60 protein-coding genes, 4 tRNA genes and 3 pseudogenes are annotated in these 55460 nt (G+C 50.1%); 58 read left to right on the top strand and 9 right to left on the bottom strand.

Translation table 11 applies throughout. The features are described 5' to 3' along the window. Positions 1–123: 123 nt before the first annotated feature. A complete protein-coding gene (locus EJP87_RS00840; RefSeq protein ID WP_227657388.1) occupies positions 124–2955 on the bottom strand; it encodes a 7TM diverse intracellular signaling domain-containing protein in 2832 nt (943 codons plus the stop codon). 362 nt (positions 2956–3317) lie between these two features. Between EJP87_RS00840 and EJP87_RS00835 the strand changes: the two genes are divergently transcribed. From EJP87_RS00835 to EJP87_RS00815, 5 genes are all read left to right on the top strand, one after another. Continuing rightward, entirely contained in the window at positions 3318–4262 is a 945-nt protein-coding gene (locus EJP87_RS00835; protein WP_130469967.1) for a ribose-phosphate pyrophosphokinase, read from the top strand. Between the two features lie 106 nt (positions 4263–4368). Continuing rightward, positions 4369–4962: a 50S ribosomal protein L25/general stress protein Ctc gene (locus EJP87_RS00830; protein ID WP_130469966.1), complete on the top strand. Its 594-nt coding sequence runs from the start codon at positions 4369–4371 to the stop codon at positions 4960–4962. A gap of 57 nt (positions 4963–5019) precedes the next feature. Then, positions 5020–5637 (top strand): aminoacyl-tRNA hydrolase, encoded by a 618-nt coding sequence (gene pth, locus EJP87_RS00825; RefSeq protein WP_130469965.1) that lies wholly within the window; start codon positions 5020–5022, stop codon positions 5635–5637. 40 nt (positions 5638–5677) lie between these two features. Beyond that, entirely contained in the window at positions 5678–6787 is a 1110-nt protein-coding gene (gene ychF / locus EJP87_RS00820) for a redox-regulated ATPase YchF (RefSeq protein ID WP_130469964.1), read from the top strand. Positions 6788–6800: 13 nt separating this feature from the next. Then, positions 6801–7427 carry a UbiX family flavin prenyltransferase gene (locus EJP87_RS00815; RefSeq protein WP_130469963.1) on the top strand — a complete coding sequence of 209 codons (627 nt, stop codon included), beginning with the start codon at positions 6801–6803 and terminating at the stop codon, positions 7425–7427. Positions 7428–7439: 12 nt separating this feature from the next. Here the strand turns inward: EJP87_RS00815 and EJP87_RS00810 are convergent, their stop codons facing one another. After that, positions 7440–10037, bottom strand: coding sequence for an NB-ARC domain-containing protein (locus EJP87_RS00810; RefSeq protein WP_130469962.1), 2598 nt, complete (start codon positions 10035–10037; stop codon positions 7440–7442). Between the two features lie 272 nt (positions 10038–10309). Then, positions 10310–11413, bottom strand: coding sequence for an ankyrin repeat domain-containing protein (locus tag EJP87_RS00805; RefSeq protein WP_193771024.1), 1104 nt, complete (start codon positions 11411–11413; stop codon positions 10310–10312). 299 nt (positions 11414–11712) lie between these two features. Here EJP87_RS00805 and ubiU point away from each other — a divergent pair, with 299 nt between their 5' ends. The 5 genes from ubiU (at position 11713) to EJP87_RS00780 (ending at position 17070) form a co-directional block, all read left to right on the top strand. Beyond that, positions 11713–12708 (top strand): ubiquinone anaerobic biosynthesis protein UbiU, encoded by a 996-nt coding sequence (gene ubiU / locus EJP87_RS00800; RefSeq protein ID WP_193771027.1) that lies wholly within the window; start codon positions 11713–11715, stop codon positions 12706–12708. A gap of 101 nt (positions 12709–12809) precedes the next feature. Continuing rightward, complete coding sequence (locus tag EJP87_RS00795; RefSeq protein ID WP_193771023.1) at positions 12810–13715, top strand: U32 family peptidase; 906 nt, start codon at positions 12810–12812, stop codon at positions 13713–13715. 36 nt (positions 13716–13751) lie between these two features. After that, on the top strand, positions 13752–14021 hold the full coding sequence (locus EJP87_RS00790) for an accessory factor UbiK family protein (protein ID WP_130469958.1): 270 nt from the start codon (positions 13752–13754) through the stop codon (positions 14019–14021). A gap of 7 nt (positions 14022–14028) precedes the next feature. Then, positions 14029–15462 carry an aldehyde dehydrogenase family protein gene (locus EJP87_RS00785; RefSeq protein WP_130469957.1) on the top strand — a complete coding sequence of 478 codons (1434 nt, stop codon included), beginning with the start codon at positions 14029–14031 and terminating at the stop codon, positions 15460–15462. A gap of 78 nt (positions 15463–15540) precedes the next feature. After that, positions 15541–17070: a YifB family Mg chelatase-like AAA ATPase gene (locus EJP87_RS00780; RefSeq protein WP_130469956.1), complete on the top strand. Its 1530-nt coding sequence runs from the start codon at positions 15541–15543 to the stop codon at positions 17068–17070. A 238-nt stretch (positions 17071–17308) separates the two neighbouring features. On the opposite strand, the gene EJP87_RS00775 is transcribed toward EJP87_RS00780, so the two are convergent. The 3 genes from EJP87_RS00775 to EJP87_RS00765 all read right to left on the bottom strand — a co-directional run bounded on the left by EJP87_RS00775 (position 17309) and on the right by EJP87_RS00765 (position 19254). Next, entirely contained in the window at positions 17309–17890 is a 582-nt protein-coding gene (locus tag EJP87_RS00775) for an invasion associated locus B family protein (RefSeq protein ID WP_130469955.1), read from the bottom strand. 155 nt (positions 17891–18045) lie between these two features. Next, on the bottom strand, positions 18046–18627 hold the full coding sequence (locus tag EJP87_RS00770) for a superoxide dismutase (protein ID WP_130469954.1): 582 nt from the start codon (positions 18625–18627) through the stop codon (positions 18046–18048). 27 nt (positions 18628–18654) lie between these two features. Continuing rightward, entirely contained in the window at positions 18655–19254 is a 600-nt protein-coding gene (locus tag EJP87_RS00765) for a peroxiredoxin (RefSeq protein WP_130469953.1), read from the bottom strand. A 185-nt stretch (positions 19255–19439) separates the two neighbouring features. On the opposite strand from EJP87_RS00765, the gene EJP87_RS00760 reads away from it, so the two are divergent. The 48 genes and pseudogenes from EJP87_RS00760 (at position 19440) to EJP87_RS00525 (ending at position 53428) form a co-directional block, all read left to right on the top strand. Beyond that, on the top strand, positions 19440–20003 hold the full coding sequence (locus EJP87_RS00760) for a helix-turn-helix domain-containing protein (RefSeq protein WP_193771022.1): 564 nt from the start codon (positions 19440–19442) through the stop codon (positions 20001–20003). Positions 20004–20073: 70 nt separating this feature from the next. Next, positions 20074–20158, top strand: a tRNA-Tyr gene (locus tag EJP87_RS00755). 115 nt (positions 20159–20273) lie between these two features. After that, positions 20274–20347: transfer RNA gene (locus tag EJP87_RS00750), tRNA-Gly, on the top strand. Positions 20348–20362: 15 nt separating this feature from the next. Next, a tRNA-Thr gene (locus tag EJP87_RS00745) sits at positions 20363–20438 on the top strand. Positions 20439–20526: 88 nt separating this feature from the next. Continuing rightward, the gene (tuf, locus tag EJP87_RS00740) at positions 20527–21717 is read left to right on the top strand and encodes an elongation factor Tu (RefSeq protein ID WP_130469941.1); all 1191 of its coding nucleotides are present in this window, start codon (positions 20527–20529) and stop codon (positions 21715–21717) included. A gap of 40 nt (positions 21718–21757) precedes the next feature. Continuing rightward, positions 21758–21913: a 50S ribosomal protein L33 gene (gene rpmG / locus EJP87_RS00735; protein WP_130469951.1), complete on the top strand. Its 156-nt coding sequence runs from the start codon at positions 21758–21760 to the stop codon at positions 21911–21913. A gap of 29 nt (positions 21914–21942) precedes the next feature. Next, positions 21943–22018, top strand: a tRNA-Trp gene (locus EJP87_RS00730). Between the two features lie 182 nt (positions 22019–22200). Then, entirely contained in the window at positions 22201–22359 is a 159-nt protein-coding gene (secE, locus tag EJP87_RS00725) for a preprotein translocase subunit SecE (protein WP_320412199.1), read from the top strand. Between the two features lie 85 nt (positions 22360–22444). After that, positions 22445–22975, top strand: coding sequence for a transcription termination/antitermination protein NusG (nusG, locus tag EJP87_RS00720; protein ID WP_130469950.1), 531 nt, complete (start codon positions 22445–22447; stop codon positions 22973–22975). A 48-nt stretch (positions 22976–23023) separates the two neighbouring features. Further along, the gene (rplK, locus tag EJP87_RS00715) at positions 23024–23455 is read left to right on the top strand and encodes a 50S ribosomal protein L11 (RefSeq protein WP_130469949.1); all 432 of its coding nucleotides are present in this window, start codon (positions 23024–23026) and stop codon (positions 23453–23455) included. Positions 23456–23466: 11 nt separating this feature from the next. Next, complete coding sequence (gene rplA, locus EJP87_RS00710; RefSeq protein ID WP_130469948.1) at positions 23467–24156, top strand: 50S ribosomal protein L1; 690 nt, start codon at positions 23467–23469, stop codon at positions 24154–24156. Between the two features lie 96 nt (positions 24157–24252). Beyond that, complete coding sequence (gene rplJ / locus EJP87_RS00705) at positions 24253–24780, top strand: 50S ribosomal protein L10 (RefSeq protein ID WP_130469947.1); 528 nt, start codon at positions 24253–24255, stop codon at positions 24778–24780. Positions 24781–24833: 53 nt separating this feature from the next. Then, positions 24834–25220, top strand: a complete 387-nt coding sequence (gene rplL, locus EJP87_RS00700) for a 50S ribosomal protein L7/L12 (protein WP_130469946.1) — start codon at positions 24834–24836, stop codon at positions 25218–25220. Positions 25221–25376: 156 nt separating this feature from the next. Further along, positions 25377–29465 carry a DNA-directed RNA polymerase subunit beta gene (gene rpoB / locus EJP87_RS00695; protein WP_130469945.1) on the top strand — a complete coding sequence of 1363 codons (4089 nt, stop codon included), beginning with the start codon at positions 25377–25379 and terminating at the stop codon, positions 29463–29465. 34 nt (positions 29466–29499) lie between these two features. Next, positions 29500–33582, top strand: a pseudogene (gene rpoC, locus EJP87_RS00690) (DNA-directed RNA polymerase subunit beta'); the annotation flags it as partial. Positions 33583–33788: 206 nt separating this feature from the next. Next, a complete protein-coding gene (rpsL, locus tag EJP87_RS00685; protein ID WP_130469944.1) occupies positions 33789–34160 on the top strand; it encodes a 30S ribosomal protein S12 in 372 nt (123 codons plus the stop codon). 64 nt (positions 34161–34224) lie between these two features. Next, positions 34225–34695: a 30S ribosomal protein S7 gene (gene rpsG / locus EJP87_RS00680; protein ID WP_130469943.1), complete on the top strand. Its 471-nt coding sequence runs from the start codon at positions 34225–34227 to the stop codon at positions 34693–34695. Positions 34696–34775: 80 nt separating this feature from the next. After that, the gene (gene fusA / locus EJP87_RS00675) at positions 34776–36854 is read left to right on the top strand and encodes an elongation factor G (protein ID WP_130469942.1); all 2079 of its coding nucleotides are present in this window, start codon (positions 34776–34778) and stop codon (positions 36852–36854) included. Between the two features lie 12 nt (positions 36855–36866). Further along, on the top strand, positions 36867–38057 hold the full coding sequence (gene tuf / locus EJP87_RS00670; RefSeq protein ID WP_130469941.1) for an elongation factor Tu: 1191 nt from the start codon (positions 36867–36869) through the stop codon (positions 38055–38057). A gap of 82 nt (positions 38058–38139) precedes the next feature. Then, positions 38140–38448, top strand: coding sequence for a 30S ribosomal protein S10 (gene rpsJ / locus EJP87_RS00665; protein ID WP_130469940.1), 309 nt, complete (start codon positions 38140–38142; stop codon positions 38446–38448). 87 nt (positions 38449–38535) lie between these two features. Next, positions 38536–39180: a 50S ribosomal protein L3 gene (gene rplC / locus EJP87_RS00660; RefSeq protein ID WP_130469939.1), complete on the top strand. Its 645-nt coding sequence runs from the start codon at positions 38536–38538 to the stop codon at positions 39178–39180. 15 nt (positions 39181–39195) lie between these two features. After that, positions 39196–39819: a 50S ribosomal protein L4 gene (gene rplD, locus EJP87_RS00655; RefSeq protein WP_130469938.1), complete on the top strand. Its 624-nt coding sequence runs from the start codon at positions 39196–39198 to the stop codon at positions 39817–39819. Beyond that, positions 39816–40115 carry a 50S ribosomal protein L23 gene (gene rplW, locus EJP87_RS00650; RefSeq protein WP_130469937.1) on the top strand — a complete coding sequence of 100 codons (300 nt, stop codon included), beginning with the start codon at positions 39816–39818 and terminating at the stop codon, positions 40113–40115. The genes rplD and rplW overlap by 4 nt, the downstream gene beginning before the upstream one ends. A gap of 72 nt (positions 40116–40187) precedes the next feature. Then, positions 40188–41012 carry a 50S ribosomal protein L2 gene (gene rplB, locus EJP87_RS00645; protein WP_130469936.1) on the top strand — a complete coding sequence of 275 codons (825 nt, stop codon included), beginning with the start codon at positions 40188–40190 and terminating at the stop codon, positions 41010–41012. A 27-nt stretch (positions 41013–41039) separates the two neighbouring features. Further along, positions 41040–41315 carry a 30S ribosomal protein S19 gene (gene rpsS, locus EJP87_RS00640; RefSeq protein ID WP_130469935.1) on the top strand — a complete coding sequence of 92 codons (276 nt, stop codon included), beginning with the start codon at positions 41040–41042 and terminating at the stop codon, positions 41313–41315. Positions 41316–41330: 15 nt separating this feature from the next. After that, on the top strand, positions 41331–41669 hold the full coding sequence (rplV, locus tag EJP87_RS00635; protein ID WP_130469934.1) for a 50S ribosomal protein L22: 339 nt from the start codon (positions 41331–41333) through the stop codon (positions 41667–41669). A gap of 59 nt (positions 41670–41728) precedes the next feature. After that, positions 41729–42376, top strand: a complete 648-nt coding sequence (gene rpsC / locus EJP87_RS00630) for a 30S ribosomal protein S3 (RefSeq protein WP_130469933.1) — start codon at positions 41729–41731, stop codon at positions 42374–42376. Positions 42377–42419: 43 nt separating this feature from the next. After that, positions 42420–42836 carry a 50S ribosomal protein L16 gene (gene rplP, locus EJP87_RS00625; protein ID WP_130469970.1) on the top strand — a complete coding sequence of 139 codons (417 nt, stop codon included), beginning with the start codon at positions 42420–42422 and terminating at the stop codon, positions 42834–42836. 10 nt (positions 42837–42846) lie between these two features. Continuing rightward, positions 42847–43050 (top strand): 50S ribosomal protein L29, encoded by a 204-nt coding sequence (gene rpmC, locus EJP87_RS00620; RefSeq protein WP_130469932.1) that lies wholly within the window; start codon positions 42847–42849, stop codon positions 43048–43050. A gap of 2 nt (positions 43051–43052) precedes the next feature. Beyond that, on the top strand, positions 43053–43292 hold the full coding sequence (gene rpsQ, locus EJP87_RS00615) for a 30S ribosomal protein S17 (RefSeq protein WP_130469931.1): 240 nt from the start codon (positions 43053–43055) through the stop codon (positions 43290–43292). Further along, positions 43289–43657 carry a 50S ribosomal protein L14 gene (gene rplN, locus EJP87_RS00610; RefSeq protein ID WP_130469930.1) on the top strand — a complete coding sequence of 123 codons (369 nt, stop codon included), beginning with the start codon at positions 43289–43291 and terminating at the stop codon, positions 43655–43657. The genes rpsQ and rplN overlap by 4 nt, the downstream gene beginning before the upstream one ends. Positions 43658–43666: 9 nt before the next feature. After that, positions 43667–43996, top strand: coding sequence for a 50S ribosomal protein L24 (gene rplX, locus EJP87_RS00605; RefSeq protein WP_130469969.1), 330 nt, complete (start codon positions 43667–43669; stop codon positions 43994–43996). A 43-nt stretch (positions 43997–44039) separates the two neighbouring features. Beyond that, positions 44040–44579 carry a 50S ribosomal protein L5 gene (gene rplE, locus EJP87_RS00600; protein WP_130469929.1) on the top strand — a complete coding sequence of 180 codons (540 nt, stop codon included), beginning with the start codon at positions 44040–44042 and terminating at the stop codon, positions 44577–44579. Between the two features lie 24 nt (positions 44580–44603). Further along, positions 44604–44789 carry a type Z 30S ribosomal protein S14 gene (locus EJP87_RS00595; RefSeq protein WP_130469928.1) on the top strand — a complete coding sequence of 62 codons (186 nt, stop codon included), beginning with the start codon at positions 44604–44606 and terminating at the stop codon, positions 44787–44789. A 91-nt stretch (positions 44790–44880) separates the two neighbouring features. Then, entirely contained in the window at positions 44881–45279 is a 399-nt protein-coding gene (gene rpsH / locus EJP87_RS00590; protein WP_130469927.1) for a 30S ribosomal protein S8, read from the top strand. 20 nt (positions 45280–45299) lie between these two features. Beyond that, entirely contained in the window at positions 45300–45830 is a 531-nt protein-coding gene (gene rplF, locus EJP87_RS00585; RefSeq protein ID WP_130469926.1) for a 50S ribosomal protein L6, read from the top strand. A gap of 21 nt (positions 45831–45851) precedes the next feature. Further along, on the top strand, positions 45852–46217 hold the full coding sequence (gene rplR / locus EJP87_RS00580) for a 50S ribosomal protein L18 (protein WP_130469925.1): 366 nt from the start codon (positions 45852–45854) through the stop codon (positions 46215–46217). Between the two features lie 52 nt (positions 46218–46269). Next, positions 46270–46809, top strand: a complete 540-nt coding sequence (gene rpsE / locus EJP87_RS00575) for a 30S ribosomal protein S5 (protein ID WP_130469924.1) — start codon at positions 46270–46272, stop codon at positions 46807–46809. A gap of 2 nt (positions 46810–46811) precedes the next feature. Further along, on the top strand, positions 46812–46991 hold the full coding sequence (rpmD, locus tag EJP87_RS00570) for a 50S ribosomal protein L30 (protein ID WP_130469923.1): 180 nt from the start codon (positions 46812–46814) through the stop codon (positions 46989–46991). A 66-nt stretch (positions 46992–47057) separates the two neighbouring features. Beyond that, complete coding sequence (rplO, locus tag EJP87_RS00565) at positions 47058–47510, top strand: 50S ribosomal protein L15 (RefSeq protein WP_130469922.1); 453 nt, start codon at positions 47058–47060, stop codon at positions 47508–47510. Between the two features lie 11 nt (positions 47511–47521). After that, entirely contained in the window at positions 47522–48853 is a 1332-nt protein-coding gene (gene secY, locus EJP87_RS00560) for a preprotein translocase subunit SecY (RefSeq protein WP_130469921.1), read from the top strand. A gap of 17 nt (positions 48854–48870) precedes the next feature. Next, entirely contained in the window at positions 48871–48987 is a 117-nt protein-coding gene (rpmJ, locus tag EJP87_RS00555; RefSeq protein WP_130469920.1) for a 50S ribosomal protein L36, read from the top strand. A 77-nt stretch (positions 48988–49064) separates the two neighbouring features. Then, entirely contained in the window at positions 49065–49430 is a 366-nt protein-coding gene (gene rpsM, locus EJP87_RS00550) for a 30S ribosomal protein S13 (RefSeq protein ID WP_130469919.1), read from the top strand. Between the two features lie 55 nt (positions 49431–49485). After that, positions 49486–49881 (top strand): 30S ribosomal protein S11, encoded by a 396-nt coding sequence (gene rpsK / locus EJP87_RS00545; RefSeq protein WP_130469918.1) that lies wholly within the window; start codon positions 49486–49488, stop codon positions 49879–49881. 37 nt (positions 49882–49918) lie between these two features. Continuing rightward, positions 49919–50545 carry a 30S ribosomal protein S4 gene (gene rpsD, locus EJP87_RS00540; protein ID WP_130469917.1) on the top strand — a complete coding sequence of 209 codons (627 nt, stop codon included), beginning with the start codon at positions 49919–49921 and terminating at the stop codon, positions 50543–50545. 26 nt (positions 50546–50571) lie between these two features. Further along, positions 50572–51594: a DNA-directed RNA polymerase subunit alpha gene (locus EJP87_RS00535; protein WP_130469916.1), complete on the top strand. Its 1023-nt coding sequence runs from the start codon at positions 50572–50574 to the stop codon at positions 51592–51594. Positions 51595–51606: 12 nt separating this feature from the next. After that, positions 51607–51957 (top strand): annotated as a pseudogene (gene rplQ, locus EJP87_RS00530) (50S ribosomal protein L17); the annotation flags it as partial. A gap of 130 nt (positions 51958–52087) precedes the next feature. Next, complete coding sequence (locus tag EJP87_RS00525; protein ID WP_130469914.1) at positions 52088–53428, top strand: L,D-transpeptidase family protein; 1341 nt, start codon at positions 52088–52090, stop codon at positions 53426–53428. A gap of 781 nt (positions 53429–54209) precedes the next feature. Here EJP87_RS00525 and EJP87_RS00520 read toward each other — a convergent pair. The 3 genes and pseudogenes from EJP87_RS00520 to EJP87_RS00510 form a co-directional block, all read right to left on the bottom strand. Next, entirely contained in the window at positions 54210–54464 is a 255-nt protein-coding gene (locus tag EJP87_RS00520) for a hypothetical protein (protein WP_130469913.1), read from the bottom strand. 269 nt (positions 54465–54733) lie between these two features. After that, a complete protein-coding gene (locus tag EJP87_RS00515; RefSeq protein ID WP_130469912.1) occupies positions 54734–55267 on the bottom strand; it encodes a hypothetical protein in 534 nt (177 codons plus the stop codon). Next, positions 55267–55460 (bottom strand): annotated as a pseudogene (locus EJP87_RS00510) (hypothetical protein); the annotation flags it as partial. The pseudogene EJP87_RS00510 and the gene EJP87_RS00515, both read right to left, overlap by 1 nt.

Raw genomic sequence — 55460 nt, 5'->3', positions numbered from 1 at the left:
TGTGAAACGCCGCACATTTTCAGCAGGGCTTTGCCCTGCACCCACCAGGAGGAGATAATCTCCTCCTGGACCTCCATAATAATTTATTGATTTTCAATGCGCTTGCTCTGTGCAGGAAGCCGGTCACGGCCCGGCAGATAGCCAGCGTTGCAGGGCAGCGCGAATTTCCCGCCAGGAGACAGGTTTGGATAAATAGTCATCCATACCGGCAGCCAGACATTTTTCGCGATCGTCGCGCATGGCAAAGGCAGTCAGGGCCACAACCGGGGTATGACGCCCCAGGCTCTCTTCCATGGCCCGCAGGGTGCGGCAGGTGCTATAGCCATCCAGTTCTGGCATTTGGCAATCCATAAAGATAAGGTTATAGCTGTTTTGCGACAGTAATTCGATTGCCTGGCGGCCATCATGGGCAAAAGTCACCTGTATGGGCCAGCGTTTGAGCATGCCGCGCATCACTGCCCTATTGATGGGGTCATCTTCCACCACCAGGATATGGCTATTGCTGGGGATGGGTAGGGTGGATAGTCCCGACTCTGTTGGGGTAGAGAGATCTGCTGGCGGATCACAGGAGTGGCAGGGAATGATCACCCGAAAAGTAGATCCTGCCTGCAGTTGGCTTGCCACTTCGATGTGTCCTGCCATCAAGTGCGTCAGTTGTTGGGTGATGGCCAAGCCTAGTCCAGTGCCGCCATATTGTCTGGTGGTGCTGGCATTGGCCTGTTCGTAAGAGCGGAATATGCTGTCAAATTGTTCGGCGGCAATACCGATGCCGGTATCGCGGACAGTAAAGAGCAACTGTGGGGTAAAAGAGTTGCCCTGCACAAGAGAGGAGGAGAGGCTTACCTCTCCTTGCGGAGTAAATTTAATGGCGTTGGCCAGCAAATTGACCAGGATCTGACGCAAACGGGTTGGGTCGCCGAGGATCCAGACAGGCAATGCTGGATCGATGTGCAGTTGAAATTGCAGGCTGTTTTTTTTCGCCAATTGCTGGAAAAGTGCGGCAATATCATGCAGCAGGCGGTGCAGATCAAGGGGGATATGTTCCAGGTGCAGTTTTTCTGCCTCAATTTTTGTATAATCCAAGAGATCGTTGAGAATATGCAGCAGAGAGCGACCGGAGCTTAAAATGGTAAGGCTGTATTCTCGGCCCTGTTCGGGGAGTGGCAGATCGGCAAGCAGTTCGGCCATGCCCAGGATGCCATTGAGCGGGGTACGGATTTCATGGCTCATGGAGGCAAGAAAGATGCTTTTGCTGCGATTGGCCGCTTCTGCCTCCTGTCGGGCTTGCAGAAGCTGGGTCTCATACTGTTTTTGTTGGGTGACATCGGTAAAGTTCCAGACACGACCGATACGGGATCCCTCTTTGAGCAGGGGAACGGAGTAACATTCGATTAATTGTCCATTTTTGCAGGGCAATATGTTGCGATCATCACCAACAGGTTGATAGGAGGGGGAGAGCTTGTCGGCAAACAAGTAGGGATCGGTCAAGTGTTTGCTGATGACTTGGTTCCATTGCTGGGAGTTGCCAGGCAAAAGGCTGGCAGCCGGGAAGTGAAAGAGGCGCAGAAAATGGTGGTTGCAATGGGTGATGGTTCCGTCGCTGGCTACCACCAGGATGCCATCGTGGGTTGCTTCCAGGGTGGCGCGGAGCAGTTCGCGTCCTTTGGCCAACTCTTGATTGTTTTGGTGCAGATCCTGGGTGCGTTCCAGGACTTTATGTTCCAGGTCGAGATTGGTGCGCAGGATGGTTTCTCGTTCGCGTTGCACCGCCCGATCTTTTTCCTGGCGGAGGATGTTGATATGGTCAGCCAGGGCGAAGGAGAGCAGAGCAGCCTCCAGACAACTGGCAATGCGACCGCCCCACAGGGTCAGCAGAGAGGTTGGCACAAAGCCCAAGTAGCGTCCCCAATTGAAGGCGACACCAAAAATAAGGAGTCCCCAGGCAACGGTGGTCCATCGGGCTTTGCGCACACCTTGTCGCCAGAGGCGGATGCTGCTGGTCAGAATCAACAGAAACGTAAGCATGCTGAGAGGAAAAGCAAACTGCAGAGCAATGAGACGCCAGGGGGTGATGGTAGCGGCGGTGGCCAGAGCCATTGCGCTCATGAACCAGAGCAGGAGTCGGTTAAAGAGCGGGTCAGCAACCGGTATGTTGAGAAAAACGCGGGTAAATTGTGTGCCGAGAATCACCGACAAACAGAGCATGATGGTGGGAAAATGATCGGTCAGCCAGAGGGAATCGGGATAGAGATAACGATGACCAATCCCGGAGATGGCCAGGACGGCGATGACATAGACCGCAAGATAAATGACATACCACAGATACTCCCGCATGCGCGTGGAGAGAAAAATAAAAAGGTTGTAGAGGGTGATAAAGATCAGGGTTCCTGTATAGGCTCCGACCAGGATACCATAATGGTCGCGATGTTCGGCAAAAGAGGAGTGGTCCCAAATCAGCAGTTCCGTATCGATGGCGCCACCAAGCTCAAAGGCATAACGCAAATAGAGTTGACTGGTGGCATGCGCGGCTGTTTCTATCGGAATGACAGGCGTTTCATAGGCCAGAGGGCGATTGCTGAAGGGGCGGTGATCGCCCAGGTGCCAGGTTGTACTGTTTTGCTGGTCAACGCTGTGGCTGATGTCGAGAAAATCGATGGTGGGATGATAAACATGCAGCAACCAGCGAATCGGTTTGTCGGTTGGGTTATGCAGTTGCAGGCTGACCCACCAGGCAGAGGCAGAAATGCCACGGCTGCTGATAGAGCCAATAGGCTGAAATTTTTTTTGATATTCGGGCAGACGAATCTCATCCAGGGTAAGAGCGCGATGGGGATCTTCCAGGATAAGGATGTGGCTGGTGGCAGAGATGCCTTTGAGTTGTGGTGAGAGCATCAAAGGGGGGGGAGAGCTCTCTGCTTGACTGGTTGCGGGTAGCAGCAACAGCAGAAGCGACAAAAAAACAGCTCCCATCGGCAAAGGGCAGGCGGGAGAGCGGAGCCGCTTGCGCACCTCAGCAACGAGTGCCGACAAGAGGAGATAAAGGGCAAACACCTGTCGATATTGCATTATTTAGCAATGAAAAGCGGGTTGATGGGCTGGAGAATCTTTCGAGGAAGCAAAAAAAGGATTGTGTCATATTTTGTGCTGCAGCTCTATTGAAAAAAATCAATTTCTCTCTAGGCCATTGCCAATGGTGAGGATGTGGTGTATCGTGCCGGGATTTTGTTGCTGGCGTTTATGGGACGGCAAGTTGGCATGCCGGTCAACTGCTTTATCTGGTTGGGTCAGTAGGAGTCAACACACTCTGGTTGAGCACAATGTCTATAGAAAAAATGAAAATTTTTGCCGGCACCTCCAATCCTGAATTGGGACGGCGGATAGCAGAGTATCTGTCAGTTGTGTTGGCGCATGTGACCATCCGTCGTTTTTCGGATGGGGAAATTTTTGTGCAGATTGATGAAAATGTTCGCGGCAGGGATGTATTTGTCATCCAGTCCACCTCATCGCCAGCCAATGATCATCTGATGGAGTTGTTGATCATGGTGGATGCCTTGCGGCGTGCCTCGGCTGGGCGGATCACTGCCGTTATTCCCTATTTTGGCTATTCGCGACAGGATCGGAAAGAGGCCGGAAGAACGCCAATCACCGCCAAATTGGTTGCCGATCTGTTGGATGCAGCCGGGGTGAGTCGCGTCTTGACTTTGGATTTGCATGCAGGTCAGATCCAGGGCTTTTTCAATATGCCGGTGGATAATATCTATGCGACGCCTGTATTGTTGGGGGCGGTACGCCGCCAGGGATTCAACAATGCGATGGTGATCTCTCCTGATGTGGGTGGTGTGGTGCGTGCCCGTTCCTATGCCAAGCGCCTGGATGTGGATTTGGCAATTATCGACAAGCGGCGCCCGGCAGCCAATGTGGCGGCCGTGCACCATATTATCGGAGAGGTGGAAGGCAAAGAGTGTATTTTGGTTGATGATATGGTGGATACGGCGGGCACTTTGGTCAAGGCGGCAGAGGCGCTGATGGAGCGTGGAGCCCATTCGGTGTCGGCAGTGTGTACCCATGGTGTGTTGTCGGGTCCGGCTGTGGAGCGTATCGAATCATCCATTCTGGAGCAGGTTTTAGTGACCGATACCATAGCGCAGCCAGAGGCGGCGGCAGGAAGCAGCAAGATTAAATATCATACGGTTTCCGGTTTGCTGGGTGAGGCGATTCGCCGTATCAGTGACGAGGAGTCGGTAAGCTCTTTGTTTGTGTAGGAGTAGGTTGGTTTGAGAGAATGCACAGCCGGCACCCCTGGAGGCCGGTGTGCAGGGTGTCTCTTCATGCTGAAGAGATAAGGATGACGTGCAGAGGAGAAGAACAATGGCAGTGATCAATGCAAGAACACGTTACGGGACCGGCAAGGGGGTGGCCCGCAAGCTGCGTCGTGAAGGAGCTCTTCCGGCAGTGTTGTATGGTGCGGGGCAAGCAAATATCAATTTGTCCCTGAACGCCAAAGAGTGGGAAGATTTGTTGGCGCGTGAGAAGAGCGGTTTGCGTACCCATCCGCAAGAGTTGGTTATCGACGGCAGCAACCGCAACATGGTCATGATGCGTGGCTATCAGGTCCATCCCTTAAGCGGACTTGCCGAACATGTGGATTTTGTGCGTTTTGATCCCAACCATGAGATCGAGATTGCCATTCCGATCCACCTGGTTGGTGAGGATAAGTGTCCTGGTGTGAAGGCGGGCGGTATTTTGCAAATTATTCATCGCGAGTTGGATATTGCCTGCTTGGCTGGTAATGTGCCTGACTATATTGAGGTTTCTGTTGCCAAACTGGATATCGGCCATTCGATTCACATTCAGGATGTCAAGCTGCCGGACGGAGTCGAGGCGCGTGGTGAAGAGGATATGACCATTGTGACTGTGGTGGCAGTACGTGCAGAAGTGGTTGATGAGGGTGCTGCTGGTTAATCCGCATAGAGTGGCTCAGGGAGCAACCCTCTTCCTGGCTTGGGAGGAGGGTTGTCCATGAGTGACGAAAACAGAGTCCTGTTGGTAGGACTGGGAAATCCTGGGGAAAAATACCGGGAGACGCGGCATAATTTGGGTTGGATGGCAGTAGAGAAGCTGGCGACAGAGCTCTCTTTGGCGGCGGCAGGCCGACGTTTTGAGGGACGTTTTGGCGAGGGGCGTGCGCATGGTTTGCGGGTAGGTTGGTTGTTGCCGGAGACCTATATGAATCTGGCGGGCAATGCTGTGGGGGCGGCGGCCCGTTTTTTCAAGTTATCGCCAGAGCAGGTTATTGTTTTTCATGATGATCTGGATCTGGAAGCGGGGCGAATCCGCATCAAGCGTGGTGGTGGGCATGGTGGCCACAACGGTTTGCGCTCGATTCAGCAGGTATTGGGATCGGCGGATTTTGTGCGGGTCCGTTTAGGGATAGGCCGACCGCCCGCCGGGGTGGAGCCTGCCCATTATGTGTTATCTCCTTTCAACAGTGCCGAACGCAACTCTTTGCATCCGGTTTTGGATCGGTTGCCTGCGGCGTTGTTATTCATTCTAAAGGGAGATTTGCCAGGAGCGATGAATAGCGTGTACAATTCTCCTGGGCCCTCCTCTGCAGTCGGAGCGAGTGCTATCTCCTGAATTTCTCAATGACTTTCAGCCGTTTGATCAAGAGAGAGCCATGTCCTTGCAATGTGGAATTGTTGGTTTGCCTAATGTGGGCAAGTCTACCATTTTTAATGCCTTGACGGCAGCCGGGGCCGAGATGGCCAACTATCCTTTTTGTACGATTGAGCCCAATGTGGGGGTAGTGGCAGTTCGGGATCCGCGATTGGATGCTTTAGTGGCGTTGGCCAAGCCACAGCGGGTGGTGCCCACGGTGATGGAGTTTGTGGACATTGCCGGTTTGGTCAAGGGGGCAAGTCAAGGGGAGGGGTTGGGCAACCAGTTTTTGGGTCATATCCGTCAGGTGGATGCGGTGGCCCATGTGGTGCGCTGTTTTGTCGATGATGATATTACCCATGTGCAGGGGCGGGTGGATCCGGTAACCGACATCCAGGTGATTGAGACAGAGTTGATGTTGGCCGATTTGGCGGCGGTAGAGAAGCGTCTGGCGAACATCAGCAAAAAGGCCAAAGTGGGCGAAAAAGAGGCCAAACTGCTGGAACAGTTGTATCAAAAGGTGGCGCAGGGGCTGAATGAGGGGAGACCGATTCGTTTGCAGGGATTGACGGCAGAGGAGCAGGGTGGGCTGAAAGATCTCTTTTTATTGACCAGCAAACCGGTCATGTATGTGTGCAATGTGGCGGAGAGCGAGTTGCTGCAGGCGCAACAGGAGGGGGGGCATGCAATGGTGGATGCCGTGCGTCGCTTGGCTGTGCAGCAGGGTGCGGGAGTGGTAGCCATTTGTGGCCGTATTGAGGCGGAAATGGGTGAGTTGGATGTGTCCGAGCGGCAACTCTTTTTGGAAGATTTGGGGTTGGAGGAGTCCGGTTTGGATCGTCTGGTGCATCAGGCTTATGATTTGTTGGGTTTGATGACCTTTTTTACGGTGGGGCCCAAAGAGGTGCGGGCCTGGACTGTCAAACATGGGGCGACCGCCTATGATGCGGCCGGGGCGATTCATTCTGATTTTCAACGTGGTTTTATTCGTGCCGAGGTGATCGCCTTTACCGACATGATTGCCTGCAAAGGGGAGCAGGGGGCCAAGGAGAAGGGAAAATTTCGTCTGGAAGGGCGGGAATATGTGGTCAGCGATGGGGATTGCATGCACTTTCGCTTTAATGTCTGAGAGGTGAGTGGCAATGGGCACGCAACATATTACCTTGGCTCTGACTGGTGCCTCAGGAGCCAGATATGGTTTGCGTTTGTTGCGGGCCTTGTTGTTGCAGCAGCAGGAGGTCGATCTGTTGATTTCGGCGGCAGCGCGTGTGGTGTTGCGCCAGGAGTGCGATCTGCATTTGCCAGAGGGAGATCCCTTGGCGCTGCGCGAGGAGTTGGGCCGAGTGCTGCAGGCCGAGGGTGTAGAGGAGTGGTCAGGAGTGCGCTATTATGCGACGGATGATTGGTATGCGCCGATAGCGTCGGGGAGCGGGGCAGGGCGAGCGATGGTGATCTGTCCCTGTTCGATGGGAAGTTTGGCGGCTATTGCCCATGGGATGTCGGATAATCTCTTGGAGCGGGCGGCGGATGTGATGATCAAGGAGCGGCGTCCCTTGATTCTGGTGCCGCGCGAGAGCCCTTTTTCAGTGATTCATTTGCAAAACATGCTCACTTTGGCACAGATGGGGGTCACCATCCTGCCGGCTGCCCCCGGCTTTTATCATCGTCCAACGACGGTAGAGGCGTTGCTGGATTTTGTGGTGGAGCGGATATTGAGCCATTTGGGGTTGGCATCCTCAGGGGCACTGGGCTGGCCGCCGACTGTATAAATCAATGTTGTTCTATGGCGCTTCTTCTGACTCTATTATCAATCTGTTTGATAGCTTTATTAAATGTTCATTATTAGAATCACGTTTGAGCCCTTCCCTTGTGTAATATATTGCTTTTTCTGTGTTTCCTATGTTTAGATATAGCCATGCTAAACGTGAAAGATGCGTTCCATTTGCATCGGAGAGGTACTGGTTATGTGCATCTATTACCTTTAATACAATAACTTCCTTAACATCTTCTTCTATTTCAGAATTGTCATGTAGGATTTTATTGATATTGTTAGCAGCTTCGCTTATATGCATCAATGAAGTGTTGGCAGATTCAGACCATGCGTGGATTTCATGCAAGCGATCATTGCTTTTTCCATAAATTAATGCTAATCTGCACCAAGCTTTTTGTTTTTTTGATGTGTCGTCAGAATTTTCAACAAATGACTTTAACGCCTTACATGTTTTTTCAGTTTTTTCTGGTGAAGTGGATTCGTCATGTAGATCTGCTATCCACAACCAAGTTTCAGGGTAGTTGTACGCAATAAATTCTAACACTTCCTTGTATTCTTCATAAAGGGAGTTGTCTTTTTCCATTTTTGATGACAAAAATTTCAACAGTCTTAGAATACTAGGTGCCAAACCTCTCTTTATATCATGCTTTTGTATTGATCCAAAATTAAGTAAAAGCTTAAAGTCCGCTTCAACAATATTACAATAATAATCAGACGTTAATTTCTTATTTCCAAATAGTGATGCTGAAAGTGGTGTTTCTATGAATATTTGATTGTCTGTCTCAGAGCTGTTTATTTCTACAAATGACATTTTATCTAATTCATCAACAGCAGAATCTACATCAAATCTTTCATTATTTGACCTCAATAGAACTGCTTTTAGTGCAACTAAAGGAATTACAGACTTCCAACGACATAAAGTTAGAAAAACTCTTTTTGCACCTGATGAAAGTTGATTATAGCTTCTTTCAAAAAGAGCTGTGAGAACTTTATCTTTATCTGCAATAATTCTCCCAGGTTTTGCGAGTGTTCTACTTTTGGCAGCTTCACCAAGAAGTATTTTAATTACGTATGGATGTCCTTCAGATTCTTTATAAAGTAGTTCTCTGTATTCTGAATTAATTAAATGGTGTATATTTAAAGATGTTGATGTGGTATCGATTAATGTATAACTCTCATCTTCTTCCATTCCCGATACCTTAACTTGAAAATCTCCATTAAACTCTCTGTTTCTGGTTGTGATAAGAATTTTGTTGGGATGTCGAATGCAGGCGTCTATCCATTGGAATACTTCATTAGGTTGTTTTACAGTCTCAAAATTGTCGAAGACGAATAATGTCGGACCAATGTTTGAGTTTGTCATCTGAGAGCTAAGAAAGTCACTCTCCTTGATGTCTGTTTTGTGATGTCCGATTAATCTTATATATTCTTTTGATATGCTTTGTGTATCAATAATATGCGCTTTTACAGGTTTCGGTCCTATAGGTAGTAAGTCAATATCTCGAGCACTAAACCATATAATTACTGAAAATCTTTCAGATTTAGAAATGCTATGAAGAACTGTCAGTGCTAGCTGGGTTTTTCCAATTCCACCTGTTCCATGTAATGTAATAATCGGGTGATGATCATCCGTTAAAACATCATACAGTTTAGATTCTAATTGTGCCCGATTAACATAACCCTTAGAAAGTGATGGCAAATTTCCAAATACATTATTTTGAATGTCAAGAATTCCTAGGCCTTCAGTTTCTGCCGATGGCAAAGGAGTGATTGGTGTTAAGTATTTGCTTGAGTCACCAATATCTGCTTTTCCAGTGATGTATGACAATAATTCATACCCATTGTCTGAAAAACCTCCGTTTGCACAAAAAAAATCTGTTAAGTCAGCATTAGATAACAGCATGTCGACTTGTTTTGGTTCTGAGAATGCTATATATATTCCATTATTGTATTTCTCGTTGGTTTTTTTCTTTAGTTCTTCGAACTTATCGTTTTTTGTGTCACCTAAGTAGCTTATTCTGTATTTTCCAGATAAATTTTGATGCAAATAAGACCAGCTGCGCTTGAATATGGCAAAATTTTCCGCAACGAAGGTTAACGATCTGAATAAATGATTTGCTGCTTCGCTGCAATCCGATTCTAATTGTGCTCCATGACCTCTGGTTTTGTTTCGAAAGCGAACAAAAAAAGAGATCCAATCGCGTAACGAATATTTTGGGCGTTTTTGTTCAAGGTTGTTGATTAAAGTATTTGATGCAAGCCAAATATTTTCTACAGCACTGTATTGCCAGTTAGATGAATTAACTTTCTTTGTTAATTCAAATAAGTCCGATTGTGCGTTACTGTCTATAAACTGTGCAGCCGGTCCTGTTATGGCTTCTTCAAAAGTATTAACCCATTCACCAATGGAGTTTCCTCTTACTAAGTTATATGTGATGCGATACCTGTGACGGTCCGGATCCTCGTTTATTGACGCAATCAACCCCGCAATAATTAGTTTAGTAATAAACTCTCCGCTTAATATCAAACTCTGGAAGAACTCACCATCTGAGCTCTCTCTCGATCTGTTTATGCGATCAAACATCCTGTTCAGTGGGATAAAATTCATTGAGTAGTACCATTATTTGTTTGTGGTAGTTTTGGCGAGTTTGAGTGTTTTTCAAGTTATAAATTCATCGCACACAAACAAAGAATATCGTTTTTTTTGTTGTTGTGCAACTGAAATAATTCTAACATAATTAATTATTAATAAAATAAAAAATATGAAATTAATAATCAGCAACGAGTTGCGCGTAATAATTTGAATACGCATTATTGCATAAACGTAACCATTGTAATATGAAGTTTTGATTGGATTCTTGCTGAAAATCAGTATATTTTTCAGTGCGGATCGCTCTCGTTGGCCAAGGCAACCCGTATCGGCATGCCGGGTTTGTGCAGCGCTTTCGCTGAGTGCAGGGTCTCGCGCAGATTGAGCAGTTTGACAATCCCCTCGTTGCCCTTGTCGCGGGCCAAGGTGCGTGGTGTATTGCCCATCTCATCGGCAATGTTGACATCCGCTCCCTGTTCTACCAGATAGGCCACTACCGTATCATGGCCACGCAAAACGGCCCAGTGCAGTGGCGTTTCCCCAAATTGCGCTTTGATGTCCAGGTTGGGGCTCTGTTTGGCCAGCAGGGTAACCAAGGCGAGATGGCCCTCGGCAGCAGCCCAGTGCAATGGCGTATCGCCTGCGGTGGCTCGTGCATCGGCTACTGCGCCTTTGGCCAAGAGAAACTCGGCCAAGCTGCCATGACCCTTGCGCGCCGCCCAGTGCAGTGGGGTGCGATGGTAATGGTTTTTGGCGTTGGCATCGGCACCAGAGGTCAACAGATATTCGGCAACCGGAAACCGTCCCTCTTCCACTGCCCAATGCAAGACGGTATCCCCTTTCAAATCACGAGCATTGATCTTAGCCCCCTTTTCCAGCAACAGCTTGACCAGAGAGAGATTGCCCTCACCAGAGGCCCAATGCAGCGGTGTACTGCCATCACTGTTGGCACTGTTGGGATTGGCTCCCGCCTGTAAGAGCATCTGTGCCAGACTCAGGGAACCATTGTTGGCAGCAACCATATGCAAAGGGGTATCACCACGCCGATCCCGGGCATTGGTATCGGCTTTATGGGCCAACAACTCTTTGATCAATAAGAGATCATCTTTGATCACAGCAAAATGGATGGGGGTCAAGCCAAAACTGTCTTGTACATTGACTGCCGCCCCTGACTTGATCAAGCGCAGGGCCTCGGCAATCCGTCCCTCCTCAATACTCTTATGCAAAGCGGTGCGGGTGGAGCGTTGCGGCGTTTGTACTGGCCGATTGCTTTCGTTCTCTACGGCAGAGTGCAGCTCCTGGTCCACCATGACCAGTAAGGGTAGGGCCAGAGCGGACAACATCAGCAGAGTACGCTCTTGTTTGAAAAAGGATCGTTTCTGATGAATCGGCATGCAAAAAGCTCCGTTGTACAATGACCTGATACGCACTTTGCCAGGATGATTAAAGCGCCTAATGCAAAATGGTAGCCATTGTTTAATTGAATGATAATAAACTGTTTTTTGCTGAATTTGCCGTTTGTTTGTAGCAAGAGATAACCGATTCTGACGCTTCTCTGCCATGAACTTGCCACTTGTTGCATGGTCCAAGGGATGACAACACCTTTGCCTTGTCGAAAAGGCTGGGCTAAACTGCTCTGTCAGCGTTCCCAAAGAGTAAAACTTGCAGCCCCAGGATGGACAAAATGAAAAAAGTGGAAGTGTTGGCTCCGGCAGGCAATCTCCCCTCCCTGAAAGCGGCGGTGGATCATGGTGCCGATGCGGTCTATTTTGGTTTTCGCAACGCAACCAATGCGCGCAACTTTGAGGGGTTGAATTTTAGCGAAAGTGAAGCGGCTGCCGGGATTGCCTATGCCCACAGCAAAGGGGTGCGGGCCAATGTGGTGTTGAATACCTATCCGCAAGGGCAAGATCCCAGCATCTGGTATCAAACTGTGGATATGGCAGCGCGACTCAAAGCAGATGCCATTATTCTGGCCAATATCGCATTGCTGGATTATTGTCACCAGCGTTATCCCCAATTGCCGATTCATCTTTCGGTGCAGGCTTCCGCCAGCAATGCCGAAGCGATCAATTTTTACCAACGCCATTTTCATTGTGTCAGAGTGATTCTGCCACGGGTGTTGACCGTGCAGGAGATTCGCCAACTGCGCGCTCAAACGACCGTGGAATTGGAGGTGTTTGCCTTTGGCGGCTTGTGTGTGATGGCCGAAGGTCGCTGTTTTCTCTCCTCTTATACCACCGGTGTGTCGCCCAATATCGAAGGGGTCTGCTCTCCCGCCAGGGAGGTGCGTTTTGAAAATCATGGCGACCGTTTGCAAACCCGGCTGGGAGGGGTGTTGATTGCCGAATATGCACAGGGGGAGGAGGCAGCCTATCCGACCATCTGTAAAGGACGCTTTCGCGCCAATGAACAGGTATATCATGTCATGGAGGAGCCCGGATCACTGAATGTTTTGGAAATGTTGGATGAAGTGATCGAAGCAGGGGTCTCTTCTTTGAAAATAGAGGGTAGACAGCGCACCAAATCCTACGTGGCCACCGTGACACAGGTGTTGCGTGAGGCGGTCGATGCCTATTATGCCGATCCTCGATCCTTTCGGCCAAAGACAAAATGGCTGCGCACCTTGAATGCCACTTCGGAAGGGACGACCCATACTTTGGGTACCTATCAGGAAAACTGGCAATAATATCAGCAGGCAATGGGCAGGTTGTGGCACTCTCTGTCGTCGCAGAATGGCGGAGAGTGCTGGAGAAAATGTGCATATGTAATGAGGGAGAGTGGGCAGAGATGAAAATCGCGATTGGCCCTTGTCTGTTTGAATGGGGCAAAAGGGCGGTCCGGCAATTTTATCAGCGCATGGCTTTTGAGACCGAAGCGGATATTTTGTATATCGGTGAGGTGGTCTGTTCCAAGCGCAGCCATTTGCATGCCGAAGAGTTGGCGCAGCTCGCCGAGGAGCTGCTGCCTTCCGGCAAGCAGATTATCTTTTCCACTTTGGGACTGGTAATGAATGAGGGTGAGCAGTCTGCCTTGCGGCAGATTGCTGCCGAGGCCCGTCGTTTGGGGGTGTGGTTGGAGGTCAATGATATGGGAGGTATGGGGATTGCCGAAGGGCAGCCCATGGTGGCCGGTCCGCATATCAACACCTATAATGCAGAAACAGTAGCTTTTTTGGCGCGTGTGGGGGTCAAACGGGTTGTGTTGCCGGTTGAACTGGCACACTCGGCGATGCGCTGCATCATGACTGGTACAGCCGCTCCAGAGATGGAGGTTTTTGCTTATGGGCGTTTGCCTTTGACCTTTTCGGCGCGCTGTTATACGGCGCGTGCCTTCCATTTGCCCAAGAGCAACTGCCAGTATAAATGTGGTGATTTTCCCGATGGCATGGAGGTGCGGACCCAGGAGGATGACTCTTTCCTGACGGTCAATGGTGTGCAAACCATGTCGGCACGTCTGTATAATCTACTCGCGGATCTGCCCATACTGCGCAACATGGCGGTGGATGTGCTGCGTTTGTCCCCACAGAGTCAGGCCATGCCGGAGATTGTGGCTCTGTGGAAACAGGCTCTCGATGGACGCATGGATGGGCAAGAGGCATTGCAGCGATTGCGTGAACTCAATGCCCATGAGGCTTTTTGTAATGGATATTTCCATGGTCGCCCCGGATTGCAATGGATCGATTCGGCGGCATAAGCTGTTCCACTCCTTACCCAATGCAGGAGAAACACTGTGCAAATTGACAATATGCTGCTCGATCAGATTACCCAGAATATTTTGGGCGCCTTCAATAAAGTGGGTGCCACACGGGAAGAGATGACCCGCAAAGTGAATGATATTGTGCGCGATGCGGTGGAACGCTTTGATTTGGTAATGCGCGATGAGTTTGATGCGGCGATGGAGTTGTTGAGCAATACGCGCATTAAACTGGAGCAGATGGAAAAACGGGTTGCCGAATTGGAAGCGCAAGTGGCTTCCGGCAAGAGCGATTCCAGCGAATAGGAGCAGGATGATGAAGCGCGCATATGTGGCCGGAGAGTGGGTTGCGACCGGACGCACAATGGATGTGGTCAATCCTTTTGATGGGCAGGTGGTGGATACGGTTGCACTCTGTTCCACTGCCGAGATCGATCAAGCATTGCACAAGGCGGTTGTTGCACAAGGAGAAACTGCGCGTTTGGCCCCCTATCAACGTGCAGAGATTTTGGCGCGGATTCGGGATGGTATTGCCAACCAGCGCGAGGCTTTTGAACGCACGCTCTCTCTGGAAAATGGCAAAACCTTGGCCGAATCGCGTTTGGAAATTGCTCGTTCTATTGCCACCTTTGATATTGCGGTTGGTGAAGCAACCCGTATTTATGGGGAGGCTTATGATTTGGGAATCAATGCCATGGCAGGTGGCCGACAGGCGTTGGTGCGGCGCTTTCCCATAGGAGTGGTATCGGCTATTGCTCCGTTTAATTTTCCGATGAACCTGGCGATTCACAAGATTGCGCCTGCATTGGCTTGTGGTTGCTCCGTAGTGTTGAAGCCAGCTTCCAAAACCCCTTTGACCGCTCTCATGCTGGCAGAGGTGGTGCAGCAGTCCGGTTGGCCAGCAGGCGGTTTTTCGGTATTGCCCTGTGATCGCACGGCGGGACAGATGTTGGTCAGCGATGAGCGGATCAAACTGCTCTCTTTTACCGGTTCACCAGAGGTGGGCTGGCAGATGAAACGGGATGCAGGCAAAAAGAAGGTGGTATTGGAGTTGGGTGGCAATGCCGGGTTGATTGTGGACAAGGATGTGCGGGATTGGGATTGGTTGATCAATCGGGCTGTGTTGGGGGCTTTTTACCAATGTGGTCAAGTCTGCATTTCGGTCCAGCGTATCTTCCTGCATCAGGAGATTATGGGTGAGTTTCGGGCGCGCTTCAAAAAGGCTGCCGAAGCCTTGCAACCAGGAGATCCGTTGGATCCGCAGACCACGTTAGGTCCGATTATCGACAGCAACAATCGAAAACGGCTTCAAGAGTGGGTGCAGGAGGCGTTGGATCAAGGAGCTGAATTGGTAACCGGGCACAGCGTCGCTCCCATTGGCCAGGGCAACAGCATGACGGCGACCATTCTCGAAGAGGTCAACTCCTCCTGTCGCATTGCCGCTGATGAGGCTTTTGGTCCTGTGGTCACTTTGTCGGCTGTGGAGAGTATGGAAGAGGCTTTTCAGCGGGTGAACGAATCCCGTTTTGGTTTGCAATGTGGCCTTTTTACCAATGATTTTGATACCGTGCTGCATGGTTTCAACACCCTGGAGGTTGGTGGTGTGATTCACAATGATGTTCCCTCTTTTCGCGTCGATTGTATGCCCTATGGGGGGGTCAAAGATTCGGGTTTGGGGCGCGAAGGGGTAAAATATGCGATGAATGATATGTTGGAAGATCGGATATTGGTCTATCGCAACCGTTAGTGGTGTTTTTTCCAAAGCCAGGAGGGAGACTTTTCTCTTTCCTGGCTCTTTTTTGCTCATTGCGAAGGGAAATGCCCTATGTTGGCCTGTGTCAATACGATCGCCATGGAGGGAGTGAAGGCGGTTCCGGTTGAAGTGGAGGTCGATTTAAGTCGGGGTTTGCCCTCGTTGAGTGTGGTGGGGTTGGCGGATGAAGCGGTACGGGAGGCCAAGGATCGCATTCGCGCCGCATTAAAAAATTCTGGATATAAATTACCTACTCTGCATATCACCATTAATCTGGCTCCTGCCCATTTGCCGAAGGTGGGTTCGGCCTATGATCTGCCGATGGCTTTGGGATTGTTGGCAGCCATGGAGCAGTTGCCGATCTCCTCCTTATCGCGGCGTATTTTTTTGGGGGAGTTGGCTTTGGATGGTCGGTTGAAACCGATTGCGGGCTCGCTGCCAGCAGCCATCTATGCCCGCAATGCCGGTTTTGAAGAGATTATTGTTCCTGAAGGCAATGGCTTGGAGGCCGCTTTTGTCGAGGGTATCCGGGTGGTATCCCCGGCCAATTTGCTGGCATTGGTGCGCCATTTGTTGGCTGTTGAGCCGTTGCAGCCTTTACCGGTGACCGATTGGCAACAGTGGATGCGCGAAGAGAAGCCTGCCCAGCGTAATTTGCGTGAGGTAAAGGGGCAAGAGTATGCGCGCCGGGCCTTGGAGGTGGTGGCAGCAGGGGGGCACAATTTGTTGATGAGTGGTCCACCCGGTTCAGGGAAGACTCTGCTCGCCCAATGTCTACCGGGAATTTTGCCACCGATGACCCTGGATGAGGCCTTGGAGGTTACCACCATTCATTCGGTGGCGGGGCGTTTAGATCCCATGCGCCCCTTTGTTGGGGTGCGACCGTTTCGTTCACCACATCATACCGCCTCGCAGGTGGCTTTGATCGGTGGCGGGGGTAATCCCCGTCCGGGTGAAGTGAGTCTGGCGCATCGGGGGGTGTTGTTTTTGGATGAGATTCCAGAGTTTGGCCGTACCTCCTTGGAGGTGTTGCGTGAACCGCTGGAGTCGGGGGATGTGCATATTTCACGTGCGGCGCTGTCTACCCGTTTTCCTGCCTCTTTCCAGTTGGTTGCTGCCTGCAATCCCTGTCCTTGTGGTTATCTCGGCTCTCCGCATCGATCCTGTCGTTGTGCCGCTTTGCGGATTGAACAATATCGTTCTCGTCTTTCTGGTCCGTTGTTGGATCGCATCGATTTACACGTGGAGGTTCCGGCTGTACCACAGGAGGTATTGGTTGCGATTCCCAGAGGAGAGTCTTCAGAAGAGGTGGCTGAGCGGGTTATCGAGGCGCGCATGCGTCAATATCTCCGCAACGGCTCCGGTATCAGTAACGCCCGTCTCGATGGATTCTCTTTGGAGCGTCATGCCGGACTGGGAAAAGAGGAGCAGGTGCTGCTATTGAACGCAGGACAAAAACTTGGTTTTTCTGCACGCAGTTATAACCGGATTTTGAAGGTGGCGCGTACCATTGCTGATTTGGCAGCAGTGGAGCAGATCCATACCACCCATTTGGCGGAAGCAATTCAATATCGGGTAGGCGGATTGTTCAGTCAGGGGTGAGACAGCGTGCAAGAGAGCTCTGCTCAGAATCAATCATGCAATCTGCTGCCACTGCGCAGGCCGTACAGTTGGCACCCCTGCCGCGGGATATGCTGCGCTGTTGTGGTGTTATTTTTTTGTTCGGTGTTTTCCTGGGACTGGGAATCAGTTGCTTGCAGTGTTGTTTTGCTGACAAGCCTGTTGTGAATCACTACCTGAGCAAAGCGATTCAACAACAGGCTTGCTTTTTGCGCATTTTCTATTTGCCCTCTTTGGCTTTGGGCAGGGCAGCGACAGCACTGCTAAATCCTTGCAGATCCACAGGGATGGCCATTGTTTTTGGGAAGCCAAATGGCAAGACGCCAACACTCAAGATCTTCCCCTTTTTGATTGCCGTCATGACATTTTTTTCCAGTGCAACTGAGGCGAGGCAGCCATTGCCAGTACATTGTTGCAACTGCATAAAAATGGGCTCCGCATCATCAACCTTGAAGGCAACACCGGCTGGAATGGAGATTCCCAATGGCAAAATGGCGACTGCGGCCCATTCCTCTTTATTGCCGAAGCTACCAACAGAAAACTTGAGAATCAACTGCTGATGCTCTTTAGAAATCTGTGTTTGCGAGGCAAAACATTTTTCTGATTTACCATCTGGAGACATTTCACATTCAGTAATCCATTTGTCAAAAACTTTGCGATGCAATGGATTGGTGGAGGTTCGTGGTTTGCCAGCTTGCCCCTGAGTTTGTCCCGCTTCATCTGCAGCCCACAGCAACCCACTCACAGTCAGCGAACACACCATAATAACGGCTTGCAATAGCCGATTTCCAATAACGGTCACGGAAATGGATCCTCTTGAAGAGATGGAAAACAAGAAAATTGCCTCGATTGAGGAGCTTACAAGAGGGGATTATAACACTCTCTCTCCGGCATCACCAGGGAATGAGGAGAGAGAGTAGTTATTATTGTCAGCAAGTGGGATGTTGCGGTGGGCAACTATTCCGCATAGAGACGTGCGACATGCTCCCAATTGACCAGATTCCAGAAGGCAGCCACATAGTTGGGGCGCGCATTCCGGTAGTCGATATAGTAGGCATGTTCCCAGACATCACAAGTCAACAGGGCTTTTTTGCCAGAGGTGGCAGGGGTGCCGGCATTGCTGGTGCTCATCAGTTCCAGGGAGCCATCGCTGTTTTTGACCAGCCAGCCCCAGCCAGAGCCGAAGGTGGTGACTGAAGTGGCGGTAAATTTCTCTTTGAACTGCGCAAAGGAGCCAAAAGTCTGGTTGATGGCATCGGCCAGGGCACCAGTAGGCTCGCCACCACCTTGCGGGGAGAGGCAGTTCCAATAAAAGGTATGGTTCCAGACCTGAGCAGCATTGTTAAAGATGCCGCCAGAGGAGTTCAGAATAATCTCTTCCAGGGACATGTTTTCAAAGGGGGTTCCCGGAATGAGATTATTGAGGTTAACGACATAAGCGTTATGATGTTTACCATGGTGATATTCCAAAGTTTCTTTGGAGATATGCGGAGCCAAGGCATCCAGGGCATAAGGCAAAGGCGGTAAGGTGATTGCCATGGGTGTTCTCCTTGAACCTGTTGGATATTACAGGGATTCGGCGTGATCGGCGAGATATTTGGCAACGCCCTCGGTGGTACCTTTCATGCCGGGTTTGCCTTGCCGCCAACCTGCCGGGCAGACTTCGCCATGTTTGAGGAAGAATTGCAGGGCATCGACCATGCGCAACATTTCGTCGATGTCACGACCCAAGGGCAAGTCATTCACCACCTGATGCCGGACAACTCCCTCTGGATCAATCAAGAAAGAGCCGCGCAGTGAGATGCCAGGGCCGCAGAGGAGATCATAGGCGGTTGAGATCTCTTTGGAGATGTCAGCCACCATGGGATAGCGCAGTTGTCCAACACCACCTTGATTGACCGGGGTGTTTTTCCAGGCCAAGTGGGTGAAGTGGGAGTCGATGGAGACGCCAATCACTTCCACATCGCGATTTTTGAACTCTTGCAGGCGGTGATCAAAGGCAATCAATTCAGAGGGGCAGACAAAGGTGAAGTCCAATGGATAGAAGAAAAGAACAACAAATTTGCCACGATAGTCGGAGAGACGAAAATCGGGTTTGATGCTATTATCAGGCATAACCGCATTGGCGGTAAAATCGGGGGCCGGTTTGGTGACCAGTACGCTCATGGAACAAATCTCCTGTTTATCGAAAGCAAAGTTTGGTCTGCGCGGATGCTGTGAAAGTGTGCATCCAATTGAAGGAGATTGTGGCAATTTTGTAGCTTTTCGTCAAGGAAAAAAAATGATATATCAACAAATATGTTTTTATGTCGTCAAAGAAGGTGGGTAAAGCCTGTAAGGAGGAGTGCCGGATGATCAGTAATCTGGTTGGGACGCGGATACGAGCTATTCGGGGACAGAGGAAGAAGACGCAACAACAGTTGGCAGATTTGGCTGGCATACCGCGCGCAACCTTGGCGTCGGTAGAGCGAGACGATGCCAATCCGAGTTTGGCCGTGGTATTCAAGATAGCCACGGCGTTAGGAATGACCATCGATGATTTGGTGGAGTCGGAGCAGCGGCGGATTCAGCATGTCAGCAGGGAGGCGATGCGACGGAGCAGTTCCGGGGATGGCGCCTATCAAGCGGTAACCGTATCACCTCCGGGTGCGTTTCATTTCAGTCAACTGACCTTTCGCTTGTCAGGGCAGGGTACCTATCCGGGAGTGCCGCATCCTCCTGGCAGCGAAGAGTATTTGCATGTATTGGAAGGTGAAGTAGAATTGGAGGTTGCGGGCGAGCATTTATTGGTGCGGAAAGGGGAGAGTGCCGCCTTTCAGGGCAATGTGCGTCACAGTTATCGCAACCCTGGTGTGCAGGAGAGTTGGGCGGTAGTGACCATACTGGAGGGGGTAGGGAAAGATAATTTTGAATAGAGATGCAGAATCTCTTGACATTGGAAAGAACAACGGGTAAGACTAGCGGGCTCTTGAGGATGTCCCTTGTGGAGGGGTTCCCAAGCGGTCAAAGGGAGCAGACTGTAAATTTGCCGGCTCAGCCTTCGAAGGTTCGAATCCTTCCCCCTCCACCATAGATATACTGCACTGGTGTAGATATTGAGGAATGGCGCTCCTCTTTGACTGTATAGAGATTGTGATGATCGGCAGAGCCTAAACGGTAAAAGATCATTGTAAAATAGAGATGATGCGGGTGTAGTTCAGTGGTAGAACGTCAGCCTTCCAAGCTGAACATGGGGGTTCGATTCCCCCCATCCGCTCCAAGATTGCAGAGCTAAGCCCATATAGCTCAGTCGGCAGAGCACTTCCTTGGTAAGGAAGAGGTCAACGGTTCGAATCCGTTTATGGGCTCCATAAAATGCAGTACCAAGATGATGTGTGAACACGAAGCGATTCTGGATAGAGTTGGATTTTTTAGCAACCCCACCGGGAGGAAACTGGAATGGCAAAGGCCAAATTTGAGCGCAACAAGCCTCATGTAAACATCGGCACCATTGGTCACGTTGACCATGGTAAGACGAGTCTGACGGCGGCGATCACCAAGATTCTTGCCGAGACGGGTGGAGCAATTTATACAGCATACGATCAAATCGACTCGGCTCCCGAAGAGAAGGCTCGTGGTATCACGATTTCGACCGCGCATGTGGAGTATCAAACCAAAAGTCGGCACTATGCCCATGTGGACTGCCCAGGTCACGCGGACTATATCAAGAACATGATCACCGGTGCGGCACAGATGGATGGCGCAATCCTGGTGGTCTCCGCAGCCGATGGTCCGATGCCGCAAACTCGTGAGCATATCCTGCTGGCTCGTCAGGTAGGTGTTCCGGCCTTGGTTGTGTTCATGAACAAGGCTGACATGGTGGATGATCCTGAGCTGCTGGAGCTGGTAGAGCTGGAGGTTCGTGAGCTGTTGTCACAGTATGATTTTCCCGGCGATGAGGTGCCGATTGTGGTTGGTTCGGCGCTGAAGGCTCTGGAAGGTGATACCGGTGACTTGGGTCGCAATGCCATCTTGAAGCTGATGGATGCGGTGGATGCCTATATTCCACAACCAGAGCGTGCTTTGGATGGCGCATTCCTGATGCCGATCGAAGATGTCTTCACCATCTCCGGACGTGGTACAGTGGTGACCGGTCGTGTCGAACGTGGCGTTATCAAGGTAGGTGAGCAGGTACAGGTTGTGGGTATTCGTCCGACCACCAGTTCAACCTGCACAGGTGTGGAGATGTTCCGCAAACTGTTGGATCAAGGTCAGGCCGGAGACAATGTGGGTGTGTTGTTGCGTGGTATCAAGCGTGAGGATGTGCAACGTGGTCAGGTGTTGGCCAAGCCAAACTCGATCACTCCGCATACCAAATTCAAGGCAGAGTGCTATATCCTGACCAAAGAAGAGGGTGGCCGTCACACTCCGTTCTTCAGCAACTATCGTCCGCAATTCTATTTTCGGACTACCGATGTGACTGGAGTTTTGAGCTTGGCAGAAGGTACAGAGATGGTCATGCCAGGTGATAATGTCTCCATGACCGTGGAGTTGATTGCGCCGATTGCCATGGAGAAGGGGTTGCGCTTTGCTATTCGTGAAGGCGGCCGTACCGTTGGTGCTGGCGTTGTTTCGGAGATTATTGCCTAAGCTTGCCATAGCGGCTTAACGGGCGTTTTGGAGTCCAGGAATGCGTGATTTAATCAGTCTGAGTTGCGAAGAGTGCAAACGACGCAACTATACGACGGACAAAAACAAAAAAAACAAGCCGGAAAAGATGGCTTTGCGTAAGTTTTGTCCGTTTTGTCGCAAACACACCCTTCACAAAGAAGGTAAAATCAAGTAGCCTTGAGGGTTGTGTTTTGGGGGCCTTGGAGGACAGTAGCTCAATTGGCAGAGCATCGGTCTCCAAAACCGACGGTTGGGGGTTCGATTCCCTCCTGTCCTGCCACTCCAGAGGTCACATGGCCCGCAGGCATTGGGTTTGCGGAGAGCACTGCTTGGGCAGGCTGAGTAGTATGGGTCTGCACAAAAGATGGGGGAAGCAACCCGGGGAAGGATAGGCAGGAAGGGCCTGAAAGAAGGATGAATCCGTCATTGATGGAGCGCGTTGCGCAACTCAAGCAGTATTTGGTGGACGTTCGGACCGAAGCCCGGAAGGTAGTTTGGCCCACCCGCAAAGAGACAACACAGACAACAATTGTGGTATTCAGCATGGTTGTTCTGGTTTCGTTGTTTCTGTGGGTAGTGGATGCCCTACTGGCACTGGTGGTGCAGTGGGTATTAGGTTAAGGGAACGTCATACGGCAATAGGATGTTCCTGCAACCCAGGAAAGAAAACAGGTTCCGGTGCTTAGGCTGACCAGCGAGAGTTTCCATGGCAAAGAAGTGGTATGTCATTCACACCTATTCCGGTTTTGAGAAGAAGGTTAAGAGTGCGATTGAAGAGCGTGTCCGCATAGAGGGCAAAGGGGATCTCTTTGAGGAGATTCTGGTGCCCGCTGAGGATGTGGTCGAATTGCGCATGGGTAAAAAGGTCACGACGGAGCGTAAATTTTTTCCAGGCTATGTCTTGGTTAAAATGGACATGAATGATGCCACGTGGCATTTGGTCAACCAGATTCCCAAGGTAACCGGCTTTTTAGGTGGTGGTGGTCGTCCGCATGCGTTGAACGATCGTGAAGTAGAGAAGATACTGCAGCAGATGGAGGTCGGCACGGAGAAGCCGAAACCGAAGATCTCTTTTGCAGTCGGGGAGAGCATAAGGGTCACGGATGGACCTTTTGTCTCCTTCAATGGCATAGTGGAAGAGGTAGATGAGGATAAGACCCGGTTGAAGGTATCGGTATCGATCTTTGGGCGGGCAACCCTGGTAGAGTTGGATTTTGTGCAAGTTGAGAAGTTATAATTTTCTGGTGGTTGACTTGCAGTAACCTGGATTGCAAGGATTGGGGAAATGGCGAAGAAGATCACGGCGTATGTGAAGCTGCAGGTGTCTGCTGGGGCGGCCAAACCGAGTCCACCCATTGGACCGGCACTTGGTCAGCATGGGTTGAACATTATGGAGTTTTGTAAGAGCTTCAATCAGGCGACCCAGCATTTGGAACCGGGCAGTCCGACGCCGGTAGTGATAACGGTCTATCATGATCGTACCTTTACCTATGAGCTGAAGACACCTCCGGCTTCCTACTTGCTGCGCAAAGCGGCAGGAATGAGCAAGGGGGCGAAGACGCCTGGCAAGGGTGCTGCGACGGGCAAAATTACCTGGAATCAGATTGCCGAGATAGCACAGGTGAAGATGCCGGATCTGAATGCGATGGATTTGGAGGCGGCCAAAAAGACGATTGCTGGTACAGCCCGCTCCATTGGTTTGGAAATTGTCGGTTAGGAGAGATTCAGATGGCAAAACGGAGCAGACGGCTTGTCGCCATTCGGGAGCAGTTAGGACGGCGCGTACCAGGTTCATTAGTGGATGGGGTACACGATTTAAAGCTCTACGCCAACGCCAAGTTTGACGAGACAGTTGATATAGCGGTCAATTTGGGAGTAGACCCTCGGCATGCGGATCAGATGATTCGTGGTACAGTTGGCTTGCCGCATGGAACGGGTAAGGTTGTGCGCGTGTTGGCCTTTGCCAAAGGGGAAAAGGCACAAGAAGCGGAAGCTGCGGGAGCAGATTTTGTTGGTGCTGAGGATCTGGCGGAGAAGATTTTGGGTGGATGGTTGGATTTTGACCGTGTGGTGGCCTGTCCCGATGTGATGGGAGTAGTGGGTCGTTTAGGCCGTGTTTTGGGTCCACGTGGTTTGATGCCGAATCCAAAGTTGGGTACCGTGACCTTCGATATGACGCGCATCATCCAAGAGATCAAGGCGGGTCAAGTAGCCTTCCGTGTGGAAAAGACTGGTATTATTCATGCTGGAATCGGCAAAGCATCCTTTGCTGATGAAAAGCTGGTAGAGAATGCTCAAGCGTTGATTGAGCAGTTGAAGAAGATGCGGCCTGCAGCGGCCAAGGGTACCTATATCAAAAAGGTGACCTTAAGTTCAACCATGGGTCCTGGGATTCAGGTTGACGCTCGTAACGTATAAAACGAGTGGCAGTAAGATTGGGGTGAGAGAAGGGATCACCCTGATGCAAAGCTGGTCAGATGTTAGAGTTAATGCCCCTAGGAAGGAGGGTCTTCGGTGAACCAAACCGAAAAAGCGCGAGTTGTCGAAGAGGTCCGCCAAGATTTGGAGCGGGCGAGTGTGGTGATCGTCACCCGCTACCGGGGGTTGTCTGTGGCAGATATGACCCGGCTACGCCGGGAGATGTATGCGGCTGGCTCTCACTATCGTGTTATCAAGAATACCTTGGCGCGTCGTGCCACAGAGGGAACCCCTTTTGCAGGTGTTGCTCCCTTTTTGTCCGGTCCGACTGGGGTAGCGATTTCTGCGGATCCAGTAGCACCGGCGCGGGTCCTGACTGCTTTTGCCAAGAAAAATCCCATGTTGGAGATTGTGGGAGGAGTATTGAATGGCACGGTGGTCACGGCAGAAGGGGTGAGCGAACTGGCCAAGTTGCCCTCGAAAGAGGTATTGCTTGGCAAGTTGTTGGGCACGTTGATCGCGCCCATTCAGAATTTTGTGGGTGTGTTGGCGGCCGTTCCGGCTGGATTTGTCCGTGCCCTGGATCGGATTCGCGAGGCGAAAGAGGCCCCGAAGGCCGAATAATTTGTTAACGCAAACTAGCAAACGTTTTTATAGCGTTCTGGAGGAACAATAACATGGGAATTTCTAAAGAAGATTTGGTCAAAGCCATCGGTGAAATGACGGTGCTTGACTTGTCCGAATTGATTAAGATGCTGGAGACCACCTTTGGTGTGTCAGCGGCTGCGCCTGTGGGAGTGGTTGCTGTGGCTTCGTCTGAGAGTGCTGAGCCAGCAGAGAAGCCGGAAGAGCAGACTGAGTTCACCGTGATGTTGGTGGATGCCGGAGACAAAAAGATTCATGTGATCAAAGCAGTGCGTGCGATTACGGGATTGGGTCTGAAGGAGGCCAAGGATCTGGTTGAGGGTGCTCCCAAACCGGTTAAAGAGGCTGTCTCCAAGGAAGATGCTGAAAAGTTCCGGAAAGAGTTGGAAGAGTCCGGCGCGAAAGTGGAAATTAAGTAAAAAGACGTATCGGTCTTCATGTTACGTGTATAGACTGGAAACAGCCGGCACAAGGGTTGAGACCCTTGTGCCGGTTAGTTTGTTTGTTGAACACGGAACGTGTGATGGGGGGCGATATGTTGATTGGCACGGCACACCCTGACAGATGGAGTTCCGATGGCTCTGACCTTCACCGAAAAAAAGCGGCTGCGTAAGAATTTTGGCCGCATTCCGACCATCATTGACATTCCCGATCTTATTGCTATCCAGAAGCGATCATTTGAGCGATTTCTGCAGGAGGGAATCGCGACGCAAAGCCGTGATGATTATGGTCTACATGGCGTTTTTATATCCGTTTTCCCGATCCAGGATTATGCGGGCACCCTGAGCTTGGAGTATGTCAGCTATCAGTTGGGTGAACCCAAGTATGAGATGGATGAATGTTTGCAACGGGGAATGACCTTTTCTGCACCGTTGAAGGTGGTTTTTCGTTTGATAGTCTGGGAAGAGAACGAAGATACCGGTACCAAGATGGTGCGCGAGGTCAAAGAGCAAGAGGTCTATTTGGGTGACCTGCCTCTGATGACCCCGACGGGTACCTTTATTGTCAATGGTACAGAGCGGGTGGTGGTTTCGCAGATGCACCGCTCGCCAGGTGTCTTTTTTGATCATGACAAAGGCAAAACGCACAGCAGCGGCAAATTTCTCTTCAATGCCCGGATTATTCCCTATCGTGGATCCTGGTTGGATTTTGAATTTGATCCTCGTGATATACTGTTCACGCGCATTGACCGTCGGCGTAAACTGCCGGTAACCACCCTGTTGCGTGCCATGGGCATGCAATCAGAAGAGATTTTGAGCCGGTTTTATGAAGTAGACCGTTATCGCAAAGTGGGTGTGGTTTGGGAAAAGAAATTGATTGCCGAGCGTTTGCAAGGGAGTCGTCCCAACTATGCGATTGTGGATCCCAGCAGTGGCGAAGAGTTGGTCAAGGCCAAAGGGCGAATCACCGTGCGCACCATTCGGCGCTTGGAGGCTTTGGGGTTGGAGTGGTTGCAGGTTCCGACCGAAGATTTGATCGGCCGCTTTGTGGCGCGTGATATTCGCATTGGTCAGAGCGATGAAATATTGGAAGCAGGTACAGAGATCAGCGATGCGTTGCTGACCCGCTTTGAAGAGATTGGAATTACCGATGTTGAGGTGTTGTTTATCGACAACGCCACTGTCGGGCCCTATCTGCGCAACACATTGACCAGTGATAAAAATCAGACAGTAGAAGAGGCATTGATCGATATCTATCGGATGATGCGTCCTGGTGAACCGCCAACCATTGAGGCGGCTACCGCACTGTTTGAGAGTCTCTTTTTTGATGCAGATCGCTATGACTTATCCACTGTCGGACGGATGAAGTTAAATAAGCGTTTGGGGATTCAGTGTGATCTGGATGTTCGTGTGTTGCACAAAGAAGATATTCTTGGGGTGATCGACATCCTGTTGAAGCTCAAAGATGGTCATGGCAAGGTGGATGATATTGACCATTTAGGCAACCGTCGGGTACGTTCTGTGGGCGAGTTGTTGGAAAATCAGGTGCGCATTGGTTTGGTGCGCATGGAGAGGGCGATTAGAGAGCGGATGTCATCGGCGGATGCAGAGACATTGATGCCGCATGATATTATGAACTCAAAGCCTTTTTCGGCAGTGATTCGCGAATTTTTTGGGTCGAGCCAGTTGTCGCAATTCATGGATCAGACCAATCCGTTGTCGGAAATTACCCACAAACGGCGTTTGTCGGCATTGGGTCCGGGGGGTATGACCCGGGAGCGGGCGGGATTTGAAGTGCGTGACGTGCATCCGACCCATTATGGACGCATCTGTCCGATTGAGACTCCGGAAGGACCAAACATTGGTTTGATCAACAGTCTGTCGACCTATGCGCAGATCAATGAGTTTGGCTTTATCGAGAGTCCGTATCGCCGAGTGGAAGAGGGCCGGGTTACCGATCAGGTGGACTATTTGTCGGCGATTGAAGAGGAAAACTATATCATTGCCCAGGCCAATGCAGAGTTGGACCGTCAGGGACGTTTGACTGGTGAGCTGGTGCAGTGTCGTCATATGTTGGAATTTACGGTTTCTACCCCGGATCGTATCCAATATATGGATGTGTCACCCAAGCAGATTGTTTCGGTGGCTGCCGCTTTGATCCCCTTTTTGGAAAATGACGATGCCAACCGGGCGCTGATGGGTTCCAACATGCAGCGTCAGGCCGTGCCTTTGTTACGTACCGATGCACCGTTGGTGGGAACGGGAATGGAGGCGGTGGTTGCGCGCGATTCGGGAGTGGCGATAGTTTGTCGGCGCACTGGAATTGTCGAAGAGGTGGAAGCAGCACGTATTGTGATCAAAGCCGATGACAATCCGGCTTCGACCGAACCGGGTGTGGATATTTATAAGCTGACCAAATTTGCGCGTTCCAACCAGAACACCTGTATCAATCAGCGTCCACTGGTGCGTGCGGGCGATCGGGTCAGCAAAGGGGATATTATCGCCGATGGTTCCAGTACAGATTTGGGAGAGTTGGCCTTAGGTCGTAACGTTCTGGTCGCTTTTATGCCCTGGAATGGATACAACTTTGAAGACTCGATTTTGATTTCCGAGCGTTTGGTGCGCGATGATGTCTTTACCTCAATTCATATTGAAGAGTTTGAGGTGATGGCGCGTGATACCAAATTGGGGCCAGAAGAGATCACCCGTGACATGCCCAATGTCGGCGAAGATGCGCTGCGCAATTTGGATGATTCGGGAATTATTTTTGTCGGTGCCGAGGTCAAAGCCGGAGATATTCTGGTTGGCAAAGTGACTCCAAAAGGTGAGACGCAACTGACACCAGAGGAAAAATTGTTGCGGGCAATCTTTGGTGAAAAGGCATCCGATGTACGTGATACCTCTTTGCGTCTGCCTCCTGGTGTGGCTGGGACGGTGGTGGATGTACGGGTATTTTCACGTCGTGGTTTGGAAAAAGATGATCGGGCCAAGGCTATTGATCAGGAAGAGATAGCCCGTTTACAGAAAGATATGGTGGCAGAACGGCGGATTATCGAGCGGGATGCTGATGCGCGTATTCGTGGCATGCTGATTGGTAAATCGGTACGCGGTGGATCCGGCATTGCCACCGGTGAAGTCTTGACCAGCGAAATGTTGGATCGCCTGGGGTCGCGCCGTTGGAGCGGTTTGATTTTAGAGGATGATGCGGTTACCCAGCAGATTGAGTCGATCCGCGAGCAGGTGGATAAAGCGGCTTTGCGTTTGAAAAAGCGTTTTGACAGCAAGGTTGAAAAGCTGGAACGTGGAGATGATCTGCCTCCTGGTGGCTTGAAGATGGTCAAGGTCTATGTGGCGGTCAAGCGCAAGTTGCAGCCTGGGGATAAGATGGCCGGACGTCACGGCAACAAGGGTGTGATTTCCAAGATCAATCCGGTAGAGGATATGCCCTATTTGGAAGATGGTACGGCCGTGGATTTGGTGTTGAATCCTCTGGGTGTGCCTTCGCGTATGAATGTGGGACAGATTCTGGAGACCCATTTGGGATGGGCTGCCAAAGGTTTAGGCAAGCGTATCGGTGAAATGCTGGAACGTTATCGTGAGGGAGTGATGGCCCTGCACGATGTCCGTGAGATGATGGGAACAATTTATACCAACCAGAAGCAGTCGCGCTCGATCAAGATGTTGAGTGATGGGGATTTGGAGCGACTGGCGGAGAATTTGGTTGATGGGGTTCCGGTTGCTACACCGGTGTTTGATGGTGCAGAGGAAAAAGATATTGTCACGCTGTTGGAGAAGGCTGGTTTGCCGGTATCCGGACAGGTTCAGTTGGTTGATGGACGGACAGGAGACAAATTTGATCGACCGGTAACGGTGGGTTATATCTATATTCTGAAGCTGCATCATCTGGTTGATGACAAGATTCACGCTCGTTCCATTGGACCCTATTCATTGGTGACCCAACAGCCTTTGGGTGGTAAGGCACAGTTTGGTGGTCAGCGTTTCGGAGAAATGGAGGTATGGGCACTGGAAGCCTATGGTGCCGCCTATACTTTGCAGGAGATGTTGACGGTCAAATCGGATGATGTGGCTGGTCGTACCAAGATTTATGAATCGATTGTCAAAGGCGATGGTACCTTTGAGGCTGGTATACCGGAATCCTTTAACGTGTTGATCAAGGAACTGCAATCCCTGGTTTTGGATGTTGAGTTGAAAACCGTGGAGTGACTCTATTGACACCGGAAAAGTCGGAGAAAATTGAGTGAATCAGAATATCTTCAAGCTTTTCTCCCGGCCTACGCTGGGGCAGAGTTTCAGTGGCATACGCATCTCAGTGGCTTCTCCTGAGAAGGTGCGATCCTGGTCTTTCGGAGAGGTAAAGAAACCGGAGACTATCAATTATCGGACCTTCAAACCGGAGCGTGATGGTCTGTTTTGTGCCAAAATTTTTGGTCCGATCAAGGATCATGAGTGTTTGTGCGGCAAATACAAACGTTTGAAACATCGTGGCGTCATCTGTGAAAAGTGTGGCGTTGAGGTGATTCAGTCCAAGGTACGCCGTGAGCGTTTAGGCCATATTGAGTTGGCTTCACCGGTAGCGCATATCTGGTTTCTGAAGTCGTTGCCGAGTCGGATCGGTTTGTTGTTGGATATGACCTTGAAGGATCTGGAACGGGTTCTTTATTTTGAGAACTTTGTGGTTCTGGAAGGGGGCATGACCCCTCTGAAGAGGGGCGAACTGCTGACGGAAGATCGCTATCACCAGGCGCTGGATGAGTATGGTGATGAGTTCAAGGCGGGAATAGGAGCCGAGGCGATTCGCGAGATGTTGAGCGCCATGGATATTCCCGGTGAAATTATCATGTTGCGTGCAGAACTGGGTGAAACCGGTTCCGAGGCGCGGCGCAAGAAAATTATCAAGCGGTTGCATACCCTGGAGGCATTTCAAGAGTCGGGAAATCGTCCGGAATGGATGATTTTGACTGTGATTCCGGTGATTCCGCCGGAGTTGCGGCCTTTGGTACCCTTGGATGGCGGACGTTTTGCCACTTCCGATTTGAATGATCTGTATCGTCGGGTGATCAATCGTAATAATCGCTTGCGCCGTTTGCATGAATTGCGGGCGCCGGACATCATCATTCGCAATGAAAAGCGGATGTTGCAAGAGTCGGTGGATGCGTTGTTTGATAATGGTCGGCGTGGTCGGGTGATCACTGGTACCAATAAACGACCGTTAAAATCGCTTTCGGAGATGCTCAAAGGCAAGCAGGGACGTTTTCGTCTCAACTTGCTGGGTAAGCGTGTTGACTATTCGGGACGCTCAGTGATCGTGGTCGGACCGGAGTTAAAGCTGCATGAATGCGGTCTGCCGAAGAAGATGGCTTTGGAGCTGTTCAAGCCATTTATTTATAATCGTTTGGAGGAGCGTGGACTCTCGACGACGATCAAAGCAGCCAAGAGAATGGTGGAGAAGGAGCGTCCTGAGGTTTGGGATATTTTGGAGGAGGTGATTCGTGAGCATCCAGTGTTGCTCAACCGGGCACCGACACTGCATCGTCTGGGTATTCAGGCTTTTGAGCCGAAGCTGATTGAAGGTAAGGCAATTCAACTGCATCCTTTGGTTTGTACGGCCTTTAATGCCGACTTTGATGGCGACCAGATGGCGGTACATGTACCGTTATCGATAGAGGCGCAGATTGAAGCCCGTGTGTTGATGATGTCGACCAACAACATTCTCTCTCCAGCCAATGGCAAGCCTATCATTGTTCCGACCCAAGATATCATTCTGGGTTTGTATTATATGACCCTGGAACGCCTCAATCAAAAAGGCGAGGGGATGACTTTTGCCTCTCCATTGGAGGTACGTCAGGCTTATGATTGTGGTGCGGTAGGATTGCAGGCGCGTATTCGCTGCCGCTATCGCGGAGTATTGGAAGAGACGACCACAGGGCGGATCTTGTTGACGGAGATCATTCCCGAGGCTGTTGGTTTTGCGCATGTCAACCGATTGCAAACCAAGAAGGAGGTAGCCAAACTGATTGACATGGTCTACCGTGCGTGTGGCACCAAAGAGACAGTGGTGTTTGCCGACCGTTTGATGACTATGGGCTTTACCTTTGCAGCCAAGGCGGGAATCTCCTTTGGTAAAGATGACTTGGTGATTCCACAGGCCAAAAAGCGTCTGGTGCGTGAGGCTCAGAATAAGGTGAAGGAGATGGAGCACCAATATTCTGAGGGCTTGATCACCGAGGGTGAGAAGTATAACAAGGTGGTTGATATTTGGTCGCAGTGCACCGAGCGGGTTGCAGAGGAGATGATGCGCGGAATCTCTTCGGTTGAGGTGGTGGATCATCAGGGTGTGAAACGAGAGCAGCCCTCTTTGAACTCTATTTATATGATGGCCAATTCGGGCGCCCGTGGTTCGGCGGCACAGATGCGGCAATTGGCAGGTATGCGTGGTTTGATGGCCAAACCGTCGGGCGAAATTATTGAGGCACCCATTACCGCCAATTTCCGTGAGGGGCTGACGGTGCTGCAATATTTTATCTCCACCCATGGTGCACGCAAAGGTTTGGCGGATACGGCATTAAAGACAGCCAATAGTGGTTATCTGACTCGTCGATTGGTGGATGTAGCGCAAGATTGTATTGTCCGGGAATTAGATTGCGGAACGGATGAGGGCTTGACCGCATTTGCCTTGGTGGAAGGAAATGATCTGGTTGAGACCTTGGGCGATCGCATTTTGGGACGGACGCCGTTGGTAGACGTTGTCGATCCGATTACAGACAGCTTGTTGGTCAAGGCTGGTCGGATCATGGACGAAGAGGATGTGGATCGGATAGAAAATTCCAATGTAGAATCGGTGTTGATGCGTTCGCCGCTGACCTGCAAAACCGAGCGTGGTGTCTGTGTCTTGTGTTATGGACGCGATTTGGCGCGTGGTATGGCGGTCACCATAGGGGAAGCGGTTGGGGTGATTGCGGCGCAAAGTATTGGTGAGCCGGGAACGCAATTGACCATGCGTACCTTTCACATCGGTGGTACGGCATCGCGTGCAGTGGAGCAATCTTCCATTGAGACTGTCAAGGGAGGCATGCTGCGTTATCACAATCTGAGCACGGTGACCGATCGCAATGGACGCTTTGTGGTATTGTCGCGGAATGGCGAGGTCACAGTACACGAGACACGGGGTGGTGAAGAGAGTCGAGATGCGGATCTGTTTGCCATTGGCCGTGAGCGTGAGCGCTATCGGGTACCCTATGGTGCACGCTTGACGGTGGCAGATGGAGGAGTCGCAGAGGCAGGTTCCATTTTGGCTGAGTGGGATCCCTTTGCGGTACCGATTATCACCGAGCGTCCTGGTAAGGTGCAGTATGGAGATTTGGTTGAAGGGGTAACGCTGCGCGAAGTGATGGATGAAGCGACAGGTTTGGTATCGCGTGAGGTGACGGAGTGGAAGAGTCACAGCCGTAAAGGGGATATGCGCCCACGCTTGACGTTGAAAGATCCGGTGACCGGCGAGACATTGGTTTTAGGAAGTGGCGCTGAAGTGCGCTATTTTCTGCCTGTGGGTGCGGTGATTGTGGTCCATGAAGGGGATATGGTACAGGCGGGTGATATTATCGCCAAGATGCCACGCAAGAGTTTGAAGACACGTGACATTACCGGAGGTCTGCCGCGTGTGGTGGAACTCTTTGAGGCCCGCAAGCCCAAAGAGTTTGCCATTATTGCCGAGATTGACGGTGTAGTCACATTTGGTAAAGATTTGAAGGGTAAGCGACGCATTATCATCACGCCGGAGGTGGGTGAGCCCCAAGAATATTTTCTCCCCAAGGGCAAACAGTTGGCGGTCAATGATGGAGACTGGGTACGGCGAGGTGAGTCCTTGATGGAGGGCTCCCCGGTGCCGCAGGATATTTTGAAGGTTTTGGGCTTGGAAGCGTTGTGCCGATTTATGGTCAACGAGATCCAAGAGGTGTACCGTTTGCAGGGTGTGAAGATAAACGACAAGCATATTGAGGTGATTGTGCGGCAAATGCTGCAGAAGGTCACAGTCAAGACGCCTGGGGATACTATTTTTGTGGTTGGCGAGTCGGTAGAGCGCTCAATCTTTAGTTCGGAAAATGAGCGTGTACAGATGCGTGGCGGGGAAGTGGCAGTAGGTTATCCGCAACTTCTGGGCATTACCAAGGCTTCATTGTCTACTCCATCGTTTATTTCAGCAGCCTCGTTCCAAGAGACGACGCGAGTTTTGACAGAAGCAACGGTTGCTGGGCGAGTGGATACCTTGACCGGCTTAAAAGAGAATGTTATTGTTGGCCGCTTGGTGCCTGCTGGTACCGGGAGAATACGCTAAACAATAGCGGACGCAGTAAGCAAACCAGGTATGGGAAGAGAGCATTGGCGATCCTGCAGTTCCCTCCCGGAGTAAGTTAGGAAAAAAGAGGGAAAGCGGTACGATTAGGATTGACAATTTTCTTTTATGAGTTATCATGGGGGGCTTTCCGAGAATGGCTTCCCGAAGTAGAGAGTGTGGAGAGATTAAGGACAATGCCTACCGTCAACCAGTTGGTTCGTATCGGGCGTCACTCGCAGCACAAGAAGACGAATGTTCCGGCAATGGAGGCATGTCCTCAAAAACGCGGGGTTTGTACTCGTGTCTATACCACGACCCCGAAAAAGCCGAACTCAGCTTTGCGTAAAGTTGCCCGTGTGCGTTTAACGAATGGACATGAAGTGACTGTCTACATTCCTGGTGAAAGCCACAACCTCCAGGAGCACTCAGTAGTTTTGGTGCGTGGTGGACGTGTGAAGGACTTGCCCGGTGTGCGTTATCACATTATCCGCGGTGCGCTGGATACACAGGGAGTCAAAAATCGCAAGCAGGGTCGTTCCTTGTATGGAGCCAAACGTCCCAAATAGTTTGGGGCTGATTGGTGTTGATAGAAATTTTGGTCTGTATGGTTGAGGGTAAGGAGTAGAGGTTATGTCCAGACGCCGCGATGTACCCAAGCGTGAGGTAATCGGCGATCCCGCGTATGGTGATCCTTTGGTGAGCAAGTTCATGAACTGCATCATGAAGGATGGCAAGAAAGCGTTAGCTGAACGTGTATTCTATGGTGCATTGCAGGTTGTGGCGGACAGAACGAAGCAGGATCCCGTACAGATTTTTAAGGATGCCGTTGACAATACTCGTCCACTGGTAGAGGTTCGGGCCCGTCGTGTAGGTGGTGCTACCTATCAGGTTCCGGTGGAAGTGCGCCCCAGTCGCAGACAGGCATTGGCAGTACGTTGGCTGGTTGGTTATGCACGTAAGCGTTCGGAAAAAACGATGCGCGAAAAGTTGGCGGCTGAGTTGATTGAAGCTGCGGCTGGTCGCGGGGCAACCGTGAAAAAGCGGGATGAGACCCATCGTATGGCCGAAGCGAATAAAGTATTTGCTCATTATCGCTGGTAGTAAGTGATAGTTGAGTTGGGAAAAATAGACGGTCAATGGATAAGCGGTAACTGAGCTGATTCCGGGGATAGGTGAATAGAGTGGCCAGGGAAATACCACTTACGCGGGTTCGCAATATTGGCATCATGGCACACATTGATGCGGGAAAAACGACGGTGACGGAGCGTATACTCTACTATACCGGTCGCTCGCACAAATTGGGTGAGGTCCATGAGGGTACTGCAACCATGGACTGGATGGAGCAAGAGCAAGAGCGTGGTATTACCATTACCTCAGCGGCTACTACATGCTTTTGGAAAAACCATCGCATCAATATTATTGATACACCTGGTCATGTTGACTTCACCATTGAAGTTGAGCGTTCACTGCGTGTATTGGACGGAGCGGTAGCGGTTTTTTGTTCTGTTGGTGGAGTGCAACCACAATCGGAGACGGTTTGGCGGCAAGCTGACAGATATGGTGTTCCGCGCATTGCTTTCGTCAACAAGATGGACCGGATGGGAGCAGATTTTCAACGTGTTTTGCGCATGATGCGTGATCGCTTGGGAGCTCGTGCCATAGCGTTGCAACTGCCCATTGGTGCCGAAGAAAATTTTCGCGGTATGGTAGACTTGGTAACGCGCACTGCTTATGTTTTTGATGAAGATTCGCTGGGTGCGACGTTTAAAGAGATGCCAATCCCTGCAGATATGAAAGATATGGTTGACGAGTATCGCGAAGAGTTGCTGGAAACAGCACTTGAACAAGATGATGAGCTGATGGAGCGCTATCTTGAGGGCGGACAAATCAGCACAGCAGAATTCAAGACGTGTATTCGCAAAGGTGTACTGACCAGTTCGTTTGTGCCAGTGATTTGCGGATCAGCTTTTAAAAATAAGGGTGTGCAACCTTTACTGGATTCTGTTGTTGACTATTTTCCAGCACCGAGCGATATTCCGCCAGTAGAAGGTGATGCGCTCAATAAAGAGTTGAAGATTACTCGGCAATCGACGGATGAAGAGCCCTTTTCCGCTCTGGCATTCAAGATTATGACCGATCCTTTCGTCGGAAGTTTGACTTTTTTCCGTGTCTATTCTGGAACATTGGAAGCAGGTTCCTATGTCCTGAATTCGACAAAAGAGAAAAAAGAGCGGATTGGCCGTGTGATGTTGATGCACGCCAACAAGCGTGAGGATGTCAAAGAGGTACGGGCTGGTGATATTGCAGCGGCGGTGGGACTCAAATATACCACCACAGGAGATACCCTGTGTGATGCCGATAAGCCGCTGATTTTGGAAAAGATGAATTTCCCGGTACCGGTGATTTCGATTGCCATTGAGCCGAAGACCAAAGCAGACCAGGAGAAGATGGGTATTGCGCTGGGACGTTTGGCTCAAGAGGATCCATCGTTCAAAGTGGCGGTTGATCATGAGACCAATCAGACCATCATTTCCGGTATGGGTGAGCTGCATCTGGAAATTCTGGTTGATCGCATGCAGCGTGAGTTCAAGGTGGAAGCAAACGTCGGCAAGCCACAGGTTGCCTACCGTGAAACCATCAGCAAGACAGTGGACTCCGAAGGCAAGTTTGTCAGACAGTCTGGTGGTCGTGGGCAGTTCGGTCATGTATGGCTGAAGATTGAGCCGATGGAACCAGGTTTTGGTTATAAGTTTGTCGATGCCATTAAAGGTGGTGTGGTACCCAAAGAGTATATCCCGGCTGTTGCCAAGGGTATTGAAGAGGCGCTGAACAGTGGTGTCAAGGCTGGTTACCCGGTTGTAGACTTGCAGGTAACCTTGTTTGAGGGTTCCTACCATGAGGTGGACTCATCGGAAATGGCCTTCAAAGTAGCAGCCTCAATGGGATTCAAAGAGGGATGCCGGAAAGCCAGCCCGGTTTTGTTGGAACCGATTATGGTAGTAGAAGTTGAGGTTCCTGAGGAGTATATGGGTGACGTGATTGGTGACCTGAACTCCCGTCGTGGCAGCATTATTGGCATGGATTCAGTAGGTGGAAATCAATTGGTCAAGGCGATGGTGCCGTTGGCCAATATGTTTGGATATTCGACGGATGTTCGTTCCATGTCACAAGGACGGGCGACGTTCACGATGCAGTTTGATCATTATGAGCAGGTTCCGAGTTCGATTGCCGAAGAGATAGCGGCAAAAGCAAAGGGCTAAGGGATAGAGAAGATGGCAAAGGCTAAATTTGAGCGCAACAAGCCTCATGTTAACATCGGCACCATTGGTCACGTGGACCATGGCAAAACCAGTCTGACGGCAGCGATCACCAAGATCTTGGCTGAGACAGGTGGAGCGATTTATACAGCTTATGATCAAATTGACTCGGCACCAGAAGAGAAGGCTCGTGGTATCACGATTTCCACAGCCCATGTGGAATATCAAACCAAAAGCCGTCACTATGCCCATGTGGACTGCCCTGGTCATGCAGACTATATCAAGAACATGATCACTGGTGCCGCACAGATGGATGGTGCAATCCTGGTGGTCTCTGCAGCCGATGGTCCGATGCCACAAACTCGTGAGCATATCCTGTTGGCACGTCAGGTGGGCGTTCCAGCCTTGGTAGTGTTCATGAACAAGGCAGACATGGTGGATGATCCTGAGTTGCTGGAATTGGTAGAGCTGGAGGTTCGCGAACTGCTGTCGCAGTATGATTTTCCTGGCGATGAGGTGCCGATTGTAGTTGGCTCAGCATTGAAGGCTCTGGAAGGTGATACCGGTGACTTGGGTCGCAATGCCATCTTGAAGCTGATGGATGCGGTGGATGCCTATATTCCACAACCAGAGCGTGCTTTGGATGGGGCATTCCTGATGCCGATTGAAGATGTCTTTACCATCTCAGGACGTGGTACAGTGGTGACCGGTCGTGTAGAGCGTGGCGTCATCAAGGTAGGTGAACAGGTTCAGGTAGTGGGTATTCGTCCGACCACCAGTTCGACCTGCACAGGTGTGGAGATGTTCCGCAAACTGTTGGATCAAGGTCAGGCTGGTGACAATGTGGGTGTGTTGTTGCGTGGTATCAAGCGTGAGGATGTGCAACGTGGTCAGGTGTTGGCAAAGCCCAACTCGATCACTCCACATACCAAATTCAAGGCAGAGTGCTACATTCTGACCAAGGAAGAGGGTGGTCGGCACACACCATTCTTCAGCAACTACCGTCCGCAATTTTATTTTCGTACCACCGATGTGACCGGAGTTCTGAGTTTGGCTGAAGGAACGGAGATGGTTATGCCGGGAGACAATGTATCGATGACTGTGGAGTTGATTGCCCCAATCGCCATGGAGAAGGGATTGCGGTTTGCCATCCGTGAGGGTGGACGCACCGTTGGGGCTGGTGTTGTTTCGGAAATTATTGCGTAACTTGCGTTTTGCGTTGCGCGTTTGATGTTGAATAACACGGTCTGACGGAAGCAAGATCGGAAGAACGCTGGGGCGAATCTGAATGGAAAACCAGAAAATACGTATTCGGTTAAGGGCCTTTGATCACCGGATTTTGGATCAATCGACGGGAGAGATTGTCCAGACTGCCCGTCGGACGGGAGCCGAGATTCGAGGTCCGATTCCCTTGCCGACCAAAATCAGTCGGTGGACCGTTCTTAAGTCTCCTCACGTGGATAAAAAATCCCGTGAGCAGTTTGAGATTCGGACGCATAAGCGGGTGATTGATATCATCAACCCCACGCCACAGACGGTTGACGCGCTGATGAAGTTGGATTTGGCCGCTGGGGTGAATGTAGAGATTAAGCTGTAGCGGATACCGGGTTCGGATCAGAGATCACTCTGGTAAAAGAGTGGTGGTGAGAGCGGGCTGGAAATTGCGAAAGAGAGAGGATCTGGAATGCGTGCGGGATTGATAGGCCGGAAGCTAGGGATGACCCGTATATTTACCGACGAAGGCAAAAGCTGGCCGGTAACGGTATTGCAAGCTGGGCCATGTCATGTCGTTGGCATTAAGCGTGTGGAAACCCATGGCTATAATGCAGTGCAACTTGGCTTTGAAGAGATGAAACCTTCACGTGGCAAAAAGCCAGTGAAGGGTGTATACGCCAAGGCCAATGTTACACCGAAGAGAGTCATGCGTGAGTTTCGTGTGGATGACTGCTCACAGTATGAGATCGGACAGGCACTGACAGTAGATCTGTTTCCGATAAATCAGCAGGTTGATGTAACCGGGCAGAGTGTTGGTAAGGGATTTGCCGGTGTTATGAAACGCTGGGGATTTCATGGAGGCAGAGCGACACATGGTACACATTTGACGCACCGCTCTCCTGGCTCCATCGGACAGTGTCAAACACCTGGACGAGTCTTCAAGAACAAGAAGATGGCTGGGCAGATGGGTGACGCGCGCGTTACCGTACAAAATTTAGTTGTTACGGTGGCAGATGCAGAGCGTAACCTATTGGTAGTCAAAGGCAGTGTTCCCGGTGCAAAGGGGTCAGTAGTTATGATCCGGGATGCCGTCAAAGGTGCAGATAAATCCTGATAAGGTTCTGGGAACATGATTGAGATACCAGTGGTAGATGCGGGCAACCAAGAGTTGCGCCGGGTAGAGGTAGAAGAGGCAATATTTGCACGTGAGATTCGTACAGATATTGTGGCGCGTATGGTCAATTATCAATTGGCCGGACGTCGTGGAGGTAATGCCTCAACAAAGCGTCGTTCTGAGGTTTCTGGTGGTGGAAAGAAACCCTATCGGCAAAAAGGCACAGGAAATGCGCGGCAAGGTACAGCACGAGCTCCGCAATTTCGTACAGGTGGTATCGTATTCGGACCACAGCCGCATAGCTATGCACAAAAGCTGCCGAAAAAGGTACGACGCATGGCTTTGCAGATAGCCTTGACTGCAAAATTGCAGGCTGGTGAGCTGGTAATTGTAGAAGATTTTGGCTTGACAGAGATCAAGACTAAAGCGGCCAAAGCAGTGATGCAGAATCTGGGAATCGGTCGCTCAGGATTGGTGGTTCTTTCTGAGTCAAATCAGATTGTGGAGTTGTCGATTCGCAATTTGCCAGGTATCGATGTGATGCGCGTTGAGGGTGTTAACGTGTATGACTTGTTGGCCCATGAGAAGGTGATTATGACCGCTGAGGCCTTGAACCGGTTGCAGGAGAGATTGGCATGAGCGATCAAGGTGGGCTGTATCAGGTGCTGCAATCGCCTTGGGTAACAGAAAAAGCGACCTTTTGCCAAGGGCAAGGAAATCAAGTGATTTTCAAGGTTGCGCCAACGGCCAATAAGAGGCAGATCAAAGCAGCAGTAGAAAAAATGTTCAAGGTCGATGTGTTGGAAGTGCAGACCATGAATAGGAAGGGCAAAGAGAAGCGCTTAGGCCGGACAGTCGGGCAACGCAAGGATTGGAAGAAGGCGATTGTACGGTTAAAAGCCGGACAGACCATTGACTTTTTTGAGAAGACCTGACCGTTGCCGCTGAGGGATTAGGCTCTGCAGGGCAGAGATGGCGAAACAGCGAAAAGGGCCGGAGTGGTATCCATGGCATTAAAAAAATATCAGCCCACTTCTAATGGTAAGCGGGCGCAAGTATCAGTTGATTACCGTGGACTCTCGAAGGATGGACCAGAAGAGTCATTGGTTGTCGGTGCCGATAAGAGCGGTGGGCGCAACAGCTATGGACGCATGACTGTACGCCATCGTGGTGGTGGTCATAAGCGCCGTTATCGCATAGTTGATTTTCGGCGCAATAAGTTTGATATTCCGGCCAAAGTAGCAAGTTTGGAATATGATCCGAACCGGACAGCCTTCATCGCGTTGCTGAACTATGCAGATGGAGAGAAGCGCTATATCCTGGCACCGCAGCGTGTGCAGGTGGGCGATGAGTTGGTGGCAGGAAAAAATGTAGAGATCAAGCCTGGAAATGCTTTACCGTTGCGCAACATTCCGGTAGGAACAGTGGTGCATAATGTAGAGATGAAGCCGGAAAAGGGTGGGCAGATGGCGCGCTCAGCCGGCAGTCAAGCGCAGTTGATGGGCAAAGAGGGTAAATATGCCCAACTTAAATTGCCTTCAGGTGAAATGCGCTTGGTATTGCTTGATTGTATGGCAACAATTGGTCTGGTATCCAATCCTGACCATGGCAATGTCAAGATAGGAAAAGCGGGTCGCAAGCGTTGGTTGGGTTGGCGTCCGAGTGTTCGCGGTGTGGCGATGAATCCGGTGGATCATCCACACGGAGGAGGAGAAGGTCGGACATCGGGTGGACGACATCCTGTTACCCCATGGGGTGTACCGACGAAAGGCAAGAAGACTCGTGATGCGGATAAGCCGTCATCGCGGTTGATTATGCGTCGTCGTGGATGATGATCATTGAGAGGCAAGAGGTGAAGCGTGGCGAGATCCATTAAAAAAGGCCCGTTTTTTGACGATTTTCTGTTAAAACGTGTCGACAAGTTGCGTACGGCGGGACGTAAGGAGTTAGTAAAAACATGGTCGCGTCGATCAACCATTATTCCGGATTTTGTTGGGTTCACCTTTGGTGTACATAACGGCAAAAAATTTATTCCGGTCTTGGTAACGGAGAATATGGTCGGGCATAAGTTTGGTGAATTTTCACCTACCCGGACATTCCATGGTCATGGTGGCGACAAGAAGTCGCACCGGTAGCTGAGGTATTATACGATGGAAGAAGCGGTAGCCAGGCTGCAAAACATGCGTGGATCTCCTGATAAGGTTCGCTTGTTATTGGACCAGATTCGGGGCCTAAAAGTAGATGCGGCATTAAGCATTTTATTGTATTCCAAGAAGCGGATGGCCCAGGCAGTACGGGAGACGCTGAAATCAGCGATAGCCAATGCTGAGAATAATTTGAGTCTGGATGTCGATACTTTGTATGTATCGAAGGCGTATGCGGACAAAGGGACCGTTTACAAAAGGTTTCGTCCACGTGCGCGGGGAAGGGCGAATCGGATCGTGAAGTGGGGATCTCACGTCACGGTGGGGGTTCGGCCCAAGGATTAGCCCAGCCGCGGTGGCTTGGCCAATGGTTTTGGTGAGCATAATGGGTGGAGTTGTAGCCAATGGGGCATAAGGTACATCCGGCTGGATTTCGCTTAGGAATTTCCAGGACGTGGGATACACGGTGGTATGCAGACAAAGCATTTGCATCTTTGTTGTTGGAGGATGTCAAGCTGCGCGAGTGGATCAAAAAGCGATTGGAGCATGCAAGTGTATCGAAGGTAGTGATCGAACGGCCTGCGAAGAAAGCGCGTATCAATATTCACTCGGCGAGACCAGGTATTATTATTGGCAAAAAGGGTGCAGATATTGAGAAGTTAAAGCAGGATTTGGCGAAGGTTGCCAGTACGGAAGTACAGATCAATATCATAGAGGTACGCAAGCCTGAAGCTGAGGCTCAATTGATTGCCGAGAATGTGGCGCAACAATTGGTACGTCGTGTTGCATTTCGCCGAGCAATGAAGCGCGCCGTAACATCGGCGATGCGCTTGGGAGTACAAGGAATTCGTATTAACTGTGCGGGGCGTTTAGGTGGTGGAGAAATCGCTCGTACAGAGTGGTACCGTGAAGGTCGAGTACCGTTGCATACCTTGCGTGCAGATATTGAATATGGATTTGCCGATGCGTTGACCACCTATGGATTGATTGGTGTAAAGGTATGGGTGTTCAAAGGCGAGGTGAATGAGCGGGAAGATAAGCGGGCTGGATAATAACCCGTCGAGCCATCGAAAAAGATAAGGTTGATTTGATATGTTGCTGCAACCCAAGAAGACCAAGTTTCGCAAGGCCCACAAGGGTCGGATTCATGGATTGGCCACCAGTGGAGCCGAGCTTAGTTTCGGACAATTTGGACTAAAGGCCATGCGTGCCGGTCGTATAACCGCACGTCAAATTGAAGCTGCACGTCGGGCAATGACGCGGCATATCAAGCGTGGTGGACGGATCTGGATACGCATGTTTCCCAATGTTCCTGTTTCCTCCAAGCCAGCAGAGGTGCGTCAGGGAAAAGGTAAGGGAAACCCTGAGTTTTGGATTGCGCGAGTGAAGGCAGGGCGGATTCTCTATGAGATGGAAGGGGTATCTGAGGCTCTGGCCAGAGAGGCAATGAGCTTGGCTAGCGCCAAGTTGCCGATTCCGACCAAGTTTGTTGAGCAGGTCCGCGAGGCGTAAGGATTGAAAGATGAAGAACGCAGAAATCAGGGAGATGAGCCTAGAGGCCGCTGGTGAGCGACTGCTGGAGTTGTATCAAGAGTCGTTTAATTTGCGGTTTCGCAATGCCACATCGCAATTGGAGAATACAGCTCGCATTCGTCAGGTGCGTAGAGAGATTGCGCGGATAAAAACGATTATAGAATCGCGTCCGCAACAGCAGGTGGGAGCGTAGCCATGCCACAACGTGTTTTGCAGGGTGTCGTTGTCAGTGACAAGATGGATAAGACCGTTGTAGTATTGGTGGAGCGCAAGGTGCAGCATCCACTGTATGGAAAGATTTTGAAGCGGTCCAAGAAATATAAGGCGCATGATGAAGAGAATCGTCATCGAGTCGGAGACGAAGTGCGGATTCGTGAATGTCCTCCGATCAGTAAAGATAAGCATTGGAGAGTGGTCGGGGAGGGCGTCGCATGATTCAGGTTGAGACTACGCTGGAGGTTGCTGACAACTCCGGGGCCAAAAAAGTTGAATGTATCAAAGTATTAGGTGGATCAAAGCGTCGCTACGCCCGCGTGGGTGATGTCATTGCGGTATCGGTTAAAGTGGCGATACCCAGAGGCAAAGTCAAGAAGGGTGATGTGGCGCGCGCTGTGGTAGTACGGACTCGTAAAGAGACGATACGTGATGATGGCAGCTATATTCGTTTTGATAGCAATGCGGCTGTTCTGATCAACAAGGCTGGAGAGCCGATTGGAACACGCATTTTTGGTCCGGTAACACGCGAGTTACGTGCTCGGAATTATATGAAGATTATTTCCCTGGCTCCAGAAGTATTGTAGGTAACGATGATGAAGGATCAAATCAAAACCAATCTGAAGAAGGGTGACCAGGTAGTCGTCATAACCGGCAAGGATAGAGGCAAACATGGTCGCATCCTGCAGGTATTACTGAAAGAAGGAACGCTTCTCGTTGAACGGATTAATATGATCAAGCGTCATACTAAACCGCAACGCGGGCAAGAGGGTGGTATTGTGGAAAAAGAGTCCCCGATCCATATTTCCAATGTGATGTATTACGATGCAGCCACTGGAAAAGGGGTTCGCATTGCTAAGAAAAACCTGGAAGATGGTCGTAAAGTGCGGATTATGAGTGGTTCCGGGGAAGTTATTGATCGTTAGGTCCGCATAACGGACGGTTAAAGATTGCACCAAGGATTGAGATATGCCTAGGCTGAAACAGATATATGAGCAGGAGATTGTAGCAAAGCTCACTGAGGAGTTTGGCTATAGCAACTCCATGCAGGTGCCGAAGATTGTGAAAGTTGTGCTCAATATGGGGGTTGGTGAAGCTGTGGCAGATAAAAACGCCATGAACGGAGCTGTTCAGGATATGACAGCAATTTCCGGGCAAAAGCCAGTCGTTACACGTGCACGTCGATCGATTGCCAGCTTCAAGGTACGTAAGGGAATGCAGTTGGGATGCAGAGTCACCTTGCGTCGTGAACGGATGTATGAGTTTTTGGATCGTTTGATCAATATTGCATTGCCGCGTGTACGAGATTTTCGTGGTGTTTCAGGAAAATCCTTTGATGGTCGTGGTAATTATGCGCTTGGTTTGAAAGAGCAGATTATTTTTCCTGAAATAGATTATGATAAAGTGGATGCAGTGCGTGGTATGGATATTGTGATCGTGACCACAGCAAATACCGATAAAGAGGCGAAGGCATTGTTGCGGGGGTTCCGCATGCCTTTCACGAATTGATAGGAAGCAGGGAAACTTTCTGAAATGGCCAAGAAATCATTGATTGCCAAGTGCAAGCGTAAGGCAAAATTCTCTACGAGAGCATATCATCGTTGTGAAAGATGTTCTCGTCCGAGGGGATATTTGCGTGACTTTCATTTGTGCCGCATTTGTGTAAGGACCCTGGCGCTGCGTGGTGAGATACCTGGAATCGTCAAGGCATCCTGGTAAAGATCGGGTTGCCGATACAGGGATAAGTATGATTGGCAGCGTTGCCAAGCAAGGCAGGCTGACTGGAAATATATTTGGGAGTCTTTAAGAGATGGGAATGACTGACCCGATCAGTGACATGTTGACGCGGATACGCAATGCTCAGGCAGTGCGGAAAGATTATGTCGATATTCCTAAGTCCAGGATCAAGATGCGCATAGCTGAGATCCTGCTGGAGGAGGGGTATGTAACTGGGGTTGAGGAGTTACCCAGCGAGGCAGCGCAACAATATTTCCGAGTGGTATTGAAATACCATAATGGGCGTGCTGTTATCGAAGAGATAAAGCGCAGTTCTAAGCCAGGTCGGCGCTTATATGTGGGTTGGGGTGCAATTCCGCGAGTCTATCAAGGCTTGGGAATCAGCATTCTGTCTACCAACAAAGGGTTGCTGTCGAACCGCAATGCCCGAAAAATGGGTGTTGGTGGTGAATTGATCTGCACCGTATTCTGATTCTTAGGGATTTTCGGGATATGTCCAGAATAGGAAAGAAAGTCGTTGTCATTCCTGATGGAGTGCAAGTGACTATTGAAGATCAGACAGTAACAGTCAAAGGCAAATTGGGCAGTTTGACACGTGAGTTTCATCCTGGAGTACAGATAAATCAGGAAGAAAATCACCTCTCTGTTGCGATTAAGAATCGTGAAGGAAACAGTGCGTTGTGGGGTTTAACGCGCTCCTTGTTAAGTAATATGGTAGTAGGAGTTTCCAAGGGATTTTCGCGGGTATTGGAGATTCAAGGAGTGGGTTATCGTGCAGCGGTGAACGATACAGTGTTGCAATTGAACTTGGGATATTCGCATCCGATAGATTATGCTTTACCCAGTGGTGTGACAGCGCAAGTAGAGAAAAATGTGGTGGTGACTTTATCAGGCATGGATCCAGAGACAATTGGACAAGCCTGTGCGGATATTCGGCGGTTTCGTCCACCAGAGCCTTATAAAGGCAAGGGTATACGCAATGCCGGTGAGTATATTTTGCGTAAAGTGGGCAAGAAGAAGTAACTTGATCAAGGGGAAATTTGGATGGCAAAGAATCGGCACGCGGCCAGACGGATCCGGAGTGAGAGAGTCCGTTATCAAATTGCGCGGACTTGTGGAGATCGTCCTAGATTGTCGGTATTTCGCAGTGTCAGTCATATCTATGCACAGATTATTGATGACAAGCAGGGACGGACAATAGCTGCCGCTTCCACCTTGGAAGAGAGCATTCGCACACAGATCAAGAGTGGCGGAAACAAAGAAGCAGCCGTATTGGTCGGACGTTATATTGCAGAGAGAGCGTTACAGGCCAATATCCGGGAGGTAGTTTTTGACCGGGGAGGATGTTTGTTTCATGGTCGGGTCAAGGCTTTGGCGGATTCAGCTCGCGAAGGCGGGTTGGAGTTTTAGCTGACGGGCTTGCATAGAGAATTGACGTTAAGCACGCGGACGGGGAGCAGGAATGTCGAAATCACGTCGTGGAGTGCCCGAAGAGAGGGCTGAGACTTGGCAAAGCGATGATATGATTGAACGGCTGGTGACCATCAAACGGACTGCAAAGGTAGTCAAAGGTGGTAGCCGGTTTAGTTTTTCAGCAATTGTCGTGGTAGGCAATGGCCAGGGTGAAGTTGGATATGGTCTGGGTAAGGCCAAAGAGGTGCCGGAGAGCATCCGCAAGGCGACAGAAAAGGCCCGCAAGAGCTTGATTCCTGTGCCGATACGTGATGGACGCACTCTGTTCCATGAAATTGTCGGCCACTATGGTGCAGGAAGTGTGGTAATGCGTCCTGCAGCAGAAGGTACGGGCATTATTGCTGGTGGATCGATGCGGCCTATTTTTGAGGCATTGGGAGTACGTGATGTACTGGCCAAGTCTACAGGTACCTCCAATCCGCATAATCTGATTAAGGCGACCTTCTTGGCACTGCAGTCTATCCGTTCACCGAAAGAGGTCGCAGAGAAACGTTCTTTAGCGATTGAAGCTCTGGGTGGAAAGGCGTAGAGATGGCAGGGATCATTAAAGTTAAGCAAGTGCGCTCAATTTCAGGAAGACCTGAAAAGCATAAACTGATTGTACAAGGTTTAGGATTGCGTCATTTACAACATGTACGCGAGTTGCAGGACACACCCAGTGTGCGCGGCATGATTCGCAAAGTACAGCACTTGGTGCAGATTGTAGAATAATCAGACCAAGCGTTTGAGAGACGTAACTGCTTGAACTAAAGAGATGCCAGAGAGGTTTTGGAAGAGATGAAACTGAATCAATTGCCCGAATGTCCTACCGGTCGTATTGCGGCCAAGAGAAAAGGTCAGGGAATTGGCAGCGGTAATGGTAAAACCGCTGGCAAAGGCACCAAGGGGCAGACAGCGCGTTCCGGCGGCTACCATAAAGTCGGCTTTGAGGGTGGACAGATGCCATTGCAGCGTCGTCTGCCGAAGCGTGGGTTCAGGAGTCCGTTCAAGGAATATTATGCTCTGGTTCAGATTGAAGATTTGGACATATTTGAAGCTGGAAGTGAGATTGCTTTAGCAGATTTGCAGGCAAAGGGTTTGGTGGGTCGGTTGAAGGATGGTGTCAAGCTCCTTGGCGATGGTGAGATTAATAAGGCATTGACGATCCACGTCGATAAAGTGAGCCGTGCTGCGCAAGAGAAGGTGGAAGCAGCGGGAGGCAAGGTAGTCTTAAGTGGTGCTTCGGCGTAAGGACACCCTGCATGGCTGCTATAGATACACAGTCTCCCTTTGCCGGACTGGCTAACCTGGGACAAATACCGGAACTGCGTAGTAGACTGCTGTTTACCCTTGGTATGTTAATTGTTTATCGGATTGGCGCACATGTTCCGACACCAGGGATTGATCCGCAAGCTTTAGCAGCCTTTTTTGCACAGCAACAAGGAACATTATTGGGCATGTTCAATATGTTCAGCGGGGGAGCGCTCTCTCGCTTGACTGTGTTTGCTTTGGGAATTATGCCCTATATCTCTTCCTCAATTATTTTGCAGTTGATGACTGCGGTAGTGCCGCAGTTGGAGGCGATCAAAAAAGAGGGAGAGTTGGGAAGAAGAAAAATCAATCAGTATACCCGATATGGCACAGTCGTTCTCTCCATATTTCAGGGCTTTGGTATAGCCTATGGTCTGGAGACGATGCAAGCGGGTGGCATGAATGTTGTGATTGAGCCAGGCTGGCAATTCCGTTTAATGACGGTATTGACGCTGACAAGTGGTACTGCATTTATCATGTGGGTTGGCGAGCAAATTACAGCACGTGGTATCGGCAATGGGATATCTCTGATTATCTATGCGGGTATTGTTGCCAATCTGCCGGTAGCTTTAGTAAGGACGTTGCAGCTTGCCCGGACAGGTGATATTCAACCACTGTTTGTATTGTTGCTGTTGGTGATCTCTGTGGCTGTAACCGCCTTTATTATCTATATGGAGAGAGCGCAACGGCGAATTTTGGTGCAGTATGCCAAAAGACAGGTCAGTGGCAGAAGGATGGTGGGTGGAGAGAGTACCCATCTGCCTTTGAAGATTAACACGGCTGGCGTAATACCACCAATTTTTGCCAGTTCGATCATCCTGTTTCCTGTTACGATAGCCAATTTTGCGCCATGGGATGGCTTGAAAAGTTTGGCAGCGATGTTGTCGCCGGGAAATGTGATGTATATGGTTGTATATTCGTTAGCAATTATATTCTTTTGTTACTTTTATACAGCGATTGTGTTTAATCCAGAAGAGACTGCGGATAATCTGCGTAAATATGGCGGTTTTATCCCAGGGATTCGGCCAGGCTTTCGCACGGCTGAATATTTGGATACGATTTTGACACGCTTGACCTTGGTGGGAGCAATTTATGTCGCTGGAGTTTGTTTGTTGCCAGAGATACTGATTGCCAGTTATAATGTACCGTTTTATTTTGGTGGCACATCGATGTTGATTGTCGTTGGCGTTACCATGGACACGGCGGCGCAGATTCAGTCATTCCTGATCAGCCGTCAATATGAAGGTTTGATGCAGCGGGCAAGAATCCGCGGGCGGCGTTAAAAAGTGGAGGACAGTCAATGAAAGTTCGTGCATCAGTCAAAACGATCTGTAAAGATTGTAAGACAATCAAACGCAAGGGGATTGTGCGGGTGATTTGTACCAAGCATCCCAAGCATAAACAGAAGCAAGGCTGATCAAACCGTCGCGAGTCGGATAAGAGGCTGGCTGCAGCCTATCGGGCAGAACTCAGAAAGGTAGTGGAGGTTGTAAAGTGGCGCGAATTGCCGGGGTAAATATACCCATCAATAAACGATTGGCAGTTGGGTTGACCTATATTTTTGGCATAGGTAAACATTCAGCAGCCAATATTCTTAAGGCAGCGGACATTTCACCTGACACACGTGGACGCGATCTTTCTGAGGCAGATATTGCGCGTATTCGTGCCATTATTGACAGTGAATACCAGGTGGAAGGTGATTTACGCCGTCAAGTGGCCATGAATACCAAGCGGTTGATGGATTTAGGATGTTATCGTGGTTTGCGTCATCGTCGTGGTTTGCCGGTGCGTGGACAGCGTACACATACCAATGGACGTACCCGCAAGGGTCCACGTCGGTCGATTCCAGGTAAAGGTTGATAGGCAGGCTTATGATCGGTCGGCAGTAAACCGGCCTGCAGATTGAGGAGAAAAGATGGCGAAGGTCCAGAAAGTCACCCGTGGAAAGAAGAAAGAGCGGAAAAGTATAGCGAGTGGTGTAGCGCATATACACTCGACGTTCAACAATACGCTGGTCACGATCACTGATACCTCAGGTAATGTGGTGTCGTGGGCATCAGCAGGTGCTCAGGGGTTCAAGGGGTCGCGTAAGTCAACCCCGTTTGCTGCCCAGATGGCTGCGGAAGATGCTGGTCGCAAGGCGATGGAGCATGGGATGCGGAATATAGATGTGCGCCTGAAAGGTCCTGGTTCCGGTCGTGAATCGGCACTGCGAGCTTTGGCGGGGATTGGATTCAATATCGCGTTTGTGCAGGATGTGACGCCCATTCCACATAATGGATGCCGTCCACCCAAACGTCGTAGAGTGTGATTTATTTTAGCTGCTTATTGCGAGGGACGCAGGAACAATGGCCCGTTATTTTGGCTCCAAATGCCGAATTTGTCGGCGCGAATCCACCAAGCTCTTTTTGAAAGGTGAAAAGTGCTTTACCGACAAGTGTGGAATTGAACGTCGGAACACAGGACCTGGCTTGCATGGCCAACGCCGCCGCAAGGTATCCGATTATGGGCTGCATCTGCGTGAAAAGCAGAAGATCAAAAAGACATATGGTCTGTTGGAAAGACAGTTCCGTAACTATTTTGAAAAAGCGGAGCGCATGAGTGGAATTACTGGTGAAAACCTGTTGATACTTCTTGAGCGTAGACTAGATAATGTTGTGTATCGTATGGGTTTTGCTGCTTCGCGCAGTGAAGCACATCAAATAGTCAGCCATCGGCAAGTGTTGGTAAACGAGCAGATGGTGAATATTGGATCCTATCTGGTCAAACCTGGAGATAAAGTTGCCATAGTTCCTGGAGCGCGTGCCCAATTGCGTATTAAGGCAGCTTTGGAAAGTGCGGCAAAGCGTGGTTTTCCAGGCTGGGTGGATGTGGATGCGGTAAACATGTCAGGTCTATTTCGTGCGATTCCCGACCGTGCTGATTTGCCGGCGGATTATAATGAAAACCTGATTGTTGAGCTGTACTCCAAATAGACGTGAGACCAGGTTAGGGGAAGCGGATGTACAGAAACTGGACCGAATTAATCAAACCCCAAAAAGTAGAAATTCTCGAAGAAGGGAATTCACAGTACAAAGCGACTTTGATCGCCGAACCTCTGGAGCGTGGTTTTGGCACAACGCTGGGAAATGCCTTGCGTCGTGTATTGTTGTCTTCTTTGCAAGGAGCAGCAGTCTCTTCAGTGCAAATTGAAGGTGTGCTGCATGAATTTTCTACGGTGCCTGGTGTTTTGGAAGATGTGACCGATATTATCCTGAATTTGAAAGGATTGGCTATCCGGGTCAAGTCAGGTGTTGGTCCAAAAGTGGTATACTTAAAAGCAGAAGGAGAAGGATCTGTCACCGCAGCGGCTATCGATTGTGGGGCTGATCTGGAAATTCTTAATCAGGACCATCATATTGCCACTTTGAATAAGAGTGGCAAGTTGGATATGCGTTTGACTGTAACGACGGGAAAGGGATATGTCCCGACTGCGCAAAAATCGGATGATGATCCTGCCACGATTGGTGAAATTTTTCTGGATTGTAGTTATAATCCAGTGAAGCGGGTAGCCTATAAAGTGGAAAATGCGCGTGTTGGCCAGCAGACTGACTATGATAAGCTGATTATGGAGATTGAGACCAATGGTGTGGTCTCGCCAGAAGATGCCTTGGCATTGGCTGCAAAAATCTTACAGGATCAGTTGAGTCTGTTTATTAATTTTGACGATGTACCGATGGGAGATATTCAAGAGGAGTCCTCCCAGCCCAAGTGGAATCCCAATTTGTTCCGTAAGGTTGATGAGCTGGAGTTGTCGGTACGTTCCGCAAACTGCCTGAAGAATGATGAGATTGTCTATATTGGCGATTTGGTACAAAAAACCGAGGCAGAGATGTTAAAGACACCCAATTTTGGGCGCAAGTCTTTGAATGAAATCAAGGAAGTTCTTGAAGAAATGGATCTCAGTCTGGGAATGGTGTTGGATGGTTGGCCGCCGGAAAATATTGATGAGTTGGCCAAGCAGTTTGAAGATGAGCATTTCTAAGGGAGCGGCAGCATGAGACATCAAAGAGATGGACGCAAAATGGGGCGTAGCAGCAGCCATTTTGAGGCAATGATTAGCAACATGCTGGTGAGCTTGTTCCGTTATGAACGGATTGAGACCACAACACCAAAAGCCAAAGAGTTACGCAGTATTGCTGACCAAATGGTCTCCTTGGGTAAGCGGGGAGATCTGCATGCGCGCCGTCAAGCTTTAGGAAAGCTGCAGGATAAAGAGATTGTGCACAAGCTGTTTACCGATATTGCTGAGCGCAATCGTAATCGTCCCGGTGGATATACGCGGGTGTTGAAGACACGTGATCGGTATGGCGATTGTGCACCAATGTCGATGATTGAGCTGGTGGAGAGAGTAGAAAAATAATCAGCTTTCAAATATGGTATAGCATATGCTAGCCGAAGTTGGGTAACAGAGCCAGTAAGTGGTTCGAGCCAACTTCGGCTTTTTTTTTCTTCTTTTACCGTGCAAGGTCTGACTGATGCGCGACAAATATATTGCAACAATGCTTTCACCATGTATGGCCAATTTATTGGCTTTTTTGCTAATTGTGATGCCACTTTTGCTGCCGAATGCTGCATTGGCTGCAAATTGGCACGATATTACCGGCGCCTCCAGTGGAACGATTAATGAAAGTCCACAGCTTCCATCTGCACCTGTTGTGGTTGAAAGAGATACGGACAAGAAGGAGAGTGTGAGCGAAAGTGCTGGAAAGAGTGTCAAAGAAAAGAGTAGCCAAAGTGTGAAGGCTGTTTCTTTGAATAGAGATTCCGGTTTGCTTTTGCACTGGGAGGATTTATTAAGTACGGTCAGTTATGGAGAAGTACCATGGCGCCGTCGTTGGTATCCCTATGCGCCAAACGATGAGGTCACAGGCGTTGAAATGCGCTATATGGCGCAAAGCAGTGATACGCTCATTGATCTTGCGCGGATATTGGGAGTTGGCTTTAACGAGTTGCGCGATGCCAATCCTGATGTCAATGTTTGGGTTCCAGAAGCAGGTACGGTGATTAAAGTCCCCTATAAACGAGTTTTGCCACGTTCGTCAGCGCGTATCATTGTCAATTTGCCTGAGATGCGCGTCTATCACAAGCGACGGGACGGTTGGTTGGATACCTATCCGATTGGAATTGGACGGGAAGGATTATTGACACCCCAAGGCGCTACACATGTGACACGTAAGGCAGCTTATCCCACATGGTATGTGCCAGAATCTATTCGTAAGGATAAGCCACATTTGCCACGATCGATTCCCTCTGGACCGGATAATCCCTTGGGAACGCATGCAGTCTATTTATCGATACCTGGTTATTTGATGCATGGTACACAAAAGCCGTATGGTGTGGGCAGGCGGGTCAGTTATGGTTGTATGCGATTGTATCCTGAGGATATTGTTCGCTTTTATGAAGAGGTTGCAGTTAATGATACGGTAGAGATTGTCAATCAGCCGATCAAGGCTGGCTGGCAGGGGGAAAAGTTGTATTTGCAGGTACATGATGTCTTATCCTACAAAGAGCGTGCTACCATTAAGAGTGTGGCCAGTAAAATAGTCAGTCAAGCTTTACAGAGGCGTAGCTCTTTGGAAGATGAGGTGGTTGTGGATTGGCAGAAGATGTATAAAACGATTGAGCAGGCCAGCGGTATTCCGCAGATGATTGCTCAAGTTTGGCATCCACCTGAGCTTGAGCATTTAGGAGCGGGTTGGGCATGGGAGTATCGACTCAATTTGCCGGTGAAAAAGAAGGTCAAGGCAGTAGGAGCGGCTGAGACAATGGAGGAGAAAGAAGCATTAACTCCTGAGGATTCTGCTGGCGGCAAATGATTAGTCGGTGGTCAAGATACGGAAAACATATTAAAAATTTTTGGCTGTATGGTAACTATTCACGTAACTATCCACCATTAATAATAACTGTGGGTCCAGTGAGGGCACCTCTCTGGTGGAGTTCAGAGAGCTTGTGAATAAATCGTCGCGAGCAAGCTCATGGACAAGGCGCAGAGGAATGAGCGACGAAATATATCAAGCAGATAGGCCAGGTAAGAATTCGCCTGCAACGCCACCCGTTGGCTGCGCAGTAGAAGTAGTCAGAACCTCAGAGGTAAAGCCTCCGGGGTTTTTTTGCGCGATTTTCACCTTAAGCCGACGCGCTCCTGAAGGCGGCGCGGCGCCTAATGGGAACACGCTGTGCGGAAGCGTCTATTTTGTGTTAAATACAGCATCCCCATGGGGGTAGAGCTGGCGGGTTTGCACGAACCTGAAGAGTTACTGAGTACTGTCTTCTGCAGGTTACTGACCTGTTGTGGTCAGCGTTCAATGGTGCAATAGTGGCTTGAGTATAACCGATTATAATGCTGAGAGAGCGGGGAGTAAGGCAGGTTATTTGAAGAGGTTGCTCTACAGAATTGAACAGATCAATTTTGTTCCAAAATCATGTTTTTTTGATTGGATAAAGCAGCTTGGGGCGGGTCAACAATCATCTGCATACGCAAAGATGCGTATTTTGATAGACCGCTTTTGATCAGCGAAGGGCGATCTTACTACCGGGACACTGAGGGGAGGCAAAGCCCCCCAGTGTCCCGATCGTTTTTCGGCAGGTGCCGATTGATTACTTCTTGAGTCCTTTACGGAAGGTCTTCTTGGCACGAGCTGATTCTTCTTTGAGGCGATCGACTTCTTTGCGCAGGGCATCGGCCTCGGCTTTCGCTTTGTCAGCGGCGGCTTGAGCAGCTTTGCGATCGGCTTCAGCTTTGGCGAGTTGATCTTGCACGTTGGCTTCGGGTTTGGCCGGGGGTTGTGAAGCACAACCGCTCAACACGCCCAACAGGCTGGAGAGGACAATAACGGGGACAATTTTCGACATGGATTGAATCTCCTGAAGATGAAAAAGTTTCCTTTAGCTCGCAGCTTTTGCTTAAGCTTACAAAACCGGAATCTTAGCAGAAAAGCCGGTCGAACATCTATCAAAAAAAGCTGCGCTGCGGCCATTGATATGCAGTTTTTTTGTTCGCAAACCTTATACCAAAAACTTGACGCCAATGCAAGCAAAATAGAAAAGAGCGCGATGAATAGTTATTGTTTGTATAACATGTTGAAATATTTGTATATTATATTGTGGTTATCGAATGTCAGTCATCGGAACCAGCCCAGCAGATTGCGGCGACTGACTGTTTTATTCAAATGCTCGGCAACTGATTGTTTGGATCGAGTAGGTGGTTTTTTCCCTAGCGCAAGGGCGATGGCCTCTTCTGGATTGTCTAAATCGTGGGTGGAACTGAGCAATATTTCAATAAAATGGTGCCCTACTTCCGGTTCCCATGCGGTGAGAACCGGAACCAAGCGGTCTATATATTCCAATAACACTCCTTGACCGGCGGCAACGCGCCCTTCGTCATCAGATGTCAAAGGCATGGCATGTCGTATTGGCGGTGTTGGTTGATTGTGGGGGTTGTGCCAGAAAATGCGTTCCACCGCCCACGGTGTGACCAGCAACGCAGAAATGGGCGCTTCTGGATGCTGGGTTGACTCCATTTGCACACGAATCTTCAGTTGGCGATTGAGGTTGGGATCATCTGGCGCACGACTCTGCAGAATTCGTTCACTGGCCACCTGCAGGGCTACAGGGTCGGGCCAACGCCACTCCCATTTGGGCAAATTTTCTTCCATTAGATCAACATACCATCAAGAGGGCTGGAGGCAGTTGCATAGAGCTTTTTGGCTATGCGCCCGGCGAGAAAGGCATCGCGACCACTTTCGACCGCTTTTTTCATGGCCCGAGCCATGCGGATTGGATCTTTGGCGCCAGCGATGGCGGTATTCATGAGCACGCCATCGCAGCCCAACTCCATGGCGATGGCAG

The sequence above is a fragment of the Candidatus Magnetaquicoccus inordinatus genome, assembly GCF_004217665.1.
Classification (GTDB): Bacteria; Pseudomonadota; Magnetococcia; order Magnetococcales; family Magnetaquicoccaceae; genus Magnetaquicoccus; species Magnetaquicoccus inordinatus.
The sequence above is the reverse complement of the archived record's forward strand: the minus strand, read 5'-3'. Positions and strand labels throughout refer to the sequence as shown.

Bases quoted from the DNA above. Each gene is read 5' to 3' on its own strand.
- EJP87_RS00835 (WP_130469967.1), top strand. From the start codon at position 3,318: ATGTCTATAGAAAAAATGAAAATTTTTGCCGGCACCTCCAATCCTGAA.
- EJP87_RS00830 (WP_130469966.1), top strand. From the start codon at position 4,369: ATGGCAGTGATCAATGCAAGAACACGTTACGGGACCGGCAAGGGGGTG.
- pth (WP_130469965.1), top strand. From the start codon at position 5,020: ATGAGTGACGAAAACAGAGTCCTGTTGGTAGGACTGGGAAATCCTGGG.
- ychF (WP_130469964.1), top strand. From the start codon at position 5,678: ATGTCCTTGCAATGTGGAATTGTTGGTTTGCCTAATGTGGGCAAGTCT.
- EJP87_RS00815 (WP_130469963.1), top strand. From the start codon at position 6,801: ATGGGCACGCAACATATTACCTTGGCTCTGACTGGTGCCTCAGGAGCC.
- EJP87_RS00810 (WP_130469962.1), bottom strand. From the start codon at position 10,037: ATGAATTTTATCCCACTGAACAGGATGTTTGATCGCATAAACAGATCG.
- EJP87_RS00805 (WP_193771024.1), bottom strand. From the start codon at position 11,413: ATGCCGATTCATCAGAAACGATCCTTTTTCAAACAAGAGCGTACTCTG.
- EJP87_RS00795 (WP_193771023.1), top strand. From the start codon at position 12,810: ATGAAAATCGCGATTGGCCCTTGTCTGTTTGAATGGGGCAAAAGGGCG.
- EJP87_RS00785 (WP_130469957.1), top strand. From the start codon at position 14,029: ATGATGAAGCGCGCATATGTGGCCGGAGAGTGGGTTGCGACCGGACGC.
- EJP87_RS00780 (WP_130469956.1), top strand. From the start codon at position 15,541: ATGTTGGCCTGTGTCAATACGATCGCCATGGAGGGAGTGAAGGCGGTT.
- EJP87_RS00770 (WP_130469954.1), bottom strand. From the start codon at position 18,627: ATGGCAATCACCTTACCGCCTTTGCCTTATGCCCTGGATGCCTTGGCT.
- EJP87_RS00765 (WP_130469953.1), bottom strand. From the start codon at position 19,254: ATGAGCGTACTGGTCACCAAACCGGCCCCCGATTTTACCGCCAATGCG.
- EJP87_RS00760 (WP_193771022.1), top strand. From the start codon at position 19,440: ATGATCAGTAATCTGGTTGGGACGCGGATACGAGCTATTCGGGGACAG.
- tuf (WP_130469941.1), top strand. From the start codon at position 20,527: ATGGCAAAGGCCAAATTTGAGCGCAACAAGCCTCATGTAAACATCGGC.
- rpmG (WP_130469951.1), top strand. From the start codon at position 21,758: ATGCGTGATTTAATCAGTCTGAGTTGCGAAGAGTGCAAACGACGCAAC.
- nusG (WP_130469950.1), top strand. From the start codon at position 22,445: ATGGCAAAGAAGTGGTATGTCATTCACACCTATTCCGGTTTTGAGAAG.
- rplK (WP_130469949.1), top strand. From the start codon at position 23,024: ATGGCGAAGAAGATCACGGCGTATGTGAAGCTGCAGGTGTCTGCTGGG.
- rplA (WP_130469948.1), top strand. From the start codon at position 23,467: ATGGCAAAACGGAGCAGACGGCTTGTCGCCATTCGGGAGCAGTTAGGA.
- rplL (WP_130469946.1), top strand. From the start codon at position 24,834: ATGGGAATTTCTAAAGAAGATTTGGTCAAAGCCATCGGTGAAATGACG.
- rpoB (WP_130469945.1), top strand. From the start codon at position 25,377: ATGGCTCTGACCTTCACCGAAAAAAAGCGGCTGCGTAAGAATTTTGGC.
- rpsL (WP_130469944.1), top strand. From the start codon at position 33,789: ATGCCTACCGTCAACCAGTTGGTTCGTATCGGGCGTCACTCGCAGCAC.
- rpsG (WP_130469943.1), top strand. From the start codon at position 34,225: ATGTCCAGACGCCGCGATGTACCCAAGCGTGAGGTAATCGGCGATCCC.
- tuf (WP_130469941.1), top strand. From the start codon at position 36,867: ATGGCAAAGGCTAAATTTGAGCGCAACAAGCCTCATGTTAACATCGGC.
- rpsJ (WP_130469940.1), top strand. From the start codon at position 38,140: ATGGAAAACCAGAAAATACGTATTCGGTTAAGGGCCTTTGATCACCGG.
- rplC (WP_130469939.1), top strand. From the start codon at position 38,536: ATGCGTGCGGGATTGATAGGCCGGAAGCTAGGGATGACCCGTATATTT.
- rplD (WP_130469938.1), top strand. From the start codon at position 39,196: ATGATTGAGATACCAGTGGTAGATGCGGGCAACCAAGAGTTGCGCCGG.
- rplW (WP_130469937.1), top strand. From the start codon at position 39,816: ATGAGCGATCAAGGTGGGCTGTATCAGGTGCTGCAATCGCCTTGGGTA.
- rplB (WP_130469936.1), top strand. From the start codon at position 40,188: ATGGCATTAAAAAAATATCAGCCCACTTCTAATGGTAAGCGGGCGCAA.
- rplV (WP_130469934.1), top strand. From the start codon at position 41,331: ATGGAAGAAGCGGTAGCCAGGCTGCAAAACATGCGTGGATCTCCTGAT.
- rpsC (WP_130469933.1), top strand. From the start codon at position 41,729: ATGGGGCATAAGGTACATCCGGCTGGATTTCGCTTAGGAATTTCCAGG.
- rpmC (WP_130469932.1), top strand. From the start codon at position 42,847: ATGAAGAACGCAGAAATCAGGGAGATGAGCCTAGAGGCCGCTGGTGAG.
- rpsQ (WP_130469931.1), top strand. From the start codon at position 43,053: ATGCCACAACGTGTTTTGCAGGGTGTCGTTGTCAGTGACAAGATGGAT.
- rplN (WP_130469930.1), top strand. From the start codon at position 43,289: ATGATTCAGGTTGAGACTACGCTGGAGGTTGCTGACAACTCCGGGGCC.
- rplX (WP_130469969.1), top strand. From the start codon at position 43,667: ATGAAGGATCAAATCAAAACCAATCTGAAGAAGGGTGACCAGGTAGTC.
- rplE (WP_130469929.1), top strand. From the start codon at position 44,040: ATGCCTAGGCTGAAACAGATATATGAGCAGGAGATTGTAGCAAAGCTC.
- EJP87_RS00595 (WP_130469928.1), top strand. From the start codon at position 44,604: ATGGCCAAGAAATCATTGATTGCCAAGTGCAAGCGTAAGGCAAAATTC.
- rpsH (WP_130469927.1), top strand. From the start codon at position 44,881: ATGGGAATGACTGACCCGATCAGTGACATGTTGACGCGGATACGCAAT.
- rplF (WP_130469926.1), top strand. From the start codon at position 45,300: ATGTCCAGAATAGGAAAGAAAGTCGTTGTCATTCCTGATGGAGTGCAA.
- rplR (WP_130469925.1), top strand. From the start codon at position 45,852: ATGGCAAAGAATCGGCACGCGGCCAGACGGATCCGGAGTGAGAGAGTC.
- rpsE (WP_130469924.1), top strand. From the start codon at position 46,270: ATGTCGAAATCACGTCGTGGAGTGCCCGAAGAGAGGGCTGAGACTTGG.
- rpmD (WP_130469923.1), top strand. From the start codon at position 46,812: ATGGCAGGGATCATTAAAGTTAAGCAAGTGCGCTCAATTTCAGGAAGA.
- rplO (WP_130469922.1), top strand. From the start codon at position 47,058: ATGAAACTGAATCAATTGCCCGAATGTCCTACCGGTCGTATTGCGGCC.
- secY (WP_130469921.1), top strand. From the start codon at position 47,522: ATGGCTGCTATAGATACACAGTCTCCCTTTGCCGGACTGGCTAACCTG.
- rpmJ (WP_130469920.1), top strand. From the start codon at position 48,871: ATGAAAGTTCGTGCATCAGTCAAAACGATCTGTAAAGATTGTAAGACA.
- rpsK (WP_130469918.1), top strand. From the start codon at position 49,486: ATGGCGAAGGTCCAGAAAGTCACCCGTGGAAAGAAGAAAGAGCGGAAA.
- rpsD (WP_130469917.1), top strand. From the start codon at position 49,919: ATGGCCCGTTATTTTGGCTCCAAATGCCGAATTTGTCGGCGCGAATCC.
- EJP87_RS00535 (WP_130469916.1), top strand. From the start codon at position 50,572: ATGTACAGAAACTGGACCGAATTAATCAAACCCCAAAAAGTAGAAATT.
- EJP87_RS00525 (WP_130469914.1), top strand. From the start codon at position 52,088: ATGCGCGACAAATATATTGCAACAATGCTTTCACCATGTATGGCCAAT.
- EJP87_RS00520 (WP_130469913.1), bottom strand. From the start codon at position 54,464: ATGTCGAAAATTGTCCCCGTTATTGTCCTCTCCAGCCTGTTGGGCGTG.
- EJP87_RS00515 (WP_130469912.1), bottom strand. From the start codon at position 55,267: ATGGAAGAAAATTTGCCCAAATGGGAGTGGCGTTGGCCCGACCCTGTA.